General features: G+C 35.1%; 45 protein-coding genes and 3 pseudogenes. 16 read left to right on the forward strand and 32 right to left on the reverse strand.

Going from position 1 to position 54,224, the window contains the following annotated elements:
* Nucleotides 1-538: 538 nt before the first annotated feature.
* From F6K18_RS27125 to F6K18_RS27145, 5 genes and pseudogenes are all read right to left on the reverse strand, one after another.
* On the reverse strand, nucleotides 539-733 hold the full coding sequence (locus F6K18_RS27125; protein ID WP_287525422.1) for a hypothetical protein: 195 nt from the start codon (nucleotides 731-733) through the stop codon (nucleotides 539-541).
* A gap of 498 nt (nucleotides 734-1,231) precedes the next feature.
* Nucleotides 1,232-1,926, reverse strand: a pseudogene (locus tag F6K18_RS27130) (IS1 family transposase).
* Nucleotides 1,927-2,051: 125 nt separating this feature from the next.
* A complete protein-coding gene (locus F6K18_RS27135; RefSeq protein WP_287525423.1) occupies nucleotides 2,052-3,041 on the reverse strand; it encodes a glycosyltransferase family 2 protein in 990 nt (329 codons plus the stop codon).
* A 91-nt stretch (nucleotides 3,042-3,132) separates the two neighbouring features.
* Nucleotides 3,133-3,423: a hypothetical protein gene (locus F6K18_RS27140; protein WP_287525425.1), complete on the reverse strand. Its 291-nt coding sequence runs from the start codon at nucleotides 3,421-3,423 to the stop codon at nucleotides 3,133-3,135.
* Nucleotides 3,410-4,096 (reverse strand): hypothetical protein, encoded by a 687-nt coding sequence (locus F6K18_RS27145; protein WP_287525427.1) that lies wholly within the window; start codon nucleotides 4,094-4,096, stop codon nucleotides 3,410-3,412. The genes F6K18_RS27140 and F6K18_RS27145 overlap by 14 nt, the downstream gene beginning before the upstream one ends.
* Before the next feature lie 226 nt (nucleotides 4,097-4,322).
* Here F6K18_RS27145 and F6K18_RS27150 point away from each other — a divergent pair, with 226 nt between their 5' ends.
* From F6K18_RS27150 to F6K18_RS27165, 4 genes are all read left to right on the forward strand, one after another.
* Nucleotides 4,323-5,531, forward strand: a complete 1,209-nt coding sequence (locus F6K18_RS27150; RefSeq protein ID WP_287525429.1) for a glycosyltransferase family 4 protein — start codon at nucleotides 4,323-4,325, stop codon at nucleotides 5,529-5,531.
* Nucleotides 5,528-7,144 carry a hypothetical protein gene (locus tag F6K18_RS27155; RefSeq protein ID WP_287525430.1) on the forward strand — a complete coding sequence of 539 codons (1,617 nt, stop codon included), beginning with the start codon at nucleotides 5,528-5,530 and terminating at the stop codon, nucleotides 7,142-7,144. Before F6K18_RS27150 ends, F6K18_RS27155 begins: the two co-directional genes overlap by 4 nt.
* A 287-nt stretch (nucleotides 7,145-7,431) precedes the next feature.
* Nucleotides 7,432-7,983 carry an ISAs1 family transposase gene (locus F6K18_RS27160; RefSeq protein ID WP_287525432.1) on the forward strand — a complete coding sequence of 184 codons (552 nt, stop codon included), beginning with the start codon at nucleotides 7,432-7,434 and terminating at the stop codon, nucleotides 7,981-7,983.
* Between the two features lie 135 nt (nucleotides 7,984-8,118).
* Nucleotides 8,119-8,514, forward strand: coding sequence for an ISAs1 family transposase (locus F6K18_RS27165; RefSeq protein WP_287280526.1), 396 nt, complete (start codon nucleotides 8,119-8,121; stop codon nucleotides 8,512-8,514).
* A 59-nt stretch (nucleotides 8,515-8,573) separates the two neighbouring features.
* Here F6K18_RS27165 and F6K18_RS27170 read toward each other — a convergent pair whose 3' ends face one another.
* The 3 genes from F6K18_RS27170 to F6K18_RS27180 form a co-directional block, all read right to left on the reverse strand.
* Nucleotides 8,574-8,798: a hypothetical protein gene (locus F6K18_RS27170; protein WP_287525434.1), complete on the reverse strand. Its 225-nt coding sequence runs from the start codon at nucleotides 8,796-8,798 to the stop codon at nucleotides 8,574-8,576.
* A gap of 770 nt (nucleotides 8,799-9,568) precedes the next feature.
* Nucleotides 9,569-11,152 (reverse strand): pentapeptide repeat-containing protein, encoded by a 1,584-nt coding sequence (locus F6K18_RS27175; RefSeq protein WP_287525436.1) that lies wholly within the window; start codon nucleotides 11,150-11,152, stop codon nucleotides 9,569-9,571.
* A gap of 135 nt (nucleotides 11,153-11,287) precedes the next feature.
* Nucleotides 11,288-11,578 carry a hypothetical protein gene (locus F6K18_RS27180; protein ID WP_287525438.1) on the reverse strand — a complete coding sequence of 97 codons (291 nt, stop codon included), beginning with the start codon at nucleotides 11,576-11,578 and terminating at the stop codon, nucleotides 11,288-11,290.
* Between the two features lie 227 nt (nucleotides 11,579-11,805).
* Between F6K18_RS27180 and F6K18_RS27185 the strand changes: the two genes are divergently transcribed.
* Nucleotides 11,806-12,585, forward strand: coding sequence for an ion transporter (locus F6K18_RS27185; protein ID WP_353735191.1), 780 nt, complete (start codon nucleotides 11,806-11,808; stop codon nucleotides 12,583-12,585).
* A gap of 915 nt (nucleotides 12,586-13,500) precedes the next feature.
* Here the strand turns inward: F6K18_RS27185 and F6K18_RS27190 are convergent.
* From F6K18_RS27190 to hetZ, 4 genes are all read right to left on the reverse strand, one after another.
* A complete protein-coding gene (locus F6K18_RS27190; protein WP_287525441.1) occupies nucleotides 13,501-13,719 on the reverse strand; it encodes a hypothetical protein in 219 nt (72 codons plus the stop codon).
* Between the two features lie 33 nt (nucleotides 13,720-13,752).
* Nucleotides 13,753-16,143: a DUF3488 and DUF4129 domain-containing transglutaminase family protein gene (locus F6K18_RS27195; RefSeq protein ID WP_287525442.1), complete on the reverse strand. Its 2,391-nt coding sequence runs from the start codon at nucleotides 16,141-16,143 to the stop codon at nucleotides 13,753-13,755.
* A 311-nt stretch (nucleotides 16,144-16,454) separates the two neighbouring features.
* On the reverse strand, nucleotides 16,455-17,501 hold the full coding sequence (locus tag F6K18_RS27200) for a hypothetical protein (protein WP_287525443.1): 1,047 nt from the start codon (nucleotides 17,499-17,501) through the stop codon (nucleotides 16,455-16,457).
* Entirely contained in the window at nucleotides 17,494-18,660 is a 1,167-nt protein-coding gene (hetZ, locus tag F6K18_RS27205) for a heterocyst differentiation protein HetZ (RefSeq protein ID WP_287525483.1), read from the reverse strand. Before hetZ ends, F6K18_RS27200 begins: the two co-directional genes overlap by 8 nt.
* A gap of 96 nt (nucleotides 18,661-18,756) precedes the next feature.
* On the opposite strand from hetZ, the gene F6K18_RS27210 reads away from it, so the two are divergent.
* Nucleotides 18,757-19,236: a hypothetical protein gene (locus F6K18_RS27210; protein WP_287525444.1), complete on the forward strand. Its 480-nt coding sequence runs from the start codon at nucleotides 18,757-18,759 to the stop codon at nucleotides 19,234-19,236.
* A 550-nt stretch (nucleotides 19,237-19,786) separates the two neighbouring features.
* Here the strand turns inward: F6K18_RS27210 and sds are convergent.
* Complete coding sequence (gene sds, locus F6K18_RS27215) at nucleotides 19,787-20,758, reverse strand: solanesyl diphosphate synthase (protein ID WP_287525446.1); 972 nt, start codon at nucleotides 20,756-20,758, stop codon at nucleotides 19,787-19,789.
* Nucleotides 20,759-21,926: 1,168 nt separating this feature from the next.
* Between sds and F6K18_RS27220 the strand changes: the two genes are divergently transcribed.
* Nucleotides 21,927-22,085, forward strand: a complete 159-nt coding sequence (locus F6K18_RS27220; protein ID WP_287525447.1) for a hypothetical protein — start codon at nucleotides 21,927-21,929, stop codon at nucleotides 22,083-22,085.
* A 368-nt stretch (nucleotides 22,086-22,453) separates the two neighbouring features.
* Here F6K18_RS27220 and F6K18_RS27225 read toward each other — a convergent pair whose 3' ends face one another.
* The 7 genes from F6K18_RS27225 to F6K18_RS27255 all read right to left on the reverse strand — a co-directional run bounded on the left by F6K18_RS27225 (nucleotide 22,454) and on the right by F6K18_RS27255 (nucleotide 31,623).
* Complete coding sequence (locus F6K18_RS27225) at nucleotides 22,454-23,638, reverse strand: RNA-guided endonuclease TnpB family protein (protein WP_287525449.1); 1,185 nt, start codon at nucleotides 23,636-23,638, stop codon at nucleotides 22,454-22,456.
* A 786-nt stretch (nucleotides 23,639-24,424) separates the two neighbouring features.
* Nucleotides 24,425-25,255, reverse strand: coding sequence for a glutamate racemase (murI, locus tag F6K18_RS27230; protein WP_287525450.1), 831 nt, complete (start codon nucleotides 25,253-25,255; stop codon nucleotides 24,425-24,427).
* A gap of 339 nt (nucleotides 25,256-25,594) precedes the next feature.
* The gene (locus F6K18_RS27235) at nucleotides 25,595-26,164 is read right to left on the reverse strand and encodes a peroxiredoxin (protein ID WP_287275568.1); all 570 of its coding nucleotides are present in this window, start codon (nucleotides 26,162-26,164) and stop codon (nucleotides 25,595-25,597) included.
* 1,112 nt (nucleotides 26,165-27,276) lie between these two features.
* Nucleotides 27,277-27,891 (reverse strand): nucleoside triphosphate pyrophosphatase, encoded by a 615-nt coding sequence (locus tag F6K18_RS27240; protein WP_287525451.1) that lies wholly within the window; start codon nucleotides 27,889-27,891, stop codon nucleotides 27,277-27,279.
* Nucleotides 27,888-28,073 (reverse strand): Maf family protein, encoded by a 186-nt coding sequence (locus F6K18_RS27245; protein WP_287525452.1) that lies wholly within the window; start codon nucleotides 28,071-28,073, stop codon nucleotides 27,888-27,890. The genes F6K18_RS27240 and F6K18_RS27245 overlap by 4 nt, the downstream gene beginning before the upstream one ends.
* A 135-nt stretch (nucleotides 28,074-28,208) precedes the next feature.
* Entirely contained in the window at nucleotides 28,209-28,751 is a 543-nt protein-coding gene (gene psbP, locus F6K18_RS27250; protein WP_287525453.1) for a photosystem II reaction center PsbP, read from the reverse strand.
* 1,591 nt (nucleotides 28,752-30,342) lie between these two features.
* Nucleotides 30,343-31,623 carry an MFS transporter gene (locus F6K18_RS27255; protein ID WP_287525454.1) on the reverse strand — a complete coding sequence of 427 codons (1,281 nt, stop codon included), beginning with the start codon at nucleotides 31,621-31,623 and terminating at the stop codon, nucleotides 30,343-30,345.
* A gap of 648 nt (nucleotides 31,624-32,271) precedes the next feature.
* On the opposite strand from F6K18_RS27255, the gene ruvA reads away from it, so the two are divergent.
* The 4 genes from ruvA (at nucleotide 32,272) to aroF (ending at nucleotide 35,713) form a co-directional block, all read left to right on the forward strand.
* Nucleotides 32,272-32,907, forward strand: coding sequence for a Holliday junction branch migration protein RuvA (gene ruvA / locus F6K18_RS27260; protein WP_124144299.1), 636 nt, complete (start codon nucleotides 32,272-32,274; stop codon nucleotides 32,905-32,907).
* A gap of 613 nt (nucleotides 32,908-33,520) precedes the next feature.
* Nucleotides 33,521-33,790, forward strand: coding sequence for a 30S ribosomal protein S15 (gene rpsO, locus F6K18_RS27265; RefSeq protein WP_124144298.1), 270 nt, complete (start codon nucleotides 33,521-33,523; stop codon nucleotides 33,788-33,790).
* A gap of 10 nt (nucleotides 33,791-33,800) precedes the next feature.
* Nucleotides 33,801-34,289, forward strand: coding sequence for a PAM68 family protein (locus tag F6K18_RS27270; protein WP_287525456.1), 489 nt, complete (start codon nucleotides 33,801-33,803; stop codon nucleotides 34,287-34,289).
* A 362-nt stretch (nucleotides 34,290-34,651) separates the two neighbouring features.
* Entirely contained in the window at nucleotides 34,652-35,713 is a 1,062-nt protein-coding gene (aroF, locus tag F6K18_RS27275) for a 3-deoxy-7-phosphoheptulonate synthase (protein ID WP_287525457.1), read from the forward strand.
* 578 nt (nucleotides 35,714-36,291) lie between these two features.
* Here the strand turns inward: aroF and F6K18_RS27280 are convergent.
* The 4 genes from F6K18_RS27280 to F6K18_RS27295 form a co-directional block, all read right to left on the reverse strand.
* Nucleotides 36,292-36,432 (reverse strand): hypothetical protein, encoded by a 141-nt coding sequence (locus tag F6K18_RS27280; RefSeq protein ID WP_287525458.1) that lies wholly within the window; start codon nucleotides 36,430-36,432, stop codon nucleotides 36,292-36,294.
* The gene (locus F6K18_RS27285) at nucleotides 36,392-37,507 is read right to left on the reverse strand and encodes a hypothetical protein (protein WP_287525459.1); all 1,116 of its coding nucleotides are present in this window, start codon (nucleotides 37,505-37,507) and stop codon (nucleotides 36,392-36,394) included. Before F6K18_RS27285 ends, F6K18_RS27280 begins: the two co-directional genes overlap by 41 nt.
* Before the next feature lie 338 nt (nucleotides 37,508-37,845).
* Nucleotides 37,846-38,976, reverse strand: coding sequence for a HetZ-related protein 2 (locus F6K18_RS27290; RefSeq protein WP_124144294.1), 1,131 nt, complete (start codon nucleotides 38,974-38,976; stop codon nucleotides 37,846-37,848).
* A gap of 466 nt (nucleotides 38,977-39,442) precedes the next feature.
* On the reverse strand, nucleotides 39,443-40,309 hold the full coding sequence (locus F6K18_RS27295) for a fructosamine kinase family protein (RefSeq protein ID WP_287525461.1): 867 nt from the start codon (nucleotides 40,307-40,309) through the stop codon (nucleotides 39,443-39,445).
* Between the two features lie 556 nt (nucleotides 40,310-40,865).
* Here F6K18_RS27295 and F6K18_RS27300 point away from each other — a divergent pair.
* Nucleotides 40,866-41,527, forward strand: a pseudogene (locus F6K18_RS27300) (transposase); the annotation flags it as partial.
* 132 nt (nucleotides 41,528-41,659) lie between these two features.
* On the opposite strand, the gene F6K18_RS27305 reads toward F6K18_RS27300, so the two are convergent.
* The 4 genes from F6K18_RS27305 to leuB form a co-directional block, all read right to left on the reverse strand.
* Entirely contained in the window at nucleotides 41,660-42,151 is a 492-nt protein-coding gene (locus F6K18_RS27305) for a hypothetical protein (protein WP_287525463.1), read from the reverse strand.
* 378 nt (nucleotides 42,152-42,529) lie between these two features.
* A complete protein-coding gene (locus F6K18_RS27310) occupies nucleotides 42,530-42,682 on the reverse strand; it encodes a hypothetical protein (RefSeq protein WP_287525465.1) in 153 nt (50 codons plus the stop codon).
* A 115-nt stretch (nucleotides 42,683-42,797) separates the two neighbouring features.
* Entirely contained in the window at nucleotides 42,798-43,289 is a 492-nt protein-coding gene (locus tag F6K18_RS27315; protein WP_287525467.1) for a TerB family tellurite resistance protein, read from the reverse strand.
* Between the two features lie 340 nt (nucleotides 43,290-43,629).
* Nucleotides 43,630-44,706: a 3-isopropylmalate dehydrogenase gene (gene leuB, locus F6K18_RS27320; protein ID WP_287525469.1), complete on the reverse strand. Its 1,077-nt coding sequence runs from the start codon at nucleotides 44,704-44,706 to the stop codon at nucleotides 43,630-43,632.
* Between the two features lie 930 nt (nucleotides 44,707-45,636).
* Here leuB and F6K18_RS27325 point away from each other — a divergent pair.
* Nucleotides 45,637-46,026, forward strand: coding sequence for a hypothetical protein (locus F6K18_RS27325; RefSeq protein WP_287525471.1), 390 nt, complete (start codon nucleotides 45,637-45,639; stop codon nucleotides 46,024-46,026).
* A gap of 115 nt (nucleotides 46,027-46,141) precedes the next feature.
* The gene (locus F6K18_RS27330) at nucleotides 46,142-46,519 is read left to right on the forward strand and encodes an SH3 domain-containing protein (protein WP_287525473.1); all 378 of its coding nucleotides are present in this window, start codon (nucleotides 46,142-46,144) and stop codon (nucleotides 46,517-46,519) included.
* Nucleotides 46,520-47,040: 521 nt separating this feature from the next.
* Here F6K18_RS27330 and F6K18_RS27335 read toward each other — a convergent pair.
* Entirely contained in the window at nucleotides 47,041-47,484 is a 444-nt protein-coding gene (locus F6K18_RS27335; protein WP_353735192.1) for a Uma2 family endonuclease, read from the reverse strand.
* Nucleotides 47,485-48,098: 614 nt separating this feature from the next.
* Nucleotides 48,099-49,853 (reverse strand): ABC transporter ATP-binding protein, encoded by a 1,755-nt coding sequence (locus F6K18_RS27340; RefSeq protein WP_287525475.1) that lies wholly within the window; start codon nucleotides 49,851-49,853, stop codon nucleotides 48,099-48,101.
* Nucleotides 49,854-50,316: 463 nt separating this feature from the next.
* Here F6K18_RS27340 and F6K18_RS27345 point away from each other — a divergent pair, with 463 nt between their 5' ends.
* A complete protein-coding gene (locus tag F6K18_RS27345; protein WP_287525477.1) occupies nucleotides 50,317-50,649 on the forward strand; it encodes a hypothetical protein in 333 nt (110 codons plus the stop codon).
* A gap of 455 nt (nucleotides 50,650-51,104) precedes the next feature.
* On the opposite strand, the gene F6K18_RS27350 is transcribed toward F6K18_RS27345, so the two are convergent.
* Nucleotides 51,105-52,091, reverse strand: coding sequence for a YdcF family protein (locus F6K18_RS27350; RefSeq protein ID WP_287525479.1), 987 nt, complete (start codon nucleotides 52,089-52,091; stop codon nucleotides 51,105-51,107).
* A gap of 257 nt (nucleotides 52,092-52,348) precedes the next feature.
* Nucleotides 52,349-53,836 carry a polyphosphate:AMP phosphotransferase gene (gene pap / locus F6K18_RS27355; protein ID WP_287525481.1) on the reverse strand — a complete coding sequence of 496 codons (1,488 nt, stop codon included), beginning with the start codon at nucleotides 53,834-53,836 and terminating at the stop codon, nucleotides 52,349-52,351.
* Nucleotides 53,837-54,097: 261 nt separating this feature from the next.
* Here pap and F6K18_RS27360 point away from each other — a divergent pair.
* Nucleotides 54,098-54,224 (forward strand): annotated as a pseudogene (locus F6K18_RS27360) (photosystem II q(b) protein); the annotation flags it as partial.

Raw genomic sequence — 54,224 nt, forward strand, 5'->3', positions numbered from 1 at the left:
AGACTAAATCCTGAGAAATATGTGCAAATAATTAAGACTATTTGTGGCCTGGGCGCGATGACGAATAGGTACATTTATTTTGTAGTATTAAACCAACCTTGATAGAGATATCAATTCAATAATTGATCTGACTATTATTGAGCTAGTTTTGAATAGTAAGTATCTATAAAACTGAGTTGACCGTGAAAATTAACTTCTATTAGCATTTGCGTTGGCGGAGCAAGTGCGGCAGCTATAACGCTTCCTCAAAGATAGTTATAGTAAGTGTTCGACTATTTCCGGAGATGTCTATTGATTTTTTGACCCTTTCTTCGTTGATTACTTTTGATTTGAGGTCGAGTATTTTTTTCTGCCCAATCAGAAAATATACTGGGACGGTCATATACAGCAAATTCATCAAAAAATACTATTTTTTGCCTATTTTCTAACGATTCCAGTTTTGTTTAAAGTATCTACAAATTCTCTTTGCTGATCTTTATCTGCATTTTCATTATCTCTATGTGCCTTCTGATGTGATCAATGAAGCTCTGCTAAAATTTCATACATATATTCTGCTATTTTTTAATTCTACTCCCCATTTTTTTTGAATCACACTACAGATGATTTTTCCTGTGCAAATATTTCTATCTACCCCATGAACTCTTGGTTGTGAGGGCAACAGCATTTCCTTCACTTGTTGTTTTTGTTCTTCCCTCAGTCTAAACTTGATTTTGTGTTTTATTGATACAGTCAATCCCAATAGTCCATTTTCAATATATTTATCTATCCATGTTGTTAATGTTTGATCAGTACAACCTCATAATTCTGCTACCTCTTTTCTGCTTCTTCCTTCATACAAATATTGAATCCCTAATCATCTTGCTATGATGTACTGCTTTTGGTTTTTGTAGTATAGTTTAGGCCATAACTCTCCATCTAGTTGGCGATAACCTAACTGCAAAGTTTTGTTTTTCATAGATTTCTGTGCAGATCATCTTTGTGTTATCAGTGTAGCATATTTGTCTGGGTTTTTAGGTAATCTTCTAGGGGGAAGGGAGTAGTTCAATCTCCCCTACTCCCCTACTCCCCACCCCCAAATATATGATAAGTATTCAACCGGATTTGATATAACAGGACTTGGGCAAAAAAATGGCCTGTATCATTGCCAAGCCAATATTGAGTAATCATCATCTTGTAGGAAAATTGATCGAGTGGCGATCGCTAAAAAGGCGTTGGTAAATTCAAAGATAAATCAGGCAGGAACAGTTACATCTCCAAACTTGAGATAATGAATTAAAAGTCTTATGGAATGCTTCAGCATCCCTACAGAGAAAGGAGTAGCACAATGTTTTCTGGTGCAGTCGAGCGGGGGTAGTGCCGTAAACTAGTATTTTCTCCTTCCACCCTCCTCATTTAGGTCTTACTGATAATTTGGTCTTGCTCAGGAATAAAGACTTTATAAACAGGATTCCCATCACTGACCCAGAAATAGCATTGCCAACAAGCGTTAGCAATCGCTTGCCAGAGCCAAATAAAAGTTTCAGCACTACGGTTTCTGATGACCCAACCGAGAATCCCTGGCCGAAAATGGTCTACCACTGTCCAAATCCAAACTTGATTTTTTTTTTGAGACAAAAGTTTGTAACTCATCCAATTCTCCAACTTCTGGGATTACTTCTGAGTCATAAATATCAGGTAAAAGTTTTCCTACCTGTCTGACCCAATTAATAATTGTGCCATGGGCAACCCCAGTAACTCAGCTAATCCCCTGGAACCCCATACCATTGACATAAATTTCTCTTCATAAAGCTTTGGTATCCAGGCTATATCCAGGTTTGTTATAGACTTCTATAAACTGGCGACCACATCTAACAATAGATAATTTTGCTTGTCTCCTCGATGACCATTTTTGCGGATATGTTTACTAGCACACTCTGGGCATTGCATAGGCTAACTTTAGCTCCAGCACTATCTACATATTCCATTTTGCCCTACCCATCCTATGAGTAGATTACTCAGTTCATCTTTCCATTTACCAACGCCACTAAAAAATTCTACCAGTTATTTCCAACTTAAGTAGTTGCTTTTCTAACTCGGTCTGCATAGTCTTGAGGACGAAATTTCCTAAAACTTTGCAAAGCAAATTGTCGTAAATTTAGGGGTAGGTAAGATAATACTAAAGCAAATCTAGTCTTGAACGAAGTTCCTAGTATTTGGCTTGATTCTTGTAATAATTTTCTCCCTTTAACACTTTCACCCTTTTCAATTAATCTAATTCCTAGATTCTGTTTCGTATCTGCTAACTTAAATAAACGTGATTTTTCCAACTTCTGATCATCAAATTTATAACTATTAATACAGAAAGTTTTAGCAGATAAAAAGTGAATATCTTGTTTTAAACTGGTTTGACGGTTATGAAAACGATATTCCATGAGATATTCTGGAATAAAATATCCAACTTTTCCGATTACTGCTAATCTGACCAGCAAATCAAAGTCTTCACATCCATCTGCTTCAGGCCGCATATAATCAACTTCTTGTAGGCAAGAACGACGAAACAAAGTTGAACCCACCTGCAAACTTTGGTATTGAAATGTTTCTTTAAGTAAGTTAGGGATAATTCCTTGCTCCAACTTATCCTTTCCCCACTTAGCTGCATTTTCTCTCGTGGCAACTTCTTCCCGTTCACTTTTTTCATTAATAACCCAATGACTTGTACAGACAAAATCTACATTTTGCATCTCATCTAATACTGCCACAGTTTTCTCTAAAAATTCTGGAGTCAAGGCATCATCATCATCAAATTTGATAAAATAATCTCCTGTAGCAGCATCAAAACCAGAACGCATATTTTTACTACGTCCAATATTTTGAGGATGCTGAATATAGTGAATTCTAGAGTCATTCCACTGACTAACTACTTCAGCAGTATTATCTTTTGAGCCATCATCAGTTATGATTAATTCAAAATCATCATAAGTTTGGTTCAAAACACTATTTACTGCATAAGGAAGCAAATTAGCTCGGTTATAAGTGGGAATACAAACGCTAACTTTTGTCATAATAAATTATATATTTGATGAAATAATTTTAATAGATAATTAACCTGGTCTTGAATGATAACTAATGGTAATTTTTTTGGCTGATTGTTACTTAATTCATTAAAGATTCTGTGCCGGGAATATGACCAAATATTCGCTCTGAATATTCAAATATTTCCCGATTAAAAAACTTCTTGTATTGAGGATTATCGACTACTTTTCGCCATCGGTTTAAGACATCCATTGATGTTGCTTTGCCATCAAATTCTTTTCCTTCAAATGAACTACCTCCACCAAAACTCGTTACCATATCAATTCCTGCATCAGAAAATTCCATTTGGAGTTTATCCGCAATATTTCGCCGATATTCAACATCAGCAAACCATTGATTATAAATTGACACAAACTTTGTTGTGCTTGAGATAATTTGTTTCTCCTAAATATTCTTTTGCATAATCTAGCCACAAATCAATCATGGTTTTATTCGGAGAATTTACTGATAAAAAATATGCCACCTTAGAAGATATCTTTAGTCTACTTGCAAGCAGATTAAAAGGGTCTCTAATAATAAGTAGATCGTACCTAGTAGCACTTTTTCCTAAGTATATATCGTGGTTACGTTCAAATTTATCATTTGCTATCTGCTCCAGGGGAAAATCTTCATAGCTGTAAATCAAACAATCTCTTTTAATAAAATTTCCTTTAGCTTGTTGGCGGTTATGTTCTATTGCCCATTTATGTTCTGGAAATTTATCTCGTAGATTTTCATACTTGTACCGATAGGGGTTTTGATTAGCTAATACATTATTAATAAATCCTACATCACCATTCTGTTGACTTTTCACCCAGTTAATAATGGCATGATTCCCACTGCGTTTCATACCTGCCACTCGAATTTCCTTTTGATTAACTATTTCTGAAAGTTTGTGTTGTTGGGTAATAATTCTGATAACATCTTCCAGATTATGTGCTAAAAAACGCTTACCTTTCTTCAAGGCTAGATTTGGTTTTTTTAATGCTTTAACTATATTTGACTTTTCCACCATAAAATCTATTTGTAAAATTAAAATATTCAAAATCTAACTAAAATTAATAATATAGTAATTCCCAAAAAGTGGCAGGTACAAAATTCCTTGGTTTTAGGGAGTAGGGAGTAGGGAGTAGTAATTCTCGTTCCGTAGGAATCGATAAAGAAGAAAAACAACTGTACCTCATTAGCTTGGGAAACGCTATATAATATTGCCATTAAATATAATAAATTACCTGTATATAAAGAAAAATCTAGGGGAACTTACAAACTTTATGCAAATCTTAATGCTTTCCTCCACCTTTCCTTATCCTCCCAGTCGAGGTGGTACGCAAGTTAGAACTTTTAATCTACTCAAATATTTGAGTCAAAAACATTCTGTTACTTTATTAACACAACTGTCTCCAGATGTCAATGATTCAGAAATAGATTCATTGCGATCTTATGTAGAAGAGTTGGCCGTATTTCCGCGCCCCCAAGAACCAACAAAAGGAACATTAGTAAAACTAAGACGTTTTAGTAATTTTCTGATTGAAGGTACTCCACCAAGTGTTCTTTCAATATATTCGCCAACAATGCAAAATTGGGTGGATGAGTTTGTGGCAGCAGGTAAATGTGAGGCCATTACTTGTGAACATTGTGTGAATGAAATTTATATTCGCCCTCAATGGCAACAACAACTAAAAACTCTAGTTAATGTCCATAGTTCGGTTTATGGTACTTGTAAGCAACAGTTAGAAACTGGTACAGCAGAAAAACCATTGCGAGATAGATTGAATCTTCCCTTACTGCTTCGTTATGAAAAACGCTACTGTTCAAAATTTTCCTGTATAGTCGCAACAACTGAGGAAGATGGGAAACAACTGCAAGAGTTTAACCCCAATAGTCAAATATCAGTTATTCCGAATGGAGTAGATTTTACTCAGTTTCCCTATCGAAGTAAGGACCCAGGGGGACATCAATTAATTTTTGTGGGAGCTATGGATAATTTTCCTAATATTGATGCGGTTCGCTTTCTGACTTTGGAAATATTACCAGAAGTACAAAAACGTTATCCTGATACAACTTTAGCTCTGGTAGGGGCAAGACCAGTACCAGAAGTGCAGGAACTTTCAACTCGCCCAGGAGTAAAAGTTACAGGTCGCGTACCTTCAATGGCAGAATATTTACATCAAGCGACTGTTTGTGTGATTCCGATGCGTACTGGTTTTGGAATTAAAAATAAAACTTTAGAAGCAATGGCAGCAGGTACGCCTGTTGTGGCCAGTGACCGTGGTTTAGAAGGTCTAGCAGTTGATGGTGCAAATACACCACTAAAAGCATTAAGAGCAAATCAAGTAGCAGAGTATGTAGAGGCCATTAGTCGCTTATTTGAGGATGGGCAGTTGAGACAAACGTTGTCAGAAAATGGGCGATCGCTGATAGAAACGGAGTATACTTGGGAAGTTCAAGGTCAGCGCTATGAGCAGGTATTGCTAGGATGATGAAAAGGAAGATTCAAGGTTCCAAAGCCAGTTACAATCAAGCTAAGTTTCCCAAAGTTGCTAAAACAGCTCAGAAATCTTATTATCCTAGAAGTAAGAAAACTCTACAAATTAGCCGGATAACTTCTGTCCCTAAATCTAGGCATCAGAGGAAATTATCTAAATCTCAAAAGTTTTCTTTAAAATCCTTACCTTGGAAAAAATGGATTGTTGAATGGGCAGGGGTAAGTTTATTATTTGGTGGCTCTGGTTTGATGGCAATGGGGGCATGGATTAGTGTAAAGTTAATTTCCGATCCGAATGCTATAGTCTGGTTTAATCAATCATTACCACAGTGGACTCAATTTTATATATCCGGGAATAAATCTTTGCAAACTCTTGAACAAATTAAAGGTAGTATCAAAGAGGGAGGATTTAGTACTGGAGAAACTTTTTCTCTTCCTAGTACAACAGCAGATTCTGTTTTAGATGTATTAGTGCCAGTAATGAAGCAAATTGATTCAAGAGCTTCTTTGCCCTGTGAAACTCCTTGTCGGGAATTAGTAGAGTTGCGAGTCTATCAGTCAGTTTTATCTGTTAACCAAAGAGAAGGCAGTAAACCATATTTTCGATTAGTTAATACTTTACCACTCCAAGGTCCTGCTGAATCTTTTGTCATTTCATCTGTTATTGAGTCTGTCTCTGCTCCCCAAGGCTCAAATCAACCTTTACCTGTAACAACAGTACGTCGTTTTCAAGGCAAAGTTCCCACTGCTGGAGTTTGGTTTACTGTCAGTGGTCAAAGATTACAAAATAATAAGACTATTCCTTATGGACAAATTGTCAATTACAACCCCAAAAAAAATTACTTGAGTTCAATGTTGGAATGGAAAAGTGCTGCTGGTCAAGCTCCCATCTGGCAGGAAATGACTGGAGGAGGAGATCCAGAGTTGGTGGTTGAGCAAACTGTGGGATTAGATCCTGATTTTGATATTTATTGGATTCAACCACGAAAGTTTATACTTAATCCGATTGAGTTAGAGAAAATTTCTCTTGACGAAATTCCTATTGCAGATAGCTATTATAAAGATACCTTGAGATTAGCTCGTAATGGTTTATGGTCTGGTGCTTTTGCTTTAATTCAACCTTTGCGAAAGAATTTAATGGATGAATCTCAATGGCCTGAAAAAGCACAAGCTCAATTTGATTTAATTAAATTTCATGCCAAGATTACAGAAGCTCAGGCGATCGCTTCTTGGGCAAGTCCAAGTCAAAAAGTTTTGGCTGGTTTAATTGATGGTCGTTGGCAAGAAAGTCTAAGTGTGTTTGAAAATAATTTGAGCAGCACTTATGAGATTGGTAAATTACTGCAAAATGATACTGGTCGTCTGCGCAACCGAGTTGATGCTGCTTTAAGGGTAAATCAAGCTGAAACTAATGCTATTGCTTGGGGTGCTTTAATTGTGGCAAGTCAAAAGGGGCGAAGAAGGGCAATGTCCTGGTTAAATAGGCAACCTCAGACTAGCAAGGAGGCAAAGGAAAAGATTGGGAAGTTATTGGATCAACTAGATGCTGCTTTTGCTAAGAAGGAGACTATACAACAGCAGAGAATTCAGCGAGGAGGGTTGTTATGAAGTCAGAAGTCATTTCAGTTATCAGTTATTAGTTATCAGTTATCAGTACCTCATGGAATAGGGAGGCTACGAAAATACTGAAGTTGATTTTCTCTTGGTCGATTGGATATGGCGCAGGTTTCTGAGCCATCCCACCCTACGGGAAGCTGCGCTAACGACCGCTTTTTCATCCCCTTTCCAAGGCAGGGCTAATTCATTGTCACGCTTAGAAAAATATTGAGGAGTACAATGATTGGTGTCAAGTATTGAGTGAAGCCAAATATTCTCTATTTAGGGCTTAGATAGAAATGAACTTGTTACAAATCTTGGCCCTGTTACCAGATTTTCGAGCTGCCAGAGGGAGACGTTATCCATTATGGTTAGTATTACTGTTAGTAATTATGGGTACAATGAGCGGTTGTTTCTCCTATTGTGCCCTAGAAGATTTTCCTCGTCGTCATCACCTGGCCTTACACCAACAACTAGAGCTATCACCTTTGAGTTTTCCTTCTGATTCTACATTTCGGCGAATGATGACCAGAATTGATTTTGCTCAGTTGGCTCAAGTATTCAATCAATGGGCTAAACAGCAAATCACAATTCAAGAGGCCGAATGGTTAGCAGTAGATGGTAAGAGTATTAGGTCTACTGTGAGTGATTGTAATAGTTCTTACCAAAACTTTGTCAATGTTGTTTCTGTGTTCAGTAATTGTCAAGGAGTACCTGTACCTGTAGAGCAATTTCACAATCAAGAAAGTAGTGAAATTGCTGTTGTCCAAAGCATATTGACTAGCTTAAACCTCAAAGGAGTGGTTTTTACTTGTGATGCCTTACATGGTCAAAAAAAACAGTCAAGTTAATCATTGACAGTGACAATCATTACAAGGGTAGCACTCAAAGGTAATCAAAAAAAATTGTACCAACAGGTACAACTAACGACTAAACAAACACAACCAAGTAGTATTGATATATCATAAGACAAATGCAGAAATCCTTTGGTTTGTAGAACAGTATCTGTGTTTAATCATCTGTTGGGAATTAGCTCTGAGTGGGAGGGAATTAAGTCTTTGATTAAAGTAGAGCGTCAGGGTAAACGAGCAGGTGTTGATTATGATCAAACAGCTTACTACATTAGTAGTCTAGAGTTGAGTGCTGCAGAATTTGCAGTAGGAATTCAGGGACATTGGGGAATTGAGAATCGACTACATTGGGTTAAAGATGTAGTGTTTGGAGAGGACAAGAGTCTAATTCGGCACTCTCAAGCTGCAGCTAATTTTTCTGTGATTCGTCAGTTGGCGATCGCTATCTGTCGCCTTCATGGCTATTCTTCCCTCACTACTGCTATTCGTACCATTGCTCACGATTTGGAGCAGATTTTTCTGCTGTTGTAAATCCAGAACTGAAGTCGCCCTCGAATTGAAATGGGTTCAGACAAGACCCTTGCTCTGAGCTAGTTTTCCATTTCAATCGTTCTGGTGTTTGCGATCGCTACTTTCATGCAACAAAGCCGTTTAAGAGTGATAATTTCGGGAAAAAACCATGAAATACTTGAGAATATGGCCAAACTTGTACTCCTCCTGGTTGTTTGCGATCGCGACTGACTCCGTAACAATTTTTTCTGTTTAAGAGTGATCATTTCGGGAAAAAACCATGAAATACTTGAGAATATGGCCAAACTTGTACTCCTCAATATTTTTCTCTGGCGACAATGAATTAGCCCTGCCCTTAAAAGGGGAAGCTATTTACCTTACTTTTTGGTCAGGAGTCAGGAGAAGAGAAAAAAGTATATAGATACATTTTTGGTAGTAGTGTATTGTAATTATTTTGGTTATGGAGCATGAGAGTGGGAGCATCTTGCTCCCTTAAAGGTGTTGAGCATTTCCATCTATCTGAAGTCTAAAGTTAAACTTGCAGTACGGAATAAATTTGTCCATTTGAGAGGAGCGAGAATGTCCTAATAATAATGGCGACTGCTGTAATATTTCTATCAGGACTTAAGCAAAAGCACTACATATAGTAGATAAAAACTATAGCACTATGGTATATGTAGTGTTTTTGTTGGAAAAATGCGTAAGTTCTGTCTATAATATTTCTAATATCAAGTCCGCTCGGGTTCGGTATAAAAAAATTTTCCAACTGATGCGCCATTGCCACATCTTTCTTTATCTACCCATCTCTTCAAACTTCCCACCCTCTTTATCTAATTACACGGGGTTGCACATTATGGAATGATGCTGCCAAAAATTGGCTCGGACCTTGACTAAAAAAACCATTAACTAATCATTTTAGTAATTCCCCAATTCCAAATTCAGGCATCCAAAATCTAGAATCATTCGTCACTGTGCAACGCCAATTACACTGATGTACCGGATTTGATACATTACTATGAAGGGCGACCAAACTTTTTAGTTGGGTTTCCTCTGTCAACCCAACCTACTATTTATATTATTCGTGGGTTGAACCGTCTGGCATTATTGCGCCTTTTAGGTTAGCTTTTTCCAATAATTCTCCACCTAGTTTAGCATCAGTTAAATTTGCACCAGATAAATCAGTAGAATATGTTATAACTGCTCGTAAGTCTGCTGAAATTAAGTTAGCTCCTCTGAGTTTTGCACTATTAAGATTTGCATTACGAAGGTCAGCTTTTGTTAACTCTGTTGCATTTAGTTTAGCTTCTCGCAAATTTGCATCTCTTAAACTTGCTCCACTCAAATTTGCATATCTTAAATCAGTTTTATCTAATATTGCTCCGTCTAGATTTGCTTCTCTTAAATCTGCTCCACTCAAATTGACTCCCCTTAAATCAGTGCCTGATAAATTTACTCCTCTTAATGAAACATTAGGAGCAAGAAAATAAACACCCAATTTAGTATAATTAAACCCTTCAGGAAAAACAGTTGCTTCGCTACAAAGTGCTTGGTTAATTTTTACCATTTGTACGTTTGCTCCTTTAAGGTTTGCGTTTAACAAATTAGCTTTACTTAAATCAGTTTGACCCAAATTTACATTCGTAAAATCTGTATTCCTTAAAAATAAGCCACTAAAATTTGCTTTTGTGAGATTTGCACCACTGAAGTTGCTTTTGTTTGGTGTTTTAGCTTGGCTAAAATTAATTCCACTCAAGTTAGATTTAGTAAAATTTACCAAACATAAATAAGTTTGACTAAGATTCACATTTCTAAACTTTACCTGTTCTAGATTTGTAGAAACCATTCTTGCTTTACTTAAATCAGTATTAATCAACTTAGCTTGACTGAGATTCGCTGAACTTAAATCAGCTTCACAGAGGTTAGTATTAATCAACTTAGCTTCACTTAGGTTTGCCGAATTTAACTTACTTTTAGATAAGTCAGTACCTCGAAATTTTGCACCTGTTAAATTAACTGATTGAAAACTTGCTCCACTCAAATTTGCACCATTAAAATTAGCATTACTCAAATTTAATTTTGAATCATCAAAAGACTTCCCACTCAAATCAACACCAGACAAATTAATCCCAGTAAAATCTCGTTCTCCCTCACTATATCTACGCAAAAATTCCTCAGCACTAACCACAGGTTCTTGACTTTCTTCTTCCTCCTCATCTTCATCTACCATCATCGAAATATCCTGAAATTCCATTTCATTCTCATCAATAACTCCAGGCAAATATCCCTCTTCTTCTTCCTCCTCATCTTTATTTACCACCATCGAAATCTTCTGAAATTCCATTTCACTTTCATCAATAACTCCAGGCAAATATTCCACCTCATCCAAACTTTTCACACTTGCTGCAAATCTGCGATTAATTTCTGCTTCCTCCAAAACTTCAGCATTATCAAAACGGTTAATTAATCCTTGAATAATTTTTATATCTGTCGTCCGAATACCCACTTCTCGTTCCAGACTTTCCTCGCCCGAAGCTAAAAAATTATGACTCCCCACAAAAGCAAACTTCTCATCACACACCAGAAAATTTTCGTGAGTTCCTAACAACTTCAACCGAAATAGACCAGGATAACTTTCTTCTAATTCTTGTAAATCTACCAAAGCATTATATTTTCAACCTTTGCCAATATTCGAGCGATCGCCTAAATATCCCCAACCAATATCTATCTGAAATTTGTGGTTTAAAAAATCCTTGAATTTCTTCAGTAAATGTCGATCAATACTATTACAGTTTAACTAAGGAAAAACAATAATTAATCGTGCTTGAACTGTTTCTAATGCTTCGATTAATACACCATAAATATCAGTACGGTCAAATACTAATTGATTTTGATCTTCTTCAGTATTTTGCCAATTATCCGGAGATTTATCTTGAGTTTCCGTCGTCGATTTTATGGGATTCTTTAAAGCTAATAATTCATCTAAATGTAGAGTTAAAGCAACAAAATTTTCCTGTAAATTTTCGATATCTTGTGCTTCCGGTCGATGATTAAAATTTTCTATTTGCTCGTCTAAAGTATGTTTCAACTTAACAACATATTTTTTGAGAGTAACTTGTTATTTTTCCAGTTGTGAAACCTTGGCAACTAGAGCAGATAAATTTGATTCTAGGTCAGACATAATTAACTTGTAGAGACATTGGCAGATTCATTGTAAAACATTATAATGACAATTTAGTTTGATAGTTACTGCTCTCAAGCAGAAGATGAGAAATTATGTTACTTGAACTCACAAAAAAAAATCTAGCATTTTATTTGGAAGATATTGAAACTCCTATCGGTAAAGCTATTAACTTTATTCTGCTATTTTTGATTTTATTTTCTTCAGCTATTTTTGTTGCCGAGACTTATCCAATTCCAGAGAATATTTTTATTATACTAGAACTAATCAATGATGCTATTTTAGTGTTTTTTGCCGTTGAATATTTACTTAGATTTTGGTGTGCAGATCAAAAAATCAAGTTTGTTTTTAGTTTTTTTTCTATTATTGATTTACTAGCAATTTTACCTATTTTTCCAGGTTTTTTAGAACTGAGTTTTATTAGAATTATCAGATGGTTCCGAATTCTAAAATTAATTCGATTCCTCAAATTCAAAATTTATATTTTTCGGATTAGTACAGAAGATGGAGTGATTTTTGCCAGAATATTATTTACTTTATTTACAATTATTTTTATCTTTTCTGGCTTAATTTATCAAGTAGAGCACCGCGTAAATCCTGAATCATTTAAGAATTTTTTAGATGCTGTATATTTTTCAGTTGTTACAATGACAACTGTTGGATTTGGCGATCTAATTCCTATTTCAGAAAGTGGTCGTTTATTAACCGTTTTAATGATATTAACAGGTATTAGTTTAATTCCTTCTCAACTGGGGGATTTAATTAAACAACTGATAAAAACAACTAAAAATATAGAAAAATCATGCAGTGGTTGTGGTTTTTCTATCCACGATATAGATGCCAAATTCTGTAAAATATGTGGTACAGAGTTAGGCATTTTTAAAATTAATAATGTCAGTGAAAAAAAGCAATAGAATCGATACAATAATATTACAAATGTTAGATATAACCATTGCCAAGAAGCATGAGGTACAAAATTCGTTTGTTTTAGGGAGTAAGGAGTAGGGAGTAGGGAGTAGGGATTAGTAATTTGGGGAAACAGGGGATAGGGGTGCGAACCCTCGGGGTACGACAGACGCACCTGGTAGCACACTCCTGTGAGAAAAGAAGAAAAACAACTGTATCTCAATAATTTGAGAATCCCGATATCACACTATTAAGCGGATATGATTTAACCTATTTAATATCACTAATAATACCATTTATCCAAGAATAAACTATATATAGTAGATAAAAACTATAGCACTATGGCATATATAGTGTTTTTCTCGAAAAAAATCCCTAACTCCTGTGCCTAAAATCATAGTAGGGAACAGCTCATCTGTAGGAAAAATATTTTCCCTGATTTGATTGATCATCAGGATCACTCTTAAGCAGCTCATTGCTTTCCCTACTCGATCAGGACTTACGTTAAAGAAGTACATATAGTAGATAAAACTATAGCACTATGGCATATATAGTGTTTTTCTCGAAAAAATCCCTAACTCCTGTGCCTAAAATCATAGTAGAGAAAAGCTCATTCCTTTCCCTACTCCATCAGGACTTATGGTCAGGAACTACATATAGTAGATAAAAACTATAGCACTATGGCATATATAGTGTTTTTCTCGAAAAAATCCCTAACTCCTGTCCCTACAGCGCTTTTCAAATTGATGAACCACATCTTCACAAGCAAAACCTTGTAAGGACCTTCCATGGAACGTCCCTACTGTGGTCTACCCAAATGAAAACCACTGTAAAGTAATAGTAGGGAACAGCTCATCTGTAGGAAAAACATTTTCCCTGATTTGGTCGATCATCAACATAATTCCTAACCAGCTCATTCCTTCCTATATACATGAGCGATCGTAGTTTTTTCGGCGTTGGTCATTTGAAGTATGATGTCTTGTCCGGATAAGAGCGCAAACAAAAAACTTTCTCCCTCTACTATTCTTTCTTCTTCTTTCTTTCCTCCTGACTCCTAACTTCTGACTCCTGACTCCTGACTCCTGACTCCTGACTCCTAAATAATTAAGATTAATATCATACACGCGCTTCACCAACGCCATTTTTTCGTATTAAATCATCTTCTTCTGATTACCTTAATTTAACCTACGCCTAATACTTCGCTTTAAACTTCGGAGTAAATTTTTTAATCTAGTTAAATTAACTTCCTTACGACCATAACGCCATCCCACATAAGCTTGAGAAATTTCTTCAATTATTTCTACTTCATTTATAGAATTATATTCCTTAATAGCTTGAGTATATTCAAAAGGTGTCTGAAAACGATGTTTAACTAATCCCTTACTCGCCATCAAACTCAACATTTGTTGATATATACTCTCCACTGGAGATAACTTAGCTAACCACCGACCGTAACGCCATCCTCGCCAAAATATATACAATAACCAACCCAAGAAAGCCAAAGAAGTAGCTAAAATTAAACCAGTAAATATGCCTTGCCAACCTTGAGAAAAGAGAGCAAAAAACCAACTAATAATTCCCAATACCCAACCGAATATTCCATCAATAAATCTCTCTAAAAAACCAGTTACAGGAGAAGGTAACCAACCAGCTACCCACTTCCAAAAAGTCATTAATGCACTAAAAGTTTCATTTTTTTCAATAGAAGGAGGAGTTAAAGGCATTCCCGGAATAGGATTAAAAGCAAACCATCCATACCCAGGAAAATATACCTCTGTCATCATATAAGCATCTGTATTTTTAACCACATATAAACCAGTAAAAGGATTAAATTCTCCTGGAGAATAACCCGCTACTAATCTTGCCGGGATGCCAATAGAACGTAACATTATTGTCAATACAGTAGAAAAATGGTCGCCATAACCGCCGATAATTTTTTCCCCTTCCGGGCTATTTTGATAACCAAATAAAAATGCTGATACTAAATCTTCACCTTCAACAAAAAATGGAGGTTCTTTTTGCAGTTTATAATTAGGATTTTGTTTGAGATATTGGGATAAATAAAGTGCCTTTTCATAAGGTGAAGTAATGGGATTACTTGATTGAGCAACTTTATTTTTGTTCGCTAATATCTCCTCTGTTTTTTGTCTTACCTTTTCGGCAATTTCTGGAGGAATTTGTAGATAATATTTGCTAATACTTTCTGGATAATTTGTACCTACCTGATTTAAAATAGTACGGTCTCGATAAGGAACATCAGAAATGACTGTATATGTTAAACCTTCCCGAAGTTCAAGAGGAGAACGCAAATTACCATCAGGGTCAATTGCTATTTTTTCAGTGGGGAAATATACTTCTCTTGCTTGATATAAAGCCGGAATTAAATTCGGCAACTGAGAAACAATTGTGTAGCTTTGAATTACTTCTCTAGTTTCATTTTCAAACCTATTCCTCGGCCAATTAACATAAAATTGGTAAGACCAACGAGGGCGATTTAAAGTAAAGGATTTATCGTTCCGAGAAATTTCCCAACCTTCGCCTGTATATTTATCAAAGGCTAATACTCGCCAAAAACCTTCAGCTTGTGACCTCACCCGCATGACAATTTGAGGAATTAATTGTCCGCGTAAATTTTGATTGATTTTAGTATTAAATCCATAATAATAAGTATTATCTAAAGTTCCTGGACCTGATTCTTGATTAGTTCCACTTCCTCCACCAGAATCATCTCCATCCCCTCTGCCTTGACTAATATAACCAGGGTTTGTAATAGTTCGCCCATCAAAATTTTCTACATCAAAATTAATTGGGGCACTAACAGGAAAAGTTCGTACTTGATAACCAGGTAATCTAGGTAAAAGAGCAAAAATTCCTAAACCTAATCCAATAATTACTAATAATAATATTGTTAATCGCTTGGGGGATAAAGTAGCATTTAATAAAGATATTTTCTGCTGTTTTTTCTTAACTTCTGATGTTTTACCTAAGATTCTCGATTGTAAACCTAACCTAGACCTATAATCTAAAATCAAGCAAGGAATAGCGATCGCTATAAACAACAGCAACACTGGGCCATAAGTTAAAGTTTGACTGATAGTACCTGCGACCCCTAACAAAATTAGCCCGATAGTCATCGAATAACCCAAGTCTTTCCGTCTAGGCAAGTCAAAGCTATGTAAGACCTGAAGTTGAATCAAGAATTCCCCCAATACCAGTCGCGTATCACTCAACTCAGTAACTAACCTACCCAAAAAATCAGCTAACGCCAATAACATTCCGATCGCCAAACAAAATTTAGCTGGTATGTTTCGTTTGTAGCGGTTATACCAACTCCAAATTGCCCCTATAATACTTAATGGAGCGGCCCAAATAGTTAAAGGAAGTTCGTCTGTTGCTACCCCGGCGGCTACATCAACGGCAATAATGCCTACTATGACTAACGCCTGTACCATGACTCGCAATAGAATAGAATCTTCAGGAACAGGTTTAGGTGCTGCTTCTATCTGTCGCCACAGAAGTCCTAATATAGGAAGGTTTCGCACTTCCCAACCAAAAAAATTAGACATAAATTTTGGTAGATGCTTTTCAATAATTAATAATTAATAATTAATAATTATTAATTATTGCCTCTTCTTTCAAAGGAGAGGATTGAGGAACAGGGAAAATTTTTCTTTATTATCTTCTTAAAAGGGGAAGCTTTAAACCACAAATTTTCGTTCATAAATATTGAAAAACTTTGAAAGCATAGGCACGTCATCAAGTCAAAAGTCAAAAGTCAAAAGTCAAAAGTAATGACCTACAAGAAAATTTAGAAGTCAAAAGTCAGAAGTTATATTAATGGAACTTAAAACCTCTACTCTACAGTCTAAACTATTCCCTATTCCCTGTTCCCTATTCCCTCTTGAAGGCGAACAACAAACTTTAAAGATTGCTCCCAGTTGAGGAACTTAATAATTAACTGATATGTTTGATCTGGTTGTGGGTCCAATAACTCCACACATAGAGTACCCGCATCTAAACGTTGGGCAGTCGCTTCAACTCCTCTTCCTTGAAGTTGGAAACTTGCAGCTTCAGGTAGTTGACCTTTAACCTTTAAACACGCAGAAGAAGGATCTTCAGGAATATAATATTCAGCTTCGATGGTAAGACACCCTAGAGCGGTTTGCCATTCTCTTTTTGTTACCGACTGATTTAAATGACAAGTCAAACTTAAAGATGAGATAATTTCTTGGGCAGCGAGCAAAGACAACAACATCTGTTGTTTTTGAGTTGCAGTGTTATAAGCAGTAATATGATTGGAAATCAATTCTCCATCGCGGGTTCCACCTACAAGCACTAAACCAGCTAGGTCATTTAAAGATTTAGATTGGTTTGGGAACAAACTATCCACTGCTCTAACCAATTTACTGCCGGGGAGTAAATCAGATGGTACTAAATCCTGACAAGATTGTAAAAGTTGAGCAAAGACAGTCTCCGTTAAGGGTATATTTAACTTGCCCCACTTAATATTGTTCATCTGTGATGCCCACAAATTAATATGGGAAAACCAGTTATTTACCTCTACGTCTGGATATTCAGCATCGTAGTTTACCAGATTATTTTCCCAAGGAAATCGTGGGGGTTTAGCTTCAATCTTGGCTTTAAGTCGTTTTTGTAATACAGTCTCGAAACGATTATACACGGTTGGTACTTCTCCGGGTGTAAGTGGCTGACTTTCGTGGTCGTAGGGGTAGTCAATTTCTTCAGAATCAAGTGGGTCTAAATCTTCCCACTCTAATTCTTCCACCCTGAATTCTTCCTTTCCATTCTCAATCTTGTTTTGATTTTGCCCTACATTTGATACTTCCTGAGAATTTGGCCCTAATAACCAGTCAAAGAAATTATCCTCGAAAGTTTCCACCTGTTTATTCGTTTCGTTATTCATCAGTTGATGCACTCGCTCCGGAATTTGAATGATTTCGTAATTCCCAGGCAAGTTCGAGTAACTTGTGCCACTTCTTCTTCACCTGGTTTACTTTACGACCTAAAGTCTTCGCGATCGCCTCGTCAGAAAGACCTTTATGCTTCAAATCTAGCAAACTTTTCTGTTCTGCGTCAATTTGGTCATGTAGAGCTGTCCATTCTGTGGGGGTTAAGCCTAAATTATGCTCTAAGTCTGCTTCTAACCATTGATGAACTAATTCCCACCTATGTCCCATGGCAAATTTGAGCAAATGATACTTAAAGCGCTGCTGCAAATAATCCCTTTGTCTGGGAGTCAGGCCTAAGATAGATTCTATTTCCCCAGTTGATAAGTCTTCTAAACGCAGTGCAAAGTAGTCTGCACAGTCTTGCTGCCCACGTTCTTTCAGATAGGCCATAAGTTCTTCTATTACCACCTGGCGCAGAGAACCTATATCATCATCTGTATCCTGTCGTGCGGCCATTGCTTCTCGCACTTGTTGCATAGACCCATCATTCCATGTCTTATCTGAGTCAGTAGTTGTTCCCTCCGCTGCTTGGTCAAGATCTACAGATGTTTCCTTTGGTTGTTGATGGGAAAATGTTTGAGCACGCAGAATGATTAATTGTTGACTACGACCACCAGACAAAGGTATGCGTCTTTTGCCATAACGCTCTGTAAAGGCCATATACTCTGCTAGTTCTAATAATGTATGGGGAGTGTACATTATTGGCAGCTCAGTTTCTCGTCTAAAAGCATTTAAAGCTTCCAGATAAAATTGTTGTAAAAAGTCTTCGATTAGATTTAATCTTGCCTGATAACTTGATTGTATTTGAGGAGGAGTGATATACCTATAAACAATTGCACTTAGACTACTATGTAAATGTATTCTTCCTTCTCTAGAACCAAGCTTGTAGTAATGTAGGCATTGTCTCAGACGATGTTGAGCTAGGTTCTTTGCCCATTTACTTATTTCCCCCGAAGCTTGAATTCTTTTGCTTTCTATGCAAATTCTTTCTACTTCTTGTTTAATACGCTCTGCTACTGATTGGCAATTTTGCCTTGATGCACGAGTAGATTGCTGAAATTCATCTAGCAAGAGCTTTAAATTTTCTTCGCTAACTTGGCAGATTTCCACCATCATTGCATTAATAAATTAACCACTAATAATTTTTTTCTATTCATTACACATACACCCTGATTTCATACAATTTCTGAAAAGACTAAATAATAAATTATGGACTTAGATCAACAAATCCAAACACTCATTAAAAATTCACCTCAAAATGGCAATACAGCAGAAGTTGTTGAAGCAATTACACCTGCCTTGAAACTTTTAGCTCAACAATTACAACATTTAGAGTACTATATTTTGCAAACTGACACGCAAAATTGGGTTTTGACTACCCTTGGTCATCGTAATAAATCTGAATTAGAAAAACGTGTTATTTACGCTTTTCCTACTCAAAAAGATGCTTCATCTTCTATTGTAGAGGATAATGTCGTTACTAAACCTGTTCCAGTTGTTTACATACTTTTCCAAATGATCGCAATTGAACCTTTAGATAGCCTTGTATTTTTTGAACATCCTGGGAATTTAACAACAGCTACAGAAGTTAAAAGAGAGGATGTCCAAAAGCTGATAAATATATATCTAAAACAGTATCAGGCATCCTCTAATTCCAACTCTAGCAAAATTCCTCCGGATATTGCTTAAAATAGCAATCAGCACCTCAGCACCTCAGCCATCAGCAACTCAATTGCCGAACACTATAAGGAAAAGCTAATAGCTAATTAAAAAGCACCTCCTGAAAAAATGCTCACAAATAGACACCTAATTCTATGCACAAATTTTTAGGCTAATAGCTGATAGCTGATAGTTAGTTAAGGCATTGAAATACCCTCAAAGCTTGTCTGATATTAATTAATAGTTCAACCATCTCAAGTAAATAGAGAAAATAGAATTTAACCGAATAATTAATAATTAATAATTAATAACTCAGCTTTATTAACCTCCCCTTTCAAAGCCTTTCAAAGGGAAAAAATTTATTTTTTTCCTTAAGCGTCAATCCTCTTCCTAAAAGGGAGAAGCAATTATCCATTATCCATTATCCATTAATGAAATAGCAAAGTTAAACTCATCTGAAGACAGATTAGATTGCTTTCAAAAGATTAATAGAACTGCATTAATTAATCACCAATGTTTAAGTTTTATCCTACTCCTAGTATTAATTAACTCTTACTAACTTATTGGAAAATACTAAAAGTTAATACAGCCGACTTAAAACATAGTCAGTAAGATTAATCAAAGCCTCACGAGAATCACAATCTGGTAAAGACTTTAAATGTTCAACACCCATTTTTGCGTATTTAGTAGCTAATTCCTGAGATTTTTCAATACCGTGGCTATCTTTAATCAATTGAATTGCCTCCTCTAGATCCCCATCTTGGGCTAATTCTCTTTCGATTAGTTTTTCTAAAGTTGGCTTTTCTGCTAAGGCATATAACGTAGGTGCTGTCAAGTGGCCACTTTTCAGGTCTGAACAAGCAGGTTTTCCTAGAGATTCTGTTGCACTGGTAAAATCTAGTATGTCATCTACTATCTGAAATGCTAAACCTACATATCTGCCATAGTAGTACATATCCTGAGCTAGTTCTGGCGAGGCACCACTAAGAGTAGCTGCGGCTTTAGAACTATTAGCAATTAGAGAAGCTGTTTTATAGTAGCTCTTTTCTAAGTAAGCATCTATTGATAAATCAGTATCAAATTTATGTAGTCCTTGCTGAATTTCTCCTTCGGCAAGGTCCATAATTACTTCTGAAAGTAGTTTAACTACTTCTAGATTATCTAGATTGGCCAAATACCAAGATGATTGAGCAAAGAGAAAATCTCCGGCCAGTACTGCAACACGATTGGTAAATAAGCTATGAACAGTGGGGACACCTCGGCGAATTTCTGATTCGTCTACTACATCGTCGTGAACTAAGCTAGCAGTGTGGATCATTTCTGTGATTTCTGCTAAACGACGATGTTTAGGACTAATTTCTTGATTTGGCATGGTAGTCCGTGAAATTAAAAAGACTATAGCTGGTCTCACTCGCTTTCCTTGAACGCGGAATAGATGTTCTGCTGCAGCGTACAGGATTGGGTGACGAGCACCTACTAATTGTTTTAAGTTATCTGTTAGCAGTTTTAGGTCTGCTTCTACTGGTGAAAATAGGAGAGTTGAAGTGGTCATGGATTAGCCAATAAAGCTACAAGTTAACAAAATTTTACATATTATATTCTTATTCTAAGTCAACCATCCTTAAATATAGGTAAAGTTGATTTTTTTAAAATTGTTTTTTGTTTTTTTGATAAATTAAGTCGGTTTCTACAGTAGATTGTATCTAATTGTTAAGTAACTCTCAAAATACTATATACAAATAGTACTGACTGTGTTAGTTTAATAGTAACAACTTTAATAATTCAAGTATTCAAAATTGTTAACTATAATAGGTTAATCGTGAGTAATCCTGTAAGGAACTAGACTTATTATAGATTTATCTCTCAATTTACCTAATTATCAAGATTGGCTAGGAATAGTAGAGAATAATTTTTCACTATTAAAGGTTGACTCAATCTAATATAACTATTTAGAGTAAAAAGAGATAATAGTTACATTTTGAATTAAAAAAGTAAATAGACCAAAAATTCCTCAATAGTTAAAAGTTACCTATTGGTGAAGAGAATAGTCAAAAACTTCTGAGCTGGAATACATATAATTTAGTCATCATCATATTTGATCCAAATTAACCTGAAAGTTTTTACCATGCAGGTTATATCAATTAAGCTATCAGGTACTCTATCTAACTAATTAATGATAATTGAAGATAACTTAATAGCTGCATAGTTTGTCTGAGATATATTTAACAATGACTGAAGTGCATAAATTGAGTTAACTTAAGGTTATAAAAATCTATGTGTTATTAGTTACTAAAACATAGCTCCAGGCTAAAATTTTAGATAGATAGATGATTTAATTAAGTAATATAATTGCGATCAATTGATAGTATTCCAGCTTACCAATTGTACTCAGTAATTATCAACAACTTCAAATCTGAATAACCTCTTCTCTAAAAGTACATCAAGGTAACTTAAAAAAAAGTTCAAATATATGAACTGAAAAATCAAAATATCTGCTGCTTTGCATTACTATTTAATGCTACAACCTTATGAATACAAAGAGTTCAAGACTTTGTCTATAAATTTATTTTGCTCTGAAAATAAATTAAATGATAATTGTTTTTCTTAGTCTTGATTTCAATTAATTACTAAGTAAAGAATACTCAGTTAATCTTTGAATTCCTTAGCTTTTGAGCTAGGAAATACTTACATCTAAATACTCCTCGCCATCTCATAAAACCATGGACTACAATCACATTCCTATAATTATTCCCATTCTAGCAACTGGTTATGTATTGACTGTATATTTACTATTAACATTAGCCCAAAGAGGTGCAAAAATCACAAAAAATAAATCTTGGCAACAAGGTATTGCTAACTCAAGAACTAATTTGCATTAATAAAAAAAAATAAAAAACAGCAGATAATACTATAGTTATATATAAACTATCAATTATCTACTATTAAGATTAATTTGAGTACTAAACATTATAGTAGTCGAAGAAAAGTTAGGAAAGATAAAAACCTTAAAACTCAGACAACGCAAGATTTTTTCTTTTTGCTTCTTGCTTCTGCTACCAAATAACTATTGACATCCTCCCGACGTTGCTCTACGAGACAACGCGGGATTCCTATCTATTCAAACAACCGAAGTTGCTCAAACTCAAGGCGGATTGACACATCATTGCTGTTTGCTTGCTTTTTACAGCGAGACTTACGACGGCTCCGTGCCCGATAAATAATCGACCGTTGACCCTCGGCGACTACATCAAAAAGTGATAGCTGAATCGGATTTTCTAAAATATGTTTCTTTAACTGTTTTTACCTTGGTTTTCGGTTGAACAACTTCTAAAATATTGACAGCGGCATTTATATCGCGGTCATGGTGTGCGCCACAACTCAAACAAGTCCATTCCCTAACATTTAATTCTTTTTTACCTCCTTTGAATCCACAACAACTGCATTTTTGAGAAGTGGGTTCCCATCTAGAAATGACTCTAAATTCTTTACCATATTTCTCGCATTTAGCCTCAGTTAAAGTCCTAAATTTTCTCCTACCTAAATCATTAATAGCCTTAGCTAACTTACGATTTTTAATCATCCCAGAAACCTTTCCTTCGGAATGCTTTGCAAACAAATCTTCTAGTACAATAGTGTCGTACTTTCTGATTAAATCAGTAGATAGCTTGTGTAGAAAATCTGTACGAATATCTTTAACCTTAGCATGAAGTTTAGCTACTCTTAATCTACATCGATGGCGGCGTTTACTGCCTACTTCAGTTCGAGCCAACTTGCGTTGAAATTTAGCTAACTTTTTGAGATTTTTTTGAAGTGGTTTAGGAGCAAGAATCTTTTCACCATTACTTAACGTAGCAAATGTACTAATACCTAAATCAATGCCAATATAATTTTCAGTTTTTGGTAATGATTCTGGTGAATTTTCTACTACAAAGCTAGCAAAATAACGGCCGGCACTATCTTTAATGATAGATACAGAACTAGGTTTTGTTGGTAATTCTCTAGACCAAACTATTTTAATCTTACCTACTTTTGGTAGATAGATTTTATCTTGACTAATTTTGTAATTGGCTCCTACAAATCTAGCCGCTTGTCTAGAATTTCTAGTTTTAAACTTAGGAGGTTTAACTTTAATGCCTTTGCGTTTTCCAGAACAACTATCAAAGAAATTTCTGTAAGCTTGGTCTAAATCCTTTAGAGACTGCTGCAATGGTGTAGAAGCTACATCTTTCAGCCAAAGCAATTCTTTCTTGGCCCTTGTGATGAATTGCTTGGTTAAATCAGTATATGAAGGTTTTTTTCCCCTATTAGCATACAGGTGATTACAATGTGCTAAACTTTGATTCCAAACATATCTACAACAACCAAATAGCTGATTTAATTTGGTTATTTGGATTTGATTTGGATAGATGCGATACTTGTATCTAGCCTTCAACGGTTTTGACCTATTACTAACAGGTTCGTAGTAGTATTATAGCATGGGTTGGCATTCATCCCGACCCTTCCTAAAGGAAAGCGCGGGTCTTCTGCCAACGTCATGATAAAATATTTGACATTTGTGTAAGTGTCGTAATGCCAAATTCATATAAAGTTACATAGAATAATATTTTAATTAGAGTTGACTATAGATCGAGACAGACAAGTTAATAAATTTCATAATTCTGTGCAGCCTTACATAAAATTGGTATAAGTTTAGAAATAATTTTTAACTAACCATAGAATTGTATTTCTATAAAAATCTAAAATTTTCTCTCAGACATTTTTCTAGATAAATTTTATATAAGTTTTAAGTAAGTTTATAATTATTCAACAGTATAGCAACTGTCAGAGGGGTTAGCATAGAGAAAAGTATAAAATTATTAGACCATCTCATAGAGGGGATATAACTGCCGCACTTGCTCCGCCAACGCTATGTTTCTCCTTTATGTCCTAAGCACTTTGACGACTGCTATAGATCTAAAACATTAATAAAAATTCTACTGTTTCCTATTCTCTATAACCCTAAAATATTTCACAATTCGGATATAAGACTGCCATAATCTATCTATAAAGCTTACGAGAAGTTATCAAACTAGATTGGCACTTTCATTGAATCACAAAAACTCTGTAAAACTTTTGTTCCAACCCATCTTACACCACAACTAGCGTATAAAATAGTATTTTGCGTAAGTCCTGATTCTATTAAGCATTTAATTTTCTATTTATATCCCCAACATAAATTCTATGCCATATAAATAGGTTTGTCTAAAACTGTAGATAAAGAAACTGATTGTACAATTGGTTTATAACCAAGCCATTGTAATGATAATTCAGCAAATTTTTGAGGAGAACCGCTAACTACGAATTTTGTTGGTTTTGCTTTCTCATAATTTTGTAAATTCATCATTTCTAGCTTTTTAGCAGCTACTTTCACTAGAGATACAGCAGGATCTACAAAATTAATATTTCTAGGTAGAAATGAGCGTAATATTGGTTCTAAATAGGGATAGTGAGTACAACCATAAACCAGTGTGTCAATTTTTTGCTGTATTAATGGCATCAAATATTCTTCTGCTATCTGATATGTATAAGGGTTATGTAGCTGATTTTGCTCTATTAAAGGTACGAAATAGGGACAGCTTACTTGCCACACTTTAGCAGAAGAATTTGCCTCTAGAATAGCAGTACGATAGGCATTACTAGCAGCAGTTGCAGGGGTAGCAATGACACCTATTCTTGTCCCTAATTCTACTGCATAATTTGCCCCTGGTACAATCAATCCTAGAATTGGAATATCAAATTTGGATTTAATTTCTTCTAAAGCAAGAGCTGAACTGGTATTACAAGCCATCAACACCATTTTAACTCCACTTTTGATTAACAACTCTATAATTTCATCTACAAACTGTACAATTTCTTTGCTAGTTCTTGTGCCATAAGGCAATCTTGCTGTATCTCCAAAGTAAAGAATAGATTCACTAGGTAACTGTCTATATAGCTCTCTCAAAACAGTTATACCTCCTATTCCACTATCAAAAATACCTATTCTTTTTTGTCTAGTTTCAACTATCATTTTTGAGAGTATGGAAATACAATTCAAATCAAATAAATATTACTATAATGTATCAGTTGAAAATATAATTTTTTTTATTTTAGTTTTAATAGAGAAAAATTTCATAATTATTTATCAACTGAAGTAAAAAAAACGGTAATTGCCGAATATATTTTGGTTATCGTTACTTACTTAAGAGGGGTTAAAACTATATATAGCAATGTAATGTAAAAATATCCTTGTAGTGCCAAAAATTTATTGTTTAGGTTAAGTTTTAGACGCTACAGTTCAATAATCACATTTAATTGCTACATATAGTATTATTATTGCCAGTTCCAGCTTCATCTATAGATAGCTGAACTAACCAACAAACTCTAATCGAGCTGGTTTTTCTGCTGGTGCTTCTGTACCCTTGAGATAGGCTAATACCGTATCTGCGTCAGATGTCTCGAATGGATCGTCACCATAGTTGTCGCTAAAACCTTCTTCAACAAATATCTTTTCGATTTTAGAGTCATTGACAACCATTGCATAGCGCCAGGAGCGCATACCAAAACCAATATTGGACTTATCTACTAACATTCCCATTTTACGAGAGAATTCTCCATTGCCATCTGGTAATAGGAATACATTTTTGGCATTTTGCTGTTTACCCCATTGGAACATTACGAAAGCATCGTTTACTGATAGACAAATAATTTCGTCTATTCCTTGTGCTTTGAATTCATCGTATAGTTCTTCATAGCGAGGTAAGTGAGTAGATGAGCAAGTTGGTGTGAAAGCTCCAGGCAATGCAAATAATACTACACGCTTGCCACCAAAAATTTCTTGGGTAGTTTTGTCTTGCCAACGAAAAGGGTTAGGTCCTTCAACAGATTCATCACGGACACGGGTTTTGAATACTACATCAGGAACACGCTCAATAACCATAACTTAACCTCAGAATGATTTAGTAACTTAGCAATTCAATCTGTATCAGCTTTTACTGCTGTAAATCAGAATAATTCTTATTTAAGAATTTGTCAACGGCATTAAAGAAAAAATTTTATTTTTGAGGTTTGCTTGTGAATGTGTTGCAAAATCAGGTATAATCTCATTTCTGCTTGAATACTGATAAATAAATGACTGAGGAGTCAGGAGTCAGGAGGGAATAAAGAAGCAAGAAGAAAGAAGAAGAGGAGAAAAAGGGAAAAGTTTTTTTATCACTAATTATCCGGACATGATACAATGAGGGTTTTATTTTTGAGGGTTAAATATGTACTTTATTTGTAGTATGGGCATCTTGCCTGCTACAGGTGTACCTCATGGGCAACGGGAAGTGCTATAAATAATCATATTTCTATAAATAATCATATTTACTTGATAAGCTTTACTTGATAAGGATTATTTTTGCTCAGTTAAGTTAGGTAATAATTGTGATTATTTAGTCTGTAAAAATGCCTGACATGAATAGGGAATGAAAATTTGTACAGTAATTAAACAATTTCAATCAAGAAATTCAGAAGGGAGAAAAGAAGAAAATTATTGTAATTTTCAATCTAATAAGTAACTAAATTTAAGAGAAGTTAGAAAGATTCAAGTTTTATATCTTCATCCATACCTATAGGAAAAAATACATATTATAATCTTGCTCAAAATTAAAAATTTTTCTTAAATTATCAAATAATTATTAGTTAAGGTTTAAAGTCTATCCTTGATTAGAGAGTGTTTGTTAAATAGGGATTGCCTATCAAATATCAAAGTACTCTTTTGATAAAGATTTTAGCATTTTTAGGTCGAAAAAAGTGCCTAATTTTCCGTTGAAAATCTTCAAAAAGTTAGCATTTTAGCCAGAATAATAGCAGAAAAATTAAGGGAGAAATATATCCGACTATCTTCTCATTAATTCCTCCTTTCTCGTGACTACTCTCTATCCTCAACTCCCCCACTCCTTAAAAATACTTTTTCAGCAAACCCTATTGAAAACACTATATAGATTTGCTATAACTTTTCAATTTAGAATAATTATCAGATGAAAAAATCGGATATTTTATAATCTAAATCTACCAAAAGTTACTCACTTGATATCCTAGACTATTTAGCATAACTCTCAATAATGGTAGACTTAAACCAATTACATTAGTATGACAACCTTCTATTTTTTCAATAAATAAACCACCTTTACCTTCTATGGCAAAACAACCAGCACATTTTAAAGGTTCCCCAGTCGCAACATAAGCTTCTATTTCCCGGTCGTTAACCAGAGCAAAATGAACTTTTGTCATTCTACAAAGTACGATAGTTTGATTTTTAACTAGATCGATTAAAGCATGGCCAGTGTACAATTGACCAACTTGACCGCGCATTTTTTGCCATCGAGCGATCGCTTCTTTATTATCAGCTGGTTTACCATAGATTTCGTCATCAATAACTAATACTGAATCACATCCTAAAATTAAATTTGATTGTGTTTCAGATAAGTTTTCTTTCATTAGAGACTTAGCTATTGTTTCTGCTTTAGCTTGGGCTAATGTTTCTACCAATTTTCGAGGTTCTATTAATTTAACTGTTGATTCATCAAAGTTACTAGGCATAACTATAGGATGAATACCAATAGTTTCTAACAAGCGAAGTCTCGCTGATGATGATGAAGCTAATATGAACCTTGGAGTTTTCATCTTTTCAAGATTGTTTCTACTTTAGCTTGGGCTAATGTTTCTATCAATTTTCGAGGTTCTATTAATTTAACTGTTAATTCATCAAAGTTACTAGGCATAACTATAGGATGAATATCAGTAGTTTCTAACAAGCGAAGTCTCGCTGATGATGATGAAGCTAATATGAACCTTGGAGTTTTCATCTTTTCAAGCAAGTAAACAAATATTCCATAAAATATTGATAATTTGTCAGGACTATCGCCTATAAATTTAATGATATTTTTTAAGATAGGGAAACTTAAAAAATTGCTAGTCCTGACTAATATAAAATTTTCTCACTAATATATAGAGAAAGAGTTAATAACTTGCTCAAACTTATCATGCACTTTTTGCCAACGTGCTTCAGTAGTTGAAATATTGATAGTAAAAAGTTTACCTCGACTAACTCCTACACTTGCTAAGTTATGACGCTTTCTCCCATCAGCTAATTTAACAGCATATTCTAGTTGATAATATGTTTTAGCTTTATATTCTCGTGCCTCTGCACTTACTAATTCTGCTTCCCTACCAGAGTCTGCTGGTGCAATGGCATTTTTGCTCAGTTTATATCCTACTTCAGTCGGAGTACCCAAGTCAGCCAAAGTTTGGTCTCCGACTACAGGACTAATAACGACACTAACATTCTCAGTGGCCTCAACTAGGTCATGGAATACGACATCCGGGCCATCAGATACTTTAACTTCAAGCCAACCATTAGGATAAAGGAATTCATAACCATCAGTTGTATCCACGAAGCTTTGTAGTCCACCGCCAATAGAAACACAACCTGTTACTACCAGAGCGATCGCTACTAAAAATAAGGCCACAATTTTTTTTAACATTTTCTCTTCTTTGATATTCTAAATAGTGAGAGTCGGGTTGAATTCAACTTTTCAGTCCCAACGCTCAAGTAAATTTATTGTCTCATTAAATCTTGATTAATTTAATAAATTTGTGAATTTAATCAACTTCAATAATTAATTTTTGCCAATCAGGAGCCAAAATAATTTACAGTTAAGGTATTTGTTTTGCACTGAGTAATATTTAGATATTCAAATTGAGTTTAGTGTGATGTTTTGAGCGAGAAATAATTCTGAGTTATGAGTTTAATTCTGAACGACTGGCGAATTTAGCTGGCAATTCCGGTAAAAGTATAATTAATTTTAATACCCTACAAAATATAATAATTTAGTCGTCTTTAATTAATGGCGGTTCTGAATCTCTCATCAACTAATTCTTTATCCTAGCTACTGAAATATTTCTGTCATTCATTACTTTCTCTATAACCAAATTTTCACTCATAAATCTGGGGTCAATATACTGCAAAATACCAAAAGTAATTTCCACAGTTATTATCATTGATAACCAAAAGATTTTTACCACAATTTATGTTCGTTCTAATACCCATACTCCTAATAGTAGTCCGATTAGATATTCAATAACTCAACAGCAAGTATTAATAACTGAATAATTCTTTATCCTAGCTACTGAAATATTTCTGTCATTCATTACTTTCTCTATAACCAAATTTTCACTCATAAATCTGGGGTCAATATACTGCAAAATACTAAAAGTAATTCCCACACTTATTGCCATTCCTGACTAAAAAAAATTTTACCACAATTTATATTGAATCTAATACTCATCCTGCTAATGGAATTTCGATTAAATATTCTATAGCTTAACAAAGAATATTAATTGTTAAAATTTATCCTACTTTATCAAAACCAGCTAACATTTTATATCATGTCTGTTTGAATAACTACAATAAAAAATTTAGGGAGTAGGGAGTAGGGAACAAGGGGAAATTTGTTTGCTCCGTATTCTGACCGAAAAAATATTCGCAAGCATTCAGCAGTCAGCTAGCTTCATAAGGTCGGAACTGCGGACTTCAGCTATCAGCTATGAGTTATTAAGTCATTATCTTGGAAGAAGGAATTAGTATTCAAGAAGTTACATAAGAATGAAATAGTCCTTTCAGTTAACCTTGGTAATTATTTGATTCTTTCTTTCAAAAGCTGATAGCTGAATGCTTACAAATATTCTTGCACTGAATAATTCTTGATTCTGACTGCTGAAGTATTTATACCATTAATTACTTTCTGCATTAGCCAAATTTTTACTCATAAATCTGGGGTAAATATACTGCAAAATACCAACAGTAATTTACACACTTATTGCCATTGCTAACCAAAATATTTTCACTACAACTTGTGTTTTATCTAATACTCATACTCCTAATATAGTTTTGACTAAAGACCAACAGCAATTCCTACAGTTATTATCATTGCTAACCAAAATATTTTCACCACAATTTGTGTTAGCTCTCATATCAAAACTCTTAATAGCAGTGCGATTAAATATTTAATAACTCAACAGTGAATATTAATAACTGAATAATTATTGATTCTGATTACTGAAATATTTCTACCATTAATTACTTTCTGTATTAGCCAAATTTTCACTAATCAATTTGCAGTCAAGATACTGCAAAATACCAACAGCAATTCCTACACTTATTACCATTGATAACCAAAATATTTTTACCACAATTTCTGCTCGATCTAATACCAATCCTCCTAATAGCGGTCCGATTAAATATCCTATTGCCCAACACTGAGCATTAATTGCCAAATAAATACCACGCAAAGATTCTGGTGCTAAATCTGCTACTAAAGCTGAGGCAGAAGGAGTATAAGAAATAATTGCAATAGCAAATAAACTTAAAGCTAAAGTAGTCAATAAAATATTACCTATTTCTATTATTCCAGCAATACCGATGACGAGAAATCCTAACCCCCATAATATTGCTGAAATTATTAATGCTTGAGGATGGCTAAAATTTCGTAATTTTCTCGCAACTGGTAATTGAAATATAACAGTCAAAGCAGTGTGTACTGTAAATATATAACTGATAATTAGTGGTGAAAAATTGCCGGAAACAAAATTGTTTAAATATAAAGGTATTGTGCTGTGTATTTGAGAAATGTAGAAAGTAAAAAAAACATTCACCATCACAAAAATAATTAGATTCCGATCGCTAAGAGCTAATAGCCAGCCATTAGTATTTTTTTTCCTCTCTGTTTCAATTTTTAGCTTTAATTTAACTGGTTTATAAGTTTCTTTAACCGCTAAATATATAACTCCTGCAAAAATCAAAAATGAAATAGAATCAACTATAAATAATGCTCTATAAGCACCTGTAGAATTCACAACTATTCCACCAGAAATAATTCCCAACTGCAAACCCAAATTATCTGCTAATCTCGTAACAGCATAAGCCTCTTTGCGTTCCGTTGCTACTGCTAAATCTGCCACAATTGCCTCCATTGCCGGCCAATATAACCCTGTACCTAATCCTAATAATAAGTTACCGATCGCTACAATATAAAAATTATTAGCTATTGCCATTACTATTGAAGCTAGTGCCGAAATAATTAATGATAACAATAGAGTTATCCGACGACCAAAAAATTGAGAGTCACTGAAAGAACCTCCAAGAAAACGAGCAATTATGCCAGAAATTTGAGCGCTGCTTAAGGCAATACCAACTGAAGTTGTAGATAAGCCAACTTGATTTACAAAAAAGATTGGTGCATAAAATAATGTAAAACCTGTACCAGTTTGAGATAATAATCTACCCATTGCCAGAATTAAAATTTGTCGGTCTAAGTTGGGAAATAATTGGGATAGATGCAATTTTGGCAATGACATGAAAATTATCCGATTTTTTAGAATAATAAGATACAGTTTAATCTTAATCTCTTTTCTGTATTATCAAAAGCTCTAAAAAATTAAGCATTTCCTGCGGAATGCTGCGCAAACAGCTATTGATCAGAGGAGGAGGTAAAAGCAATTGAAAAATTGAGAGAGAATTAAAGGTTAGTGGCAAGGTACGCTCCTTCAACTTTATACCATTTCTCTGTAACAATGCGCTTAATAATTGTTGCTCGGACCTTATTACACTCACTATTCCCATCTTTAATATGAAGTACAACTTTATGGAGAAATGGTATTAGAAGGAATTATTCATTATTTGCACTCAGTTCTGACTGCTAAGAGCTAAATGATTACCTAAAAATTAATATCTAATTAAGTCAAAACTTTTGTAAGTTCAATGATGTTTCGGCAGTTGTTAATATGTAATTTTGTAGTAAGCATTCAACCGTCAACTATTACTTTGAGTTTTAGATAAAAGCTTTACTAATTGAGTCAGAATTTATACTTGCTATAAAAGCTGGCTGAAACAGTCTATATTCATTAAAACCCCCTCATGAGAGCTGACAGCTCACAGCTAATAGCTGTTTGCGCAGCATTCCGCAGGAAATGCTTACATTTTGTAATAACTTTAAATGAATTTTTATGATTAATTATCTGAAAGGGAAAGTGGCTGATGTTCAAAAAGGTAGTGGTATTCGTGTGACTCTAATTTTAGAAGTTAATCAAGTAGGTTATGAGCTACAAATTCTGCCAAGGTTAACTCAAAATTTACAGCAAGGAGAAGAAATAAAAGTTTTTACTCACCAACAAATACGAGAAGACCAAATGTTATTGTACGGTTTTGGTACTTCTGCAGAAAGAGATTTATTTCGCCAGTTAGTAAGTGTGAGTGGTATTGGGACACAATTAGCGATCGCTTTGTTAAATACTTTAGAATTACCAGATTTAGTCCAAGCTATTGTTGGGGGAAATACTCGTGTCTTAGCCAAAACTCCAGGAGTAGGCCCGAAAACTGCAGAACGTATTGCTTTAGAATTAAAAAATAAATTGGCCGAGTGGCGACATGATGCTGGCTTAACTACATCAGTACCTGTGGGAGTTTTGCCCGCTATTCAAGAAGAAGTAGAAATGACTTTGTTAGCTTTGGGATATACAGGTCAAGAGGTAATACAGGCATTGCAAGCTGTTAGTCAAGATGCTAAAATGTCCAAAAATACAAATGCAGAAGATTGGATTAGGGAAGCTATTAGTTGGTTGAGTCGATTTACTCAGCTTTGAAAAAGTTACAGTTCAACAATTTGGTAGTGGTGCTAATGGTAGAGAGTGTGTGGGGACTAACCCCTAACCCCTTCCAGGAAGGGAGTGTGGGGGAGTGTGGGAAGAAATTAAAAAATATGTATCTTTAACCATTATGGGAGTAGGACAACCTATTTTTTGATCACGGTGGGACTATTAAACCAAATTTTAAAAAAATATTAAATGAACATACTAAATAGCTGAGCAGAAATAAATGTAATACTACTGCATCCAAGGGGAGAAAAGTTTGCAGAGCATATCTAGTAAAGTAATGAGGATGGCTTCGTTGTTTCTCCTCGCAATGACGAAATTTTACACTTAATTAAACCCACCCAGCTAGTAAGAGATTCAGACTCACTGATAATTGAAATTTTATCTTCTTCTACTAGACATCTGGCGATCATCAAAAATCAAATCAATTATCGCGCAAAAATCATCAATTCTTTCCCCCTACTCTGTACGGACGTTGCATACAACGTCCCTACCTACTGCCCTACTCCATCTTTTCCGGAGATGTCTATTGTCCAGAACAGATATATGATGATATAGTTAATGATTGTAGTAATTTTGAGAAAGATCAGTAGAAGTTAAATATATGGCTCTAAAGCAACAACGTAAACAAGAAATTATTGGTGAATACCAAACCCATGAAACGGATACAGGTTCAGCAGATGTCCAAGTAGCCATGCTGACCGAAAAAATTAGTAAATTAAGTGCTCATTTAAAAAGTAATAAGCAAGATTATTCATCCCAAAGAGGTCTATTAAAAATGATTGGTAAACGTAAGCGCTTACTATCATATATCCAGAAACAAAGTCAAGAACGTTATAAAACATTAATTACTCGCCTTGGTATTAGAGGTTAGAAGCTGACTTATGTCCTCAGAACCATCACGTCAACCTTTACCTTTTGAACCTGCTAAAAACCGTAAAAAGCAAGGTAAGAAATCATCTCCCTCACCTAAAACAAAAACAGTAGAGGAGCAAGAATCTTCTAATGTAAAAAGTCAGCCGAAAAACATTAGTAATCAAAAACGCCAACAACTTAAAGAAGACAGTTCTATCCCAGAAGTAGTTAGTCGGCGGATGATAAGTCGTATGGTGTTATTCTCTGGTACACCTCTAATATTGTCTTTATTAACCTTTGTTATTAGCTACTTTATTATTACGAATGATATTTTGATACTACCAAACCAAGCAGTTTTGCTCGTTAGTATAGGCTTTTTTGGTTTAAGTGTTATTGGTTTGAGTTATGGTCTTTTTTCCGCTTCTTGGGATGAAGATAGAAAAGGTAGTTTATTGGGTTTGCAAGAACTAAAAACTAACTTTCAACGGGTTAAAGAAGCCAGGAAAGAAGCTAAATAAAAAAGCTAATTTCCATCTATGATTAATAGTTATAGAGATGAGAAAACGGGTGCATCTCAATTTTGAATAAAGCCAAAAATTTATCGCTTTTAGGCAACAGGCAATAGGCAACAGGCAACAGGGAATATATAGGAAAAAAGGATTTTTGCAAATATTGAGATGCACCTGAGAAAACCTCGTCTCTAGTATGATTTTAATCTTCCCAAAAAAATTATGGATTGAAACGCAAAAATATTATCTCCACAGAGCAAACTTGAAATTATATCGGATTTGTTAAGAAACAGGTAAAAGTCAAGCTTAACAAGGTATTGTCAAAATAACCGTAGTTTAACTCACATCTAAATTTAACCGCAAAAGAAAAAATGATTATAGTAACAAAAGTTGGTTCTCCAGAAACTGAAATAGACCGTCTTTGTAATGACCTTAAAACTAATTGGGGTCTAACACCAGAAAAAATTGTTGGACGCTATAAAGTTGTCATCGGTTTAGTAGGAGATACTGCAGACCTCGATCCATTACAACTACAAGAACTAAGTCCCTGGATCGAACAGGTGCTGCGGGTTGAACGTCCTTATAAGCGAGCAAGTTTAGAATATCGCCATGGAGAAGCAAGTGAAGTAGTAGTATCTACTCCTGATGGACCTGTAACTTTCGGTCTTCATCACCCCTTAGTTGTAGTTGCAGGCCCTTGTTCGGTAGAAAATGAAGAGATGATTATAGAAACAGCCCAACGGGTCAAAGCTGCGGGTGCTAGGTTTTTGCGCGGAGGAGCTTATAAACCTCGTACCTCTCCTTACTCTTTTCAGGGACATGGTGAAAGTGCTTTAGGTCTATTAGCTGCAGCTAAAGAAAAAACTGGTCTGGGTATCATCACAGAAGTAATGGATGCTGCTGACTTACCAAAATTGATTGAAGTTGCTGATGTGGTACAAGTGGGTGCCCGTAATATGCAAAACTTCTCTCTATTAAAAAAGGTAGGTGCCCAAGACAAACCTGTACTTTTGAAGCGGGGAATGGCTGCAACTATTGAAGACTGGTTAATGGCTGCAGAGTATATTTTAGCTGCTGGAAATCCAAATGTAATTCTCTGTGAGCGGGGTATTCGTACATTTGACCGTCAGTATGCTCGTAATACCCTGGACCTCTCAGCAATACCAGTGTTGCGATCGCTTACTCATTTACCAATTATGATTGACCCTAGTCATGGTACTGGTCGGGCTGAATATGTACCGGCAATGGCAATGGCTGCTATTGCAGCAGGGACAGATTCTCTGATGATTGAAGTCCATCCAGACCCAGCAAAAGCTCTATCTGACGGCCCTCAATCTCTGACACCTGAAAAATTCGACCGGTTAATGCAGGAAATGGCAGTAATTGGCAAAACAGTAAATCGGTGGCCACTAGAGGTTCCTGTTCTAGTATAGAAGAAGGAGTCAGTCCTCAGGAGTCAGGAGTCAGAATTTAGGAAAAAATCAAGGTAAGGTAATGAATCTGATAACTGACTGCTGTTTGCGCAGCATTCCGTAGGAAATGCTTACAACAAATTTCCCCCTACTCCCTACTCCCTACTCCCTACTCCCTGTCATATTTATAACCCACATTCCGCACGTCAATTTGTAACATTAAAAGTAGTGTATGAACCCGTAGCGTGGTAAGTATTTATACTATGCAAATCATCTTATATTACTTTTTTCGTTCATCAAATTCCGAGTAAATAATTAGGGTTTGCGTATTGAAAGTATGAGTGTAGGTGTAGGAGACAGGAAACAGGAGACAGGAGACAGGAGACAGGAGAAATGGAAATTATAGAGGAAGTAGTCGTAAAAATTGTCCCAAGATTTTTCTGCCATAATCATCCCAAAATATTAGCATGCATGATCTTTTTAGACCGAAAACCTTGCACTTTTTAAAGGCAAAAAAAGGCACTTACCAATATCTGTCAGTGCTTTGAAATTTAATCAGCAATCCCTAATTAAGGATAAATACTTACTGTTATGATTACTCAATCACGGCAGCTATGATTTTCTTCTAAAATTCTGTCTCCTGTCTCCTGTCTCCTGACTCCTTCTTCGGTTGCTACATTTTGTCGTGCGGAATGTAGGTTATAAATTTTGATTATTTTGTTGAGAAATAATACATTCAACTTGATGTTCAACATTATTCAGTAAGTTCTGCAAAGTTAACAAGCTATTTAGTTGAAATGGAGCTAGATGTTGACGACAATAAATTTGATTGATTTTAATTTGTAATTGTTTGCCTAATTTCAATGTATCTTGACTCAATAAGTAGAGCTTTTGCTGCTGATAAAATTTTAAAGCAGCTCCTCTTAATACCTGTAGTGTTGCTTGTTCCCCATAAGCTCCTGGCATCACTCTCAAACGTAATAGTAAATGATTATTTTGATAAATTCTTTCAATCTCTACTTGTCGAGGTTTTTTAATGGGAATTGAACTCATTTTTGTCAGAATTTTAAGTTCGTTAATAACACCTTCAATTTTTTCTCGTTCTAGGTTTTCAACTACAGATTTGAGAACTCCATCTTGACTCCAAAGAATTTTTCCTTGTGATTCTTGTTGCTCAAAATAAAGTCTACCAATTCCTGACTCTAAAACACTTACCATTAATTCTCTTAATAACTTTTTAGGCTCTAAATTAGCTATAGCTTCTAAACAGATAGATTTTTGAGATTTAGGTAGTAATAATTCTAAAATATCACATAAATGATTTTGTGATAATTTTTGAGCTTGAGGTTGAAGTTTTTGCTGTTGTGAATCCTGAGTTTTTTTAGTTAAAATTTCTTGATTTGTTGTCTTCTTTTGCTCAGAAAGTTGCTGATTTTCTTCTTTTTTAGTAGATTGATTATTATCAATTTGTTTATGATTATTCTTTGGTAATTTAGGTTGATAAGAACTAGAAATTACAGATTTTTGATAACCAATATAGTTTAAATAAGATGATAATATTGACCTCTGAAACTCAGAAGAAATTTCTTCCATTACCAGGGAACAATTTAAGTAAGATAATAATCGGCGAGCATAATTTGTAGCAGAAGAATCTTTAATGTCAACGACACCAAGTCTGACTCTGCTACCCTCTATAGATAGAGGTAAAATTTGATAGTGTAGACAGGCTTCAAATGGTAATATATTATCAATTAGAGCAAATGTATGGGGATGATCCATTTGCTTTTCCCCATTATTTTTGTTGTATGCGGGCATTATTGAGTTGTTGGTTTGAAACTAATAGAAATCATCTATTTAACGACCGGGATTACAATAGGCAACAACCGTCTTCACTAGAGCTATTGAAGCTGAGTTAATAGAAAAATAGTAAAATCCAGCAGTTACCATATATATTGGTGTAGTTTTACCATGTGCAAAAGATTTCTAAAAAAATTACACTAAATGCGCCAATTACATAGTCCAAGTATCTAAACACTTAAATATTTTATACGCTACTTATTAACAATATATTATCCTAAAAATTTACAGACTCAATTAATATTTGAATAATCTTGGTTAAATTATCCTAGCTACAATCTTAGTCTTGATGGGAGCTAAGAACTATTTCGTAAGGATTGAGCAGATAAGTATAGTTTAGTCCATTCACTAACAACTTGGTTAATTCTCAAGTTTAAGTGTTTAGCAATTTCCTCTAAACTGGTACCTGATTTTAAGCCTTCAATTAAATGACGTTGTTGAGGATTAAGATTTTGCCAATATTCTTGCCATTGATGAGAAGTCAAACCTAAGCCATGCTCATTCAGAGAAATTTCTAACCAACTAGCTACTAATTCTGGTTGTTGTTTAACCGCAAAAACACGAATTGCATGATAACTGACCTTTTCTCGTAACCTATATACTTGTCTGATAGGCATATCTAAAGCTTGAGCAATTTCCTCTTGAGTATTGCCTCGAAGATAAAGCTTTAACCATTCTGCTGCCTTGGAATCAACTTTTTCCACCAAATATTTCTCAAATTCCTCCTGGACTTTAGAGCGAAGTAAATGTTGTTGCTCCATTTCTTCAGTATCTTGATACCCTGAAGTCACTACAGCATCCAACAAACTCACTCGGTCTTCCGTATCACCAGGACTAATATCTTCCGAGATTAATTTAACCCATTCTTTTACAGGTACTTGAGTTAGGCCACCTCTTTGAGTTCGACGTAGATAATTAACAAATCTATATACCAGTAATGGCTGATTGCGAATCGGTCTAATACAATATTCTTCTACACTGGCTAATAATAGAGAGTTGCGGAGATTAGGATTTTTTGTACATTCACTGATTTTGGCCATTTGTTGCTGTAGGTAGCGATCGCTATTGAGCATCTCTTGGATCACTTCCTGTAGGACATCTATTACACTTCGTTGGCGATCGCGACTGGTATTTACCCATGCTCGTATTTTTTGTCGCAGCATCACTAGGCCACTCAAGCGTTGCAGTAAGTTTCGATAAGCTCGCTCTGGCGGAATGTCCAAATATCTTTGTTTTAGAATTCGATAAAGAAACTCTCTCCCTTTAGATGCCATTGCCCTTTGAGTAGGAGTCAGCTCGTCTAAGCGACTAGGATTATTCCCCAATAGCCAGCAAATAATACTTTTGTGGACATCTGAGCTATGGTTTGGGTAGTCTTCCTGAAGTTTGGTTTTCCACTCTTGTTCCAGTGCTTGGGCCAAAGTCATGAGATTTTTAATTCTATGTATTTAATTCTAGCTTTTGCCAGAATCTACCTCTGCCAGATTCTATTCAAAAGCTATATTTTCAGTCATTCTATCAATATTTCTGACTACTGATTTAATATGCAGTTTGGATTGATTTGGAGGGGACTTCTCAGCACGGAAGAGTCATAAATCAGGAATCAGTCCTCAGGAGTCAGTCCTCAGGAGTCAGGAGGGAAGAAAGAAGAAGGAACAGATTATCTCTATGAAGCCAAATTAATAATTATTGGAGAAGGTGGCGCTGGTAAAACTACTCTAGCTAAGAAAATTCAAAAGTTATATCCAGATGGATTACCAGAATGGGTAAAGCCAATTCAAGAGCTAATTCCAGCTCAACAAAAAGAAAATAAATCCGGTGAGTGACATTTGTACATTAGAGTATTTCTGTTAGCAATAATACCCAAAAATTACTATCTATTGAGTAGAAAACTTATGATAAAAGTTGCTGAATCATACGTTCTGCCTGAGAAGCATAACCACCACGAAATAGATTAAAATGATTGAGAATATGATACAAATTATAAAGAGTTTTACGTTGTTGATAACCGTCATCTAAAGGCCAGGCTTGATTGTAACCACGATAAAAAGCACTGGGAAAACTACCAAATAATTCAGTCATGGCAATATCAACTTCGCGATCGCCCCAATAAGTGGCCGGGTCAAAAATTACTGGTTCCCCATCCACAGTTACTCCAGCATTTCCTCCCCACAAATCACCGTGAACCAGAGAAGGTTGTGGTTGATGACCTGCCAATAATTCTGGAATGATTTTTAGTAGGCGATCGCCCTGAGTAAAAGTACCACCCCGACGTTTTGCTAACTTGAGCTGATAACCAATGCGGTTTTCTGCCCAAAATTCTGCCCAGTCTGCATTCCAATTATTAATCTGGGTTGTGGAACCGATAGTATTGTTGATGTCCCAACCAAATTCACTTTTACCCTGATAGTGATGTAAAGCTGCTAAGTTACCTCCCATCTCTTCCCAAGATTTCTCCTGACCGCGACCACCTAAGTCTAGCCATTCCAAGACTATATAAGAATTATTTCCCTCTGTTCCAGAGCATAAGGGTTTTGGAACTCGAATAGTCTGAGTTTCCCACATTTGCTTTAACCCCAAAGCTTCTGCTTCAAACATTGCTATCTGGGAAGCTTGATTAAGTTTGACAAAATAGTTGCGACTGCCATTGGTGAGTTTATAACCACTGTTGATGCAACCTCCTCCAACTGAAGAATGGTTAGTAACTTCAAAATTTTCGGCCGTTACTTGAGTGATATGTTCGGCAATTTTTTTCCACATACATATACAGTCCTATATTTAATAATTTTTTTTTAAAAAGCCAAAAATTAGCTATTGTGCTATACGCAATAGTATAAGGTGAAGTCTTCACAGAAACTGAACTACAGGTCATTTCTATTTGCCAGACCAGAAAAATCTGACTCCTGAGCAGTTATTAATTTTTACATTTTTAAAAGTTGAAAAAATCTCTATTGCTATATACGCAATAGTAGAGACTCAAGTCTTTACAGAAACTGAACTACAGGTCATTTCTATTTCCCAGACCAGGAAAATCTGACTCCTGAGCAGTTATTAATTTTTACATTTTTAAAAGTTGAAAAAATCTCTATTGCTATATACGCAATAGTAGAGACTCAAGTCTTTACAGAAACTGAACTACAGGTCATTTCTATTTGCCAGACCAGAAAAATCTGACTCCTGAGCAGTTATTAATTTTTACATTTTTAAAAGTTGAAAAAATCTCTATTGCTATATACGCAATAGTAGAGACTCAAGTCTTTACAGAAACTGAACTAGAAGGAATTTCTATTTCCCCAGACTTGGAAAGAATTGGAATAAAGATGTAAAAGAAAATCCAGAAGCTAAATTAGCAGACAGAGCTAAAAAATTTGGAGTTAATCCTACAGCTATATTTTATGCGTTGAAAAGAATGAAAATTACTCTTATTAAAAAACAACTTCGTTATAGATAAAGAAATAGAGAAGAAAGAATAAAATATGATCATAAACTACGAAAATTTATCAAAAAAATTGGAAGTTAAAGCCTTTTCTTTCTTGATTAATTAGGATTTAAAGAGAATCAAAACTGTATTTATCCCTGGTCAAAAAAAGGGAAAAAAGTTGATGGTGAGCAAGAAGGAAAACGAGGAAAAAGAGAAAATTTAGTAGCCGGGAGAAGAAAAAAGGAAAAAGATTTAATTGCACCAATTATATTTCAAGGAACCCTGAATGCAGTGGGGTTTAAACACTGGTTAAATAAACATTTATTACCATCATTAAAAAATCCCAATGTACTAATTATGAATAATGCACCAATCCATAGAAAAAATCTGATTAGAGAATTAGGAGAAGCAGGAGTCATCAATTACTATTTTTGCCAAAATACTCTCCTGATTTAAATGATATAGAGCATGATTTTAGTGCATTAAAGATATCTATAATGTATTCACCTATTAACACATCTCTTGATGAAAATATTCGTAATTATTGTGCTAAATAATGTCTCATTCTTATTTAAAATAACTATATCTATCTAGTCTATATCGACTTGCAAATATGAGTTATTTGAATTAATAAAGCAGGCTTTTCCTCAAAACCTGCTGCCTGAAATACTGGCTAATAATTGTACTAACTATAAAGTTTCAGTATGAATTAGCGCTTTCAGCAAACTCTCAACCTTTTCCTCCATCTCTACTAATATATTTAGAGATAGGGTAATATCATCTTCGACTCCCAACAATTTAGCCGCTTTTTTGACAGCTTCTTTCTCTTGTTTTGCGTAATCTTTATCAGCACGAGCCATTTTAATGGCGTTATACAGCAATATTCTTGGTGTTGACAAGCCAGGAACATCTGATTTTATCTTGGGCAACAAGTCTTCCAACTGAGCATTCTTGTAGTCAAATTCTTTGTATTTTTCTATAGCTTCTTCAGGAGCGCCAATCATCCGTTGATGATTTATTAACCAATTCATCTCTGCTTCTGGCACATCCCCATCAGCTCCAGCAATAGCGAGCAACGCATACCCAAAATTAAGATATGCTTCAAACGGAGCAGAAGAAACACCCTGAGTCCTTTTTAGGTATTCTGAGCCTCCGATCATTTGCTCTTCATTTGTTGCCATAATTTGTTTCCTTTTCCTATTTATTCAAGTTGAGTTTACTGTACTGACAATTTTTGAGCGTCACTGTCAGTATAGGAAAGCCATTATAGTTAGCTATTCAGCTTGCCTTACTTCTGGTTAAGTGTATAGGGCTATAGTAGGAGATTATCTCTATAAATTATCAATTATTTTTCCTGTTCCCTGTTCCCTCTTTTCTTAGAGATATTTAGTGTATATAGACTTGTAAATATGAGTTATTTGAATAAAAAAAAAGTGACATTGCTGAGGGGCGGGATGAATATAGAACCCATTTGATAGCTATATAATTATGGTAGTCAAGTCTTTTCGCGCATCAATGAGTGAGGAAAAATCATCTGAAGGAGTGTTGAATTTTTTGTATTATTTCTCCTCACATCTTACCTCCTGTCTCCTGTCTCCTGTCTCCTGTCTCCTAGCTAAATTAATATTTATGAAGATACGATCGGGGGTTCTATAAGTGGGGTGGGTATCCTGCCAAGGAGTGAAAATATCAGGAACGGGCAAGATGCCCATTCCACTCCCACAAAACTATTAAAATCCCAAGCGCATTTATGCAACGCCAAAAAAGCAGGCTTTTCCTTTTCCGAAAAACCTGCTGTCTAGAATACTGACTAATAATTTCGCCTAACTATAATGTTTCAGTATGGATCAGTGCCTTCAGCATACTCTCAACTTTTTCTTCCATCTCTACTAATATATTTAGAGATAGAGTAATATCATCTTCAACTCCCAACAATTTAGCCGCTTTTTTTACAGCTTCTTGCTCCTGTTTTGCGTAATCTTTATCGGCCCGAGACATTTTAATGGCATGATAAAGCAATGTTCTTGGTGCTGACCAAGTAGGAACATCTGTTTTGATCTTGGGCAACAGGTCTTCCAACTTGGCATTCTTGTAGTCAAATTCTTTGTATTTTTCTATTGCTTCTTCAGGAGCGCCAACCATTCGTTGATGATTTATTAACCAGTTCATCTCTGCTTCTGGGACATCCCCATCAGCTCCAGCAATAGCGAGCAACGCATACCCATAATTAAGATATGCTTCAAACGGAGCGGAAGAAATACCCATAGTTCTTTTCAGGTATTCCGAAGCTCCGATAATTTGCTCTTCATTTGTTGTCATAATTTGTTTCCTTATTCCTATTTGTTCAAGTCGAAAGGAAAGCCAATGCTGTTATACCAATTTCATAAAATATTGCTACAGTGGTTTTATCTGCTGGTGGGAATTTAGAGATTAATAATGTAACGACCTTTTTTGAATTTGGTATTAGCTATTCAGTTTGGCTTAGTCCTGGTAATTATATAGCGCTATAGTGGAAAATTATCAAAATAATTGGGTCGCGCCACCCCGCATTTTAAGGCGAAATGTTTTCGGGGGTGGCTTAAATCCCCATTACAAAAACAACTTTTGACTTCTGACTTCTGACTTCTGAATTCTGAATTCTTTAACCCTATATCTTTGCTTAACTCAAAACTTTCAACAAAACCTCTGCCATTTCTTTACATCCGACTTGTTTCATTCCTTCGGACATAATATCCCCAGTCCGATAACCCAAATCTAATACTTGCAACACCGCTTCTTCAATTTTATCTGCTGCAGCAGGTTGCTCTAGAGCATAACGTAACATCATTGCCACACTCAGGACTTGTGCCAAAGGGTTCGCCTTATCTTGACCCGCAATATCTGGAGCAGAACCATGAACGGGTTCAAATACTCCTGGACCAGAAGCACCGAGACTCGCCGAAGGTAACATCCCAATACTTCCTGTCAACATCGCAGCAGCATCAGAGAGAATATCGCCAAATAAATTTCCTGTGACAATAGTATCAAATTGTTTTGGCCAACGAACAAGTTGCATCGCAGCATTATCTACATATAGATGAGATAACTCCACATCTGGAAATTCCGAGGACATTTGAGTCATGCGATCGCGCCAAAACTGAGACACTTCCAACACATTCGCTTTATCTACCGAACACAACTTACCGCCACGTTTTTGAGCTGTCTCAAATCCCACTTTAGCAATACGGTCAATTTCTGACTCAGTATAGGCCATCGTATTAACACCGCGCTTTTCTCCTGTCTCTGTCTCAAATACACCCTTGGGCATACCAAAATATACTCCACCTGTTAATTCTCGTACCACCATGATGTCCACTCCTTCAACAATTTCTCGTTTGAGGCTAGAAGCATCTATTAATTGGGGCAAAATTTTAGCTGGCCGTAAATTAGCAAATAATCCTAATCCGGACCGTAGTCCTAATAATCCAGTTTCTGGTCGTTGATGGCGCGGTAAATTATCCCACTTGTAACCGCCGATCGCTGCTAAGAGTACGGCATCACTATTGCGACATTTTTCGAGAGTTTCTTTCGGTAGGGGTTCTCCTGTAGCATCGATAGCAACTCCACCGATAGGAGCTTCTTGAAATTCAAAGTTAAGGTTAAATTGGTTGCCAATAACTTTTAGGACATCTACCGCCACTGTCATAATTTCAGGGCCAATGCCGTCACCAGGGAGTAGAGTAATGCGGTAGTTCATAATGTTCTATGTTTTAATTTTCTACGAGTGAGTTTGTGATTGAACTCAATATTAACTATATATAGCAATCCTAAATAGGTCGTGACAAATCAAAAAGTCAATAAAAAAACTGAAACTCTTACCTGTTCCCAGTTAAGTGTTCCCTAAAAAGCAGTAAGATTTTTGACACGAATAAAATAGGATTGCTATAGCAATTTTTATTAGGGATAAAATAGAAATATTTGGTTTTTAAGGAACAGAAAATTAGAACAATAAGTCTTCTTTAAGAAAGGTTGATAAATGCTGGATTACAATTTGAGTAGAAATTCCCATATTTCTATAAAATATAGCAATCCTAAATAGGTCGTGACAAATCAAAAAGTCAATAAAAAAGCTGAAAGTCTTACCAGTTAAGTGTTCCCAGTTAAGTGTTCCCTAAAAAGCAGTAAGATTTTTGACACGAATAAAATAGGATTGCTATAGTTTTTTATAGCGTTTCCCAAGGTCGTGAGGTACAGTTATCTTTTTGTCTTTTTATTCCCTGTTCCCTGTTCCCAGATCCGGTGTTCCCTCAAGCCTAAAATTTTGTACCTTACGCTTTTTGGGAATTGCTATATCAAGATTATATGATATTATTTTTCGGGCATATCTAGTGATTAATTTTTATTAATTTTATTTCCATTCCTAGTAAGATTATTTTAAAATTATTATATATATTTTGGCTGTAATAATTTTTTACTATCTAGTGTTTGTGTTTTCAAATGATTCGTAAAGTTCTAGGGTCTTGAAAGACTTGCTAAATATGGATATTGAGTTTACATCTCAAATAAAGATGCTATATATGAAGTCTAAGTTCAGTTGAAGACTACAAATTTTATTTTCAGTTATTAATCTCACTTAAATTAGACAGAGTATAACATAAAATATCCAGTCAAATTTAATTAATTTAAAATGAATAAACCATTATTTCTGCTGAATAAATTGATGATAATTCTGGCACTGCCTATTATTTTAGTTAGCCTGGTTGGTTTTAATAATAAAACTCAGGCTCAAACTGAAGAAAAGCGTGCTGCTTGTGTCTTAGTTGATTTTGATGGTCGAATTAGGGCTTCAGGACCTTGCGATGTTAAAATAACTAAAAGTAATACTGGTGTAGAATTTGATATTGAATGGGATGGTTCTATAAGAACTCAGTTCTCTATGAGAGAATTTCCTACTGATGGAACTTATAGCGTAGAAATTAGCAATGGAGGAAGAGCTAGTATGAAAGTTGAGAAAGAAGGTTCAGTATTTATTTTGAGAAGCAGCAGTGGTTTTAGAGGCAGAGTAATATTTCCATAAAATAGCAATTAGACAAAATAAATTGATTAGGTATCAGCAAAATTTTTCTAGGCTTAAGTTTTTACTTATTTTATTATTTATCTACTAATCTTGAACTATTATCTTGTGATTAACAATGAATATTAAGCTACAATTTTCAACTATCATCTCTCTAATTTTCCTTTTTTTCTTGGGTGTAAAAATTTTCTCTACTAATACATCCCATGCTGCATATAAATCACAAATATCAAATCAAATTTTAACTGAACAAAATGATAAGTTTTTATTAGCTGCTGGTGGTAGTTGTGAAGTATCAATGCCAAGTTTTTCTACAAATGAACGTCTTGTTCTGAATGTCCGAGAAGTACCTAATGGTAATATTGTTGGTACAGTTGATGATGGAGATACAGTAAAGTTAGAAACTGCCGATGGTATCGAAGGTTTATTTTGGGTGAAGATTATTGAACCAGTTACAGGATATGTTTGGACAGAATATTTGACAAATTGTAATTGAAGAAGGCAGCGGGAGCTGTTTGCGCAGCATGACAAACGGAAAGGGAAAATTGCTGATCAAAATAATTGGGTTTAAAACCCCGCCTTTTAAGGCGAAATGTTTTTGGAGACTTGCTCAAATCCCCGTTACAAAAGTAACTTCTGTACGTCGCCAATCCGACGGTTCCTCCTATCTAACTTCTAACTTCTAACTTCTGAATTCGTTAAGGGTAGTCTTCGACGCGCCACTTAGTGTCTACAAACCCCAAACAATTTTCAGCACCTCCGTTGATGGTGAGGTATTAAACCCGCAAAAGAAAAGATAATTTTTTGATCATAAATGGAATTACTACAGAGATTTTCTCAATTTTTCCATTGATTTTCTATTCCCTATTCCCTACTCTCTACTTCCTACTCCTCAAATTCAACTTCTTCGTAAATATCCTGTAAAGATATTCCAGATTCAACAGAACTTAAATACAAAATATCTTCTGGATTACTAAATTCTGATAATAACCATTTTCCTTCTTCAGTCTTGCTAAATTATTCTACATGATTCCTATATTGGTCAATCAAAATATATTCTTGAAAACTATTCATACTTCGGTAATACTCAAATTTTTTTCCTCGGTCATAGCTTTCTGTAGAATTTGATAATATTTCTACAATTATCAGAGGATTAATAATAGTATCTCGTCTATTTTCAGCATAGACTAATGGAGTATTAACAACCATTACATCTGGATAAGTATAAAGTTTAGATTCATCTATCCATAAACGTAAATCAGTCATAAATACTCGATATGGTTTACCTTTTAGTGCATATTTCAGCGCTGAACTAAAGTTGAGAGATATTAAATTGTGATTTGGCGTGCATCCAACTATTTGAATTATTTCCCCCTGACGATATTCACTTCTAAATTCTGCTGCTTCTTCCAGTTCTAAATACTCTTCAGTAGAGTAATATTTTTGCTCAGTTGCCAGCATAATTTTCTCCTTTCTTGTTTTTGAATTTTAATTGAATTATATCAACTTGATAAATGTTTGCTACAAATAGCTAGGCTATTTCTTAGGAGTCAGGAGTCGTATGGGAATGGCTTCAATACCAGTTTTTAGGTCGTAAATCCTCTTTTTATCTTGGTGCGCTACAAGGTGCGACTGGCATCGTCGCGGAGTCGCACCGCTCTCTTGGTCGAGGGATGGCGAGGGAACCCGCTCTTGACAGAGCCGCTGCGCTAACGCCATCCCACCCTACGGGAAGCTACGCTAACGACCGCTTTGTCAAAGGGACATTTCCGGCAAAATCTTGTGGTCGCACTTATTATTCGTATTATTCGTAACATTCTTTTTTCCAATTGGTATGATACCAAATTCAAAAAATATAGTTATATTATAATAACAGTAAAAGACTCAAACCCCGCCTTTAAAAGCGGAGTTTAAATATATGCTATTTAAATGAATATAAAAATCAATCCACCCTCAAAGTATATCAACAATTAGATAATTTAATAAACTACGTTAAATCAATTATGGAGTGGTATTTATTGAATGTAAAATCAAAGATTTATAATTTACATCTCCTGACTCCTGACTCCTGAATTCTATTCTAATAACTGCTTTAATTTTTGCTGATTCCAAAGTAATTGATATAATCCAGTTTGCTCTACTAATTCTGCATGATTTCCAATTTGTACAATTTTCCCTTTATCCATGACAAAAATTCTATTAGCAGTAGCAGCAGCAGACATTTGATGAGAGATAAAAATTACAGTTTTCTTTTGAGTTCCAGTTGATAAATTTTGTAAAATATGAGTTGCTGTCTGATTATCTACGCTGGAAAGTGCATCATCTAAAATTAATATTGGAGCATCAACTAATAAGGCTCTTGCTAATGCTGTTCTTTGTCTTTGTCCCCCTGATAAAGTAATCCCTCTTTCTCCAACTATAGTTTCATATTGTTGGGGAAAGTTGAGAATTTCTGCGTGAATTTGTGCTTGTTTAGCAGCAGTTTCTATTTCTATTTGTTCAGCTAATGGGTCGCCATAACGGATGTTATTTTTAATTGTTGTACTGAAGAGAAAACTTTCTTGGGGAACGTAGGCGATCGCCTGTCGTAAATCTGTTAATTTTAGTTGAGTTATGTCATAGCCATCTATAAATAGTTGGTCAATATTAATATCTAAAAGTCGAGGTAATGTATTGGCTAAAGTTGATTTTCCAGCACCAATAGATCCGACTATAGCTATAGTTTCTCCTGGTTGAATCAGAAAATTAATGTTGTCTAAAGCTGGTGTTTTACTACCGGGATAAGTATATGTTAATCCTTGGCTTTTTACCCAACCTTTTACTACTTTTGGAAAATCTAGAGGTGATTCATGGTCTTTAATTTTTGGTTCAACTGTGAGAATAGCTTCTATGCGGTCAATACTTACTTCCCCTCTTTGATAAGCAGTAATGGTAAAACCTAGTAATGCGGTGGGAAAAACTAAACGCTCAACATAAAGAATTAAAGCTACAAAATTACCAACTGTTAATTCACCATTTTCTAGGTAGATCGATCCATTCATTAGCAATATTAATAAGCTTGAACTGGCTAAACTAACTAGAATAGGAAAAAGAATATTACGAGTTTTAGCCAACTCTAAGTTGGCCTCTAAAAGTCGCTGATTATAATCGCTAAAACCTTGTCGCTCATTTTCTTCTTGAGCATAAATTTTGATTAGAGAAATACCATTCATATCCTCTTGAATCAAATCGCTCATATTAGAAAGTTCTTCTTGCACAGCTAATTGTTGACTCTGCAATTTATTACTAAATATTTTCACCAGTATTAGCATGATAGGATAAACAGAAATTGCTAATAGAGTTAACCGCACATTAATAGAAAGCATAACTGGCATAGTTAAACCATAAGCAAAAATTGTATTGCTAATACTTAATACTGCAAAACCTAATAGTCTACGGATATTATCAACATCACTTGTGGCGCGGTTGATTAAATCTCCTATTGTATTATTACTAAAGTAGGATGGTTCTAATTTTAAGAGTCGATTAAAAATCTTTTGTTTGAGGTCAAATTCAACCTGTCTCCCTACTCCAAATATGAGTATGCGCGATACTATTCTAATTACCCACATAATGGAGGCAAAAATTATAATTGCTACTACATAGTATAAAAATTCATCAATTTTGGTTGCTACTTTTAAATCATCTATTGCTTGACTAATTAATTTGGGAATATAGATTCCTAAACTATTGACTATTAGTAGAGAAAAAATTCCTAATGATGACTTTTTCCAGTGGGGACGTAAGTAGGAGGCTAATTTTTGAAGTCGTAATTGACAAGATTGAGGCATAGTAGTGATTTTAGATTTTAGATAATGTTATGATTGTAGATATAGCAGAAGGAAGAAGGAAGAAGGAAAAAGGCGTTTAGTTATCTATCAGAGGAGGAAAAATCAGGCTATGTCTGAGTTTTAAGCTTTTGATCTGTCCTAACCTTTCCTTCCACTGGTATAGTTTAAAGATACAAAAAAAATTAAATTAAAAATCAATGAAAAAAATGTTAGTTCTTGTTAAAAATGAGCTGTATCAATTGAAGAAGAAAAAAGGTAGATAGGGATACTAAAAAGTTGCAGTTCTGCGTTTACAAACTCCAACCAATTGGAGACACCGAGGGTGAATTGTGAGGTATTAAATCTATAAAGGAAAAGATAAATATATGACTCCTAAATAATTTTGTCTGAAATTAAACTCAAAATATTACTAAAATTATCTTAAATCTTAACCATAATATTTGCCACAATAGGAATAACAGATATGGGCAAGCAATTTTCTCTTTCATTTGATGTAAAAGACGATAACACTATCGAAACTGAATCTATTAAAGTCAAACTCGAATCTCCCAAAAAGAAACCGCCAACAGCACCTCCCGGACAAGATTTTGTGAGAATATTATTATTTATATTTTTAGGTGTTTGGTTGATTGTTACTTTTTTAGTGCCAGGTGGTAAAAAAAGCATAAATCAGCAGCCATCTACTCCTGCTTCTCCTGCTTCTCCTGCTTCTCCTTCTAATTCACAGAACAATCCAACAACTACATCCTCTAGTAATTATGACCCATTAGAAATAATATCTTTTGAAGAAGATTAAGGTAAATTCACTACTGATTATTTAGTTAATTTTTTTAAAAAAATTATCATCAAAATCATTATTAAATATAATAAAAATGCCCCTCTGCTATTCAAAATTTTTGAGGGGCATAAATTTAGATTTTGTATAGCGCTTCACACAGTTCCTGCAATTTGTAAATATACCAAAACGCACTGCTATAAATTTTGTTTGAGCAACAACAATGCGTAAGCATTCAGTGGTCAGCTATTAGTGCTTCAGCAATTAATTTTGGGGAAGGTAAAAGCAACCTTTGAAATTGAGGAAAGAATAAAAAGTTACTGCTATGGGTTCCCTTGTCAAACCTGAGAAGTAATTATTTATTACTAATAGCTGTTTGCGTAGCATCCCGCAGGGAAGCGCTGACTGCTAATAGCTGTTTGGGCAGAATTCCGCAGGAAATGCTTACAACAATATAATTAGATGAAAATACTTCCTCAAAAACCAGGAGCTAACCAACCGCGTAAGAAATAGTAAAATAAAGCTAAATATTCTTCCCAAACTTCTGTAGTTAGTAAAAGTGCTTGAGCATTGGGTAGAAAATCTGCTAGTACAAAACGATAGGAAGAATCTTCATAAGGATTTACAGTATTAAAATCTGTTGGAGCTGGAATAACCCTCATCCCTATATCAGTAAAAGTTAAACTAGCACGACGAATATTAACAGCAGAAGTAACAAGAATAACTGTAGGGTCTAAACCTCTTGCATCCAAAATATCCCTTGTTTCAATTGCACTTTCATAGACAGTCCTTCCATCTGGTTCTAGAATAATAGCCCGTCTTGGAACACCCAATTCAATTAAAATTTTCTTGATATCTACAGCTTCAACTGTACTATTATCATCTCCAATTCTCGGACCAGCACTTACTATAATATAGGGAGCTAAACCTTTCTTATATAGTTGAGATGCGTAAATAATTCGCTCTGCTGTTTTAGTAAGCTGAATTTGTATTCTGTCTGGTATTACTGGCTGAGTTGTTCCCTGACCTAATAATACAATTGCATCTGCTTTTTCGTCACAACAAGCTGATACAGAAACAAGTTCTATAGCATCTTCTTCTGCTTGTTGAGCTGCCCATACAGCAAATACTGGCGAGCTAGAAATTATCAGAACTATTAAAGCTGTAATAATCAGAGTTGGAGCTGGACTTTTTATCCCCCCATTCGATATGAGGGTAGTGGCATAGATCAAAAGTATAATCGAAAAACCAAGTGGTTTAAAAGCAAAAGCCAGAAACCTAAAAACAGCAGCTCCTACTGGACTATCTGGTGCATAAAATGCCAGTATTAACAGAATAATTGAAAATACTAACAACAACTTAGATATCAAGTTTTTCTTATCACCACCGGTACTATCCCAGAGTGACTTAATTATACAAATTAACAGTATTAAGAATACTATTCTTGTTAAAATTATCAGCATAATTTTTTTATTTTTTTCCTTAGAAAAGTTTGATTGTTTGCTTAATCAGCTAACTTGATTGATGGAGCCTTTCTCATAACATAAAAAATAAGGCGTTGCTGAATGATTGTATAATTTTTAGTGGTCAGTAATCAGTAGTTAATAGTCATTAGTTAGTAGTTAAAAGAGAAGCTCTATTTTTACTTACTATTAATACCTACTCACTCATCAGTTTCATACCTTATTTCAGCGAAGCCAAAAATAAAAATCAACTTATTTTATCGGTACTTAAGTTGAGCGTTAATTGCTTCCGTCACTGCTTGGATTACTTTAACACGAGCATAATACTTATTATCGCCCGCAATTAAAGTCCAAGGTGCAGTTGCCGTGCTTGTACGCTGAACCATTTGATTAACAGCTACTTCATAAACTTCCCACTTTTCTCGATTGCGCCAATCTTCCTCTGTAAGCTTATACTGCTTAAATGGGTCATTTTGCCGTTCAGTAAATCGCCTTAATTGTTCCTCCTGACTAATATGTAACCAAAACTTGACCAAAACATAACCTGCGCTGGTCAATTGTCCCTCAAACTCATTAATTTCCTGATATGCACGTTGCCATTCTGACTCCGTAGCAAATCTTTCCACCCGCTCCACCAAAACTCGACCATACCAACTGCGGTCAAAAATACCAATATTTCCTGCTTCTGGCAACTGTTTCCAAAACCGCCAGAGATAATGATAGGATTTTTCTGACTCCGTTGGTGCAGCAAAAGCATTAACTACATAACTACGAGGGTCTAAATTATCCGTTAATCTTTTAATTGCCCCACCCTTACCCGCAGCATCCCAACCCTCAAACATGACCAGCACAGGGATTTGATGTTTGTAAATTTCCAATTGCAGTTTATTCAAAAGCACTTGCTGCTGCCGTAGAGATTTTTTATACTGCTTTGGAGATAAGCTTTGGGTCAAATCTACTTCAGCTAAAAAATCTGGTTCCCTTGATTTGAGTTGTTCTTGAAGAGGATTTCTGAGTGGTGCGGCCTGCATAAGCAGTCTATCCAAAGCTTGGTTCAAAGTTGAGGCCATTTCTGTCAGCACTTTAATTCTTGCCCAACGTTGAGAGTTTCCTTCTACCAATGTCCAGGGAGCAAATTCTGTGTTAGTATGAATCAGCATTTCTTCGGCAAAAGCAGTATATTGTTTATAATTTTTTGCTTGTTGCCAGTCTTCACTTCTGACACGCCAAGCTTTTAAAGAATCAGCAGCAGTTTTTTTTAAACGCTTTTTCAATTCTTTTTTGCTCAGATGTATCCAGAATTTAGCGATCGCCACGCCATCATCGACCATCTGACGTTCAAAAGCATTAATTTGTCCTAATCTGATGGGAATTTCTGGTTCTGAAACTCTTTTAAATAATCGCTCTTCCAGGACATGAGTGTACCAGCTATGATAGAAAAATCCAATTTGTCCCGCTCTAGGAAGTCTTTGCCAAAACCTCCACATAAAAGGATATTGTCGTTCTTGTGCTGTAGCAGGCCAAATTGGATGAACCACAAATCCTCGTGGGTCCATATTTCCCACTATTTGTTTAACTAGAGCACCTTTACCAGCAGCGGCCCAACCTTCTAAAACTATCAGCACGGGTAATTTTTTTTGCCAGCAAGCTCTCTGTAGCGATCGTAACTGTCGCATCAGTGCTTCTAGCTGTGTATTATAGGCATCTTTGTGGAGAAAAAGGCTTAGGTCTAGGGTTTCTAACATACATCTTAAAATTGTAGATAGTGGGGAATTTGTGTATATTTAAAATTCATTCATTTAGTTTTGACTTTTTAAGATATATTGTGATGTGCAAATTTTATAAACAAAACTTATAACTTAGTTAAACAACACTATCCTTAACACCCCTTTACAAAACAAAATAAACTAGCTATATTATTAATAACGGGGCAGGAAAATAAATAAACACCTGCACCACCGTACCTCGAAAATTTCATACATACATAACAGCAATCATAAATAATTATGACAACTACCTTACAACAGCGTGAAAACGCCAACGTATGGGAAAAGTTCTGTAGCTGGATCACCAGCACAGACAATCGTTTATACATCGGTTGGTTCGGTGTATTAATGATCCCCACCCTTCTCA

Source organism: Okeania sp. SIO2C2 (genome assembly GCF_010692625.1).
Lineage (GTDB): Bacteria > Cyanobacteriota > Cyanobacteriia > Cyanobacteriales > Microcoleaceae > Okeania > Okeania hirsuta.

Coding starts and splice junctions, on each gene's coding strand:
- F6K18_RS27255 (WP_287525454.1), bottom strand. CDS start 31,623: ATGTCATTGCCAAAATTGCATCTATCCCAATTATTTCCCAACTTAGAC.
- F6K18_RS27285 (WP_287525459.1), bottom strand. CDS start 37,507: ATGCCCGCATACAACAAAAATAATGGGGAAAAGCAAATGGATCATCCC.
- leuB (WP_287525469.1), bottom strand. CDS start 44,706: ATGAACTACCGCATTACTCTACTCCCTGGTGACGGCATTGGCCCTGAA.
- F6K18_RS27330 (WP_287525473.1), top strand. CDS start 46,142: ATGAATATTAAGCTACAATTTTCAACTATCATCTCTCTAATTTTCCTT.
- F6K18_RS27150 (WP_287525429.1), top strand. CDS start 4,323: ATGCAAATCTTAATGCTTTCCTCCACCTTTCCTTATCCTCCCAGTCGA.
- F6K18_RS27135 (WP_287525423.1), bottom strand. CDS start 3,041: ATGACAAAAGTTAGCGTTTGTATTCCCACTTATAACCGAGCTAATTTG.
- F6K18_RS27290 (WP_124144294.1), bottom strand. CDS start 38,976: ATGACTTTGGCCCAAGCACTGGAACAAGAGTGGAAAACCAAACTTCAG.
- F6K18_RS27190 (WP_287525441.1), bottom strand. CDS start 13,719: ATGGCGTTGGTGAAGCGCGTGTATGATATTAATCTTAATTATTTAGGA.
- F6K18_RS27245 (WP_287525452.1), bottom strand. CDS start 28,073: ATGAAAACTCCAAGGTTCATATTAGCTTCATCATCATCAGCGAGACTT.
- aroF (WP_287525457.1), top strand. CDS start 34,652: ATGATTATAGTAACAAAAGTTGGTTCTCCAGAAACTGAAATAGACCGT.
- F6K18_RS27315 (WP_287525467.1), bottom strand. CDS start 43,289: ATGACAACAAATGAAGAGCAAATTATCGGAGCTTCGGAATACCTGAAA.
- F6K18_RS27310 (WP_287525465.1), bottom strand. CDS start 42,682: ATGGGCATCTTGCCCGTTCCTGATATTTTCACTCCTTGGCAGGATACC.
- F6K18_RS27155 (WP_287525430.1), top strand. CDS start 5,528: ATGATGAAAAGGAAGATTCAAGGTTCCAAAGCCAGTTACAATCAAGCT.
- F6K18_RS27200 (WP_287525443.1), bottom strand. CDS start 17,501: ATGAATAACGAAACGAATAAACAGGTGGAAACTTTCGAGGATAATTTC.
- psbP (WP_287525453.1), bottom strand. CDS start 28,751: ATGTTAAAAAAAATTGTGGCCTTATTTTTAGTAGCGATCGCTCTGGTA.
- F6K18_RS27270 (WP_287525456.1), top strand. CDS start 33,801: ATGTCCTCAGAACCATCACGTCAACCTTTACCTTTTGAACCTGCTAAA.
- murI (WP_287525450.1), bottom strand. CDS start 25,255: ATGATAGTTGAAACTAGACAAAAAAGAATAGGTATTTTTGATAGTGGA.
- F6K18_RS27350 (WP_287525479.1), bottom strand. CDS start 52,091: ATGCTGATAATTTTAACAAGAATAGTATTCTTAATACTGTTAATTTGT.
- rpsO (WP_124144298.1), top strand. CDS start 33,521: ATGGCTCTAAAGCAACAACGTAAACAAGAAATTATTGGTGAATACCAA.
- F6K18_RS27340 (WP_287525475.1), bottom strand. CDS start 49,853: ATGCCTCAATCTTGTCAATTACGACTTCAAAAATTAGCCTCCTACTTA.
- F6K18_RS27160 (WP_287525432.1), top strand. CDS start 7,432: ATGAACTTGTTACAAATCTTGGCCCTGTTACCAGATTTTCGAGCTGCC.
- F6K18_RS27295 (WP_287525461.1), bottom strand. CDS start 40,309: ATGTGGAAAAAAATTGCCGAACATATCACTCAAGTAACGGCCGAAAAT.
- ruvA (WP_124144299.1), top strand. CDS start 32,272: ATGATTAATTATCTGAAAGGGAAAGTGGCTGATGTTCAAAAAGGTAGT.
- F6K18_RS27335 (WP_353735192.1), bottom strand. CDS start 47,484: ATGCTGGCAACTGAGCAAAAATATTACTCTACTGAAGAGTATTTAGAA.
- F6K18_RS27220 (WP_287525447.1), top strand. CDS start 21,927: ATGGACTACAATCACATTCCTATAATTATTCCCATTCTAGCAACTGGT.
- pap (WP_287525481.1), bottom strand. CDS start 53,836: ATGTTAGAAACCCTAGACCTAAGCCTTTTTCTCCACAAAGATGCCTAT.
- F6K18_RS27240 (WP_287525451.1), bottom strand. CDS start 27,891: ATGAAAACTCCAAGGTTCATATTAGCTTCATCATCATCAGCGAGACTT.
- F6K18_RS27210 (WP_287525444.1), top strand. CDS start 18,757: ATGGACTTAGATCAACAAATCCAAACACTCATTAAAAATTCACCTCAA.
- sds (WP_287525446.1), bottom strand. CDS start 20,758: ATGACCACTTCAACTCTCCTATTTTCACCAGTAGAAGCAGACCTAAAA.
- F6K18_RS27235 (WP_287275568.1), bottom strand. CDS start 26,164: ATGGTTATTGAGCGTGTTCCTGATGTAGTATTCAAAACCCGTGTCCGT.
- F6K18_RS27325 (WP_287525471.1), top strand. CDS start 45,637: ATGAATAAACCATTATTTCTGCTGAATAAATTGATGATAATTCTGGCA.
- F6K18_RS27345 (WP_287525477.1), top strand. CDS start 50,317: ATGGGCAAGCAATTTTCTCTTTCATTTGATGTAAAAGACGATAACACT.
- F6K18_RS27195 (WP_287525442.1), bottom strand. CDS start 16,143: ATGTCTAATTTTTTTGGTTGGGAAGTGCGAAACCTTCCTATATTAGGA.
- hetZ (WP_287525483.1), bottom strand. CDS start 18,660: ATGGTGGAAATCTGCCAAGTTAGCGAAGAAAATTTAAAGCTCTTGCTA.
- F6K18_RS27305 (WP_287525463.1), bottom strand. CDS start 42,151: ATGGCAACAAATGAAGAGCAAATGATCGGAGGCTCAGAATACCTAAAA.